47 protein-coding genes and 6 pseudogenes (1 of these 53 running past the window's edge) are annotated in these 57,671 nt (G+C 59.4%); 27 read left to right on the top strand and 26 right to left on the bottom strand.

The window, feature by feature from the left end:
• Together AERO9A_RS04500 and AERO9A_RS04495 are read right to left on the bottom strand one after the other, a co-directional pair.
• Positions 1-251, bottom strand: the 5' portion of a protein-coding gene (locus AERO9A_RS04500) for a hypothetical protein (protein WP_159970738.1). It extends 175 nt beyond the left edge of the window; the window shows 251 of its 426 coding nt (coding positions 1-251); its start codon is at positions 249-251; its stop codon lies off the left edge, out of view.
• Complete coding sequence (locus tag AERO9A_RS04495) at positions 248-595, bottom strand: hypothetical protein (RefSeq protein ID WP_256665859.1); 348 nt, start codon at positions 593-595, stop codon at positions 248-250. The genes AERO9A_RS04500 and AERO9A_RS04495 overlap by 4 nt, the downstream gene beginning before the upstream one ends.
• 310 nt (positions 596-905) lie before the next feature.
• On the opposite strand from AERO9A_RS04495, the gene AERO9A_RS04490 reads away from it, so the two are divergent.
• Entirely contained in the window at positions 906-1,640 is a 735-nt protein-coding gene (locus tag AERO9A_RS04490; protein WP_159970737.1) for a TraX family protein, read from the top strand.
• 123 nt (positions 1,641-1,763) lie between these two features.
• On the opposite strand, the gene AERO9A_RS04485 is transcribed toward AERO9A_RS04490, so the two are convergent.
• Positions 1,764-2,276: a hypothetical protein gene (locus AERO9A_RS04485; RefSeq protein ID WP_159970736.1), complete on the bottom strand. Its 513-nt coding sequence runs from the start codon at positions 2,274-2,276 to the stop codon at positions 1,764-1,766.
• A 290-nt stretch (positions 2,277-2,566) separates the two neighbouring features.
• Positions 2,567-3,157 (bottom strand): DUF6338 family protein, encoded by a 591-nt coding sequence (locus tag AERO9A_RS04480; protein WP_159970735.1) that lies wholly within the window; start codon positions 3,155-3,157, stop codon positions 2,567-2,569.
• A gap of 960 nt (positions 3,158-4,117) precedes the next feature.
• Here AERO9A_RS04480 and AERO9A_RS04475 point away from each other — a divergent pair.
• Both AERO9A_RS04475 and AERO9A_RS04470 read left to right on the top strand, forming a co-directional pair.
• Positions 4,118-4,330 (top strand): AlpA family transcriptional regulator, encoded by a 213-nt coding sequence (locus tag AERO9A_RS04475; protein ID WP_159970734.1) that lies wholly within the window; start codon positions 4,118-4,120, stop codon positions 4,328-4,330.
• Between the two features lie 19 nt (positions 4,331-4,349).
• The gene (locus AERO9A_RS04470; RefSeq protein ID WP_218580127.1) at positions 4,350-5,288 is read left to right on the top strand and encodes a hypothetical protein; all 939 of its coding nucleotides are present in this window, start codon (positions 4,350-4,352) and stop codon (positions 5,286-5,288) included.
• 64 nt (positions 5,289-5,352) lie between these two features.
• Here the strand turns inward: AERO9A_RS04470 and AERO9A_RS04465 are convergent, their stop codons facing one another.
• The 3 genes from AERO9A_RS04465 to AERO9A_RS04455 form a co-directional block, all read right to left on the bottom strand.
• Positions 5,353-5,613 (bottom strand): bacteriocin immunity protein, encoded by a 261-nt coding sequence (locus AERO9A_RS04465; protein WP_159970732.1) that lies wholly within the window; start codon positions 5,611-5,613, stop codon positions 5,353-5,355.
• Between the two features lie 8 nt (positions 5,614-5,621).
• On the bottom strand, positions 5,622-6,875 hold the full coding sequence (locus AERO9A_RS04460) for an S-type pyocin domain-containing protein (RefSeq protein WP_159970731.1): 1,254 nt from the start codon (positions 6,873-6,875) through the stop codon (positions 5,622-5,624).
• A 95-nt stretch (positions 6,876-6,970) separates the two neighbouring features.
• A complete protein-coding gene (locus AERO9A_RS04455) occupies positions 6,971-8,344 on the bottom strand; it encodes a site-specific integrase (protein WP_159970730.1) in 1,374 nt (457 codons plus the stop codon).
• 323 nt (positions 8,345-8,667) lie between these two features.
• Between AERO9A_RS04455 and AERO9A_RS04450 the strand changes: the two genes are divergently transcribed.
• The 11 genes from AERO9A_RS04450 to AERO9A_RS04405 all read left to right on the top strand — a co-directional run bounded on the left by AERO9A_RS04450 (position 8,668) and on the right by AERO9A_RS04405 (position 20,587).
• Complete coding sequence (locus tag AERO9A_RS04450) at positions 8,668-9,732, top strand: site-specific integrase (RefSeq protein WP_159970729.1); 1,065 nt, start codon at positions 8,668-8,670, stop codon at positions 9,730-9,732.
• A 153-nt stretch (positions 9,733-9,885) separates the two neighbouring features.
• Positions 9,886-10,116: a DNA-binding protein gene (locus AERO9A_RS04445; protein ID WP_159970728.1), complete on the top strand. Its 231-nt coding sequence runs from the start codon at positions 9,886-9,888 to the stop codon at positions 10,114-10,116.
• A gap of 10 nt (positions 10,117-10,126) precedes the next feature.
• Complete coding sequence (locus AERO9A_RS04440; protein WP_218580126.1) at positions 10,127-11,410, top strand: RepB family DNA primase; 1,284 nt, start codon at positions 10,127-10,129, stop codon at positions 11,408-11,410.
• Positions 11,411-11,540: 130 nt separating this feature from the next.
• Positions 11,541-13,802 (top strand): P-loop NTPase fold protein, encoded by a 2,262-nt coding sequence (locus tag AERO9A_RS04435; protein WP_159970727.1) that lies wholly within the window; start codon positions 11,541-11,543, stop codon positions 13,800-13,802.
• 947 nt (positions 13,803-14,749) lie between these two features.
• The gene (locus AERO9A_RS04430; RefSeq protein WP_159970726.1) at positions 14,750-15,682 is read left to right on the top strand and encodes a phage integrase N-terminal domain-containing protein; all 933 of its coding nucleotides are present in this window, start codon (positions 14,750-14,752) and stop codon (positions 15,680-15,682) included.
• 20 nt (positions 15,683-15,702) lie between these two features.
• Complete coding sequence (locus AERO9A_RS22415) at positions 15,703-15,837, top strand: hypothetical protein (protein ID WP_256578161.1); 135 nt, start codon at positions 15,703-15,705, stop codon at positions 15,835-15,837.
• Positions 15,834-16,049 carry a hypothetical protein gene (locus AERO9A_RS04425; RefSeq protein WP_159970725.1) on the top strand — a complete coding sequence of 72 codons (216 nt, stop codon included), beginning with the start codon at positions 15,834-15,836 and terminating at the stop codon, positions 16,047-16,049. Before AERO9A_RS22415 ends, AERO9A_RS04425 begins: the two co-directional genes overlap by 4 nt.
• Positions 16,049-18,037: a hypothetical protein gene (locus AERO9A_RS04420; RefSeq protein ID WP_178111101.1), complete on the top strand. Its 1,989-nt coding sequence runs from the start codon at positions 16,049-16,051 to the stop codon at positions 18,035-18,037. Before AERO9A_RS04425 ends, AERO9A_RS04420 begins: the two co-directional genes overlap by 1 nt.
• Positions 18,038-18,766: 729 nt before the next feature.
• Positions 18,767-19,189 carry a hypothetical protein gene (locus AERO9A_RS04415; protein ID WP_159970724.1) on the top strand — a complete coding sequence of 141 codons (423 nt, stop codon included), beginning with the start codon at positions 18,767-18,769 and terminating at the stop codon, positions 19,187-19,189.
• Positions 19,190-19,354: 165 nt separating this feature from the next.
• Positions 19,355-19,579: a hypothetical protein gene (locus AERO9A_RS04410; RefSeq protein ID WP_159970723.1), complete on the top strand. Its 225-nt coding sequence runs from the start codon at positions 19,355-19,357 to the stop codon at positions 19,577-19,579.
• Between the two features lie 213 nt (positions 19,580-19,792).
• Positions 19,793-20,587 (top strand): hypothetical protein, encoded by a 795-nt coding sequence (locus AERO9A_RS04405; protein WP_159970722.1) that lies wholly within the window; start codon positions 19,793-19,795, stop codon positions 20,585-20,587.
• Positions 20,588-20,636: 49 nt separating this feature from the next.
• Here AERO9A_RS04405 and AERO9A_RS04400 read toward each other — a convergent pair whose 3' ends face one another.
• The 17 genes and pseudogenes from AERO9A_RS04400 to AERO9A_RS04325 all read right to left on the bottom strand — a co-directional run bounded on the left by AERO9A_RS04400 (position 20,637) and on the right by AERO9A_RS04325 (position 41,093).
• Positions 20,637-21,167, bottom strand: coding sequence for a hypothetical protein (locus tag AERO9A_RS04400; RefSeq protein ID WP_159970721.1), 531 nt, complete (start codon positions 21,165-21,167; stop codon positions 20,637-20,639).
• Between the two features lie 3 nt (positions 21,168-21,170).
• The gene (locus AERO9A_RS04395) at positions 21,171-22,241 is read right to left on the bottom strand and encodes a hypothetical protein (protein ID WP_159970720.1); all 1,071 of its coding nucleotides are present in this window, start codon (positions 22,239-22,241) and stop codon (positions 21,171-21,173) included.
• A gap of 393 nt (positions 22,242-22,634) precedes the next feature.
• The gene (locus AERO9A_RS04390; protein ID WP_159970719.1) at positions 22,635-24,047 is read right to left on the bottom strand and encodes a lipid II flippase MurJ; all 1,413 of its coding nucleotides are present in this window, start codon (positions 24,045-24,047) and stop codon (positions 22,635-22,637) included.
• 4 nt (positions 24,048-24,051) lie between these two features.
• On the bottom strand, positions 24,052-24,861 hold the full coding sequence (locus AERO9A_RS04385; RefSeq protein ID WP_159970718.1) for an acyltransferase: 810 nt from the start codon (positions 24,859-24,861) through the stop codon (positions 24,052-24,054).
• On the bottom strand, positions 24,858-26,255 hold the full coding sequence (locus AERO9A_RS04380; RefSeq protein WP_159970717.1) for an O-antigen ligase: 1,398 nt from the start codon (positions 26,253-26,255) through the stop codon (positions 24,858-24,860). The genes AERO9A_RS04385 and AERO9A_RS04380 overlap by 4 nt, the downstream gene beginning before the upstream one ends.
• Entirely contained in the window at positions 26,255-27,352 is a 1,098-nt protein-coding gene (locus AERO9A_RS04375) for a glycosyltransferase family 1 protein (RefSeq protein ID WP_159970716.1), read from the bottom strand. The genes AERO9A_RS04380 and AERO9A_RS04375 overlap by 1 nt, the downstream gene beginning before the upstream one ends.
• Positions 27,343-28,551 carry a glycosyltransferase family 4 protein gene (locus AERO9A_RS04370; RefSeq protein WP_159970715.1) on the bottom strand — a complete coding sequence of 403 codons (1,209 nt, stop codon included), beginning with the start codon at positions 28,549-28,551 and terminating at the stop codon, positions 27,343-27,345. The genes AERO9A_RS04375 and AERO9A_RS04370 overlap by 10 nt, the downstream gene beginning before the upstream one ends.
• An 8-nt stretch (positions 28,552-28,559) precedes the next feature.
• Entirely contained in the window at positions 28,560-29,888 is a 1,329-nt protein-coding gene (locus tag AERO9A_RS04365) for a cellulase family glycosylhydrolase (protein ID WP_159970714.1), read from the bottom strand.
• Positions 29,885-31,069 carry a glycosyltransferase gene (locus tag AERO9A_RS04360; protein WP_159970713.1) on the bottom strand — a complete coding sequence of 395 codons (1,185 nt, stop codon included), beginning with the start codon at positions 31,067-31,069 and terminating at the stop codon, positions 29,885-29,887. The genes AERO9A_RS04365 and AERO9A_RS04360 overlap by 4 nt, the downstream gene beginning before the upstream one ends.
• Positions 31,069-33,060, bottom strand: a complete 1,992-nt coding sequence (locus tag AERO9A_RS04355) for a lipopolysaccharide biosynthesis protein (RefSeq protein ID WP_159970712.1) — start codon at positions 33,058-33,060, stop codon at positions 31,069-31,071. Before AERO9A_RS04355 ends, AERO9A_RS04360 begins: the two co-directional genes overlap by 1 nt.
• Before the next feature lie 247 nt (positions 33,061-33,307).
• Positions 33,308-33,667 carry a cupin domain-containing protein gene (locus AERO9A_RS04350; RefSeq protein ID WP_159970711.1) on the bottom strand — a complete coding sequence of 120 codons (360 nt, stop codon included), beginning with the start codon at positions 33,665-33,667 and terminating at the stop codon, positions 33,308-33,310.
• 111 nt (positions 33,668-33,778) lie between these two features.
• Positions 33,779-34,144 carry a cupin domain-containing protein gene (locus tag AERO9A_RS22410; protein ID WP_256665891.1) on the bottom strand — a complete coding sequence of 122 codons (366 nt, stop codon included), beginning with the start codon at positions 34,142-34,144 and terminating at the stop codon, positions 33,779-33,781.
• A gap of 282 nt (positions 34,145-34,426) precedes the next feature.
• A pseudogene (locus tag AERO9A_RS04345) lies at positions 34,427-36,406 on the bottom strand (GumC family protein); the annotation flags it as partial.
• A gap of 56 nt (positions 36,407-36,462) precedes the next feature.
• Positions 36,463-37,284, bottom strand: coding sequence for a polysaccharide biosynthesis/export family protein (locus AERO9A_RS04340; RefSeq protein WP_256665857.1), 822 nt, complete (start codon positions 37,282-37,284; stop codon positions 36,463-36,465).
• A gap of 4 nt (positions 37,285-37,288) precedes the next feature.
• Positions 37,289-38,200 carry a glycosyltransferase family 2 protein gene (locus AERO9A_RS04335; RefSeq protein WP_159970709.1) on the bottom strand — a complete coding sequence of 304 codons (912 nt, stop codon included), beginning with the start codon at positions 38,198-38,200 and terminating at the stop codon, positions 37,289-37,291.
• On the bottom strand, positions 38,200-39,657 hold the full coding sequence (locus AERO9A_RS04330) for a mannose-1-phosphate guanylyltransferase/mannose-6-phosphate isomerase (protein WP_159970708.1): 1,458 nt from the start codon (positions 39,655-39,657) through the stop codon (positions 38,200-38,202). The genes AERO9A_RS04335 and AERO9A_RS04330 overlap by 1 nt, the downstream gene beginning before the upstream one ends.
• A gap of 2 nt (positions 39,658-39,659) precedes the next feature.
• Entirely contained in the window at positions 39,660-41,093 is a 1,434-nt protein-coding gene (locus tag AERO9A_RS04325) for an undecaprenyl-phosphate glucose phosphotransferase (RefSeq protein WP_159970707.1), read from the bottom strand.
• A gap of 336 nt (positions 41,094-41,429) precedes the next feature.
• On the opposite strand from AERO9A_RS04325, the gene rfbB reads away from it, so the two are divergent.
• The 4 genes from rfbB to rfbD all read left to right on the top strand — a co-directional run bounded on the left by rfbB (position 41,430) and on the right by rfbD (position 44,865).
• Positions 41,430-42,491: a dTDP-glucose 4,6-dehydratase gene (gene rfbB / locus AERO9A_RS04320; RefSeq protein ID WP_159970706.1), complete on the top strand. Its 1,062-nt coding sequence runs from the start codon at positions 41,430-41,432 to the stop codon at positions 42,489-42,491.
• A gap of 84 nt (positions 42,492-42,575) precedes the next feature.
• Positions 42,576-43,448, top strand: a complete 873-nt coding sequence (rfbA, locus tag AERO9A_RS04315; protein ID WP_159970705.1) for a glucose-1-phosphate thymidylyltransferase RfbA — start codon at positions 42,576-42,578, stop codon at positions 43,446-43,448.
• Entirely contained in the window at positions 43,445-43,993 is a 549-nt protein-coding gene (gene rfbC / locus AERO9A_RS04310; protein WP_159970704.1) for a dTDP-4-dehydrorhamnose 3,5-epimerase, read from the top strand. Before rfbA ends, rfbC begins: the two co-directional genes overlap by 4 nt.
• Positions 43,990-44,865, top strand: a complete 876-nt coding sequence (gene rfbD, locus AERO9A_RS04305; RefSeq protein WP_159970703.1) for a dTDP-4-dehydrorhamnose reductase — start codon at positions 43,990-43,992, stop codon at positions 44,863-44,865. Before rfbC ends, rfbD begins: the two co-directional genes overlap by 4 nt.
• On the opposite strand, the pseudogene AERO9A_RS22685 reads toward rfbD, so the two are convergent.
• Positions 44,847-45,440, bottom strand: a pseudogene (locus AERO9A_RS22685) (methyl-accepting chemotaxis protein); the annotation flags it as partial. The gene rfbD and the pseudogene AERO9A_RS22685 overlap by 19 nt on opposite strands.
• A 270-nt stretch (positions 45,441-45,710) precedes the next feature.
• Positions 45,711-46,466, bottom strand: a pseudogene (locus tag AERO9A_RS22680) (MCP four helix bundle domain-containing protein); the annotation flags it as partial.
• Between the two features lie 213 nt (positions 46,467-46,679).
• On the opposite strand from AERO9A_RS22680, the gene AERO9A_RS04295 reads away from it, so the two are divergent.
• The 9 genes and pseudogenes from AERO9A_RS04295 to tssI (AERO9A_RS04250) all read left to right on the top strand — a co-directional run.
• Positions 46,680-48,491 (top strand): ATP-binding protein, encoded by a 1,812-nt coding sequence (locus AERO9A_RS04295; protein ID WP_159970701.1) that lies wholly within the window; start codon positions 46,680-46,682, stop codon positions 48,489-48,491.
• Positions 48,488-49,873, top strand: a complete 1,386-nt coding sequence (locus AERO9A_RS04290; RefSeq protein ID WP_159970700.1) for a sigma-54 dependent transcriptional regulator — start codon at positions 48,488-48,490, stop codon at positions 49,871-49,873. Before AERO9A_RS04295 ends, AERO9A_RS04290 begins: the two co-directional genes overlap by 4 nt.
• 314 nt (positions 49,874-50,187) lie before the next feature.
• Positions 50,188-51,180, top strand: coding sequence for a C4-dicarboxylate TRAP substrate-binding protein DctP (dctP, locus tag AERO9A_RS04285; protein WP_159970699.1), 993 nt, complete (start codon positions 50,188-50,190; stop codon positions 51,178-51,180).
• Positions 51,181-51,305: 125 nt separating this feature from the next.
• Positions 51,306-51,935, top strand: a complete 630-nt coding sequence (locus tag AERO9A_RS04280) for a TRAP transporter small permease (RefSeq protein WP_159970698.1) — start codon at positions 51,306-51,308, stop codon at positions 51,933-51,935.
• Positions 51,932-53,215 (top strand): C4-dicarboxylate TRAP transporter large permease protein DctM, encoded by a 1,284-nt coding sequence (gene dctM / locus AERO9A_RS04275; protein ID WP_159970697.1) that lies wholly within the window; start codon positions 51,932-51,934, stop codon positions 53,213-53,215. The genes AERO9A_RS04280 and dctM overlap by 4 nt, the downstream gene beginning before the upstream one ends.
• Before the next feature lie 322 nt (positions 53,216-53,537).
• Positions 53,538-54,011, top strand: a complete 474-nt coding sequence (locus AERO9A_RS04270) for an Hcp family type VI secretion system effector (RefSeq protein ID WP_159970696.1) — start codon at positions 53,538-53,540, stop codon at positions 54,009-54,011.
• Between the two features lie 456 nt (positions 54,012-54,467).
• Positions 54,468-55,779 (top strand): annotated as a pseudogene (gene tssI, locus AERO9A_RS04260) (type VI secretion system tip protein TssI/VgrG); the annotation flags it as partial.
• A gap of 2 nt (positions 55,780-55,781) precedes the next feature.
• Positions 55,782-57,017 (top strand): annotated as a pseudogene (gene tssI, locus AERO9A_RS04255) (type VI secretion system tip protein TssI/VgrG); the annotation flags it as partial.
• Between the two features lie 13 nt (positions 57,018-57,030).
• A pseudogene (tssI, locus tag AERO9A_RS04250) lies at positions 57,031-57,671 on the top strand (type VI secretion system tip protein TssI/VgrG); the annotation flags it as partial.

The raw sequence follows: 57,671 nt of genomic DNA, 5'->3' as shown, positions 1-57,671 counted from the left end.
AAATCTTCAATATAACGCCCATCTATGTATAACGTATTGAAATAGAAGTGCCCTTTACGCTTAACCACCTGATAGTGATAGACCTCACCAGGCAGATTCTTTAATGGAGGAACATTTTCGTTAAAAAATCTTGTAGCTTCTTCGCTCCATACCTCCGGCCAGACTTCGCCAGTTTTCTCACCGCACCCTGCAAGAAGAACAAATACCCCAAGACAAATCAAGGTTTTAACGAGGACTTTGAAACTTATCATCTTTCACCTCCTCTCACATTCAATTCTTTCCGGTAGAATCTGATTTTGTTCCAGGCTGCAATTTCATGTTTTAACTTCAAATACCCGCGATGTAGTTTTTCGCCAGTACCTGGAACCAATAGAATTCGACCAGAGTCAGCCAAGACACAATACTCGCTGGCCCTGACGCGCAACTCCTCCAGCTCGTCTGCAGAGGCCGTTCCGCTCTCGATCAGCAATGCGGCTTGCTCCAGAATCTCGCCTTGCTGCAGCAGCAAAGCCAGATCAAGAGGCGGCGGCGGAGCTAAGCGGAGCTTTATCTTCGGCTCTAACAACGGATTACTTTGGATGCTAGGCTTCGTCATATAGACACTCCGATATCTGTTAATCGAATGAATGGAACTAGAGCGTTCCGGAGGGCCAGAAATCAACTGGAATCATATCGAGTAACAGCGAGCGTCCGACAGGACATTTCTTGATCTTGCCGCCACCTCCCTGTCGCTGCTCCTGGAGGCTTTGGTGCGCAGCGTTTACTGCGGGGTACTACACGACTAAATTATCAGACCCCACACAAATATATACAAGAGCAAAAAGCAAAAAAACGATGATAAATACGTATCAAGTAACTATATCTAATATATAATTCGAAGCAACTAGCTTTCAATCGGTCGCACAATGAAAAACCTTGAACGCAATAAGTCTCTTGATCTCATTAAGTGGATTGCACTGCTATCAATGATAATTGACCATGCCTGGTATGTCCTTCCTGCTGAATTACAAGAACCTTTTCGATGGATGCGTATAGTTGGCCGGCTTGCTTTTCCGCTCTTTTGCCTCGCGATCGCAGCGAACGTTCGTCGCCAACCAGTTGGACATCCAGGTGGCTTGAATTATCTCGGGGGTATTTTCTTCTTTGCGCTTATTAGCCAGCAACCATATTCAAGATTCTTCGAGGGGAATCATTTAAATATTCTTTTCACTCTCGGCCTCGGCCTGGTCATCACCCAAGCGATACATCACCTAAAGCCAACGCTCATCGCAGCCGGCATTACTGCACTGGCTATCGCCGTCGTTTATCGACCAATTCTGAGCTTCGGGCTTTGCGGGGCGCTACTGCCGGCGGCACTGCTGCTCGCGATCCAAGCACGCTCAGAAGCGGCGGTCGCTGCAACTTGGCCACTCGCTGCACTACTGGCCGTTCTGGCAAACACCGGTTCAGGGCTCTTGCTGTGGACCGATCTACCGGTTACCGCACAAACTGGCATCGCTGCTGCCGCCCTGGCTCCGATTCTCGGCCTGGTACTACTTCAGATCCGCTTACGCCTGATCTGGCCTGTCGGCACCTGGATGTACCCGATTTATCCGAGCCATCTGTTGCTACTCGGCCTGCTACCACTCGCCTGTCAGTAGAAGCAGAGATGCAACTGGCACAGAATGGCCACCTAGAGTAGGAAAAACAAACCTGCCTCCTTTTCCCAATTCGACATCTTCAACGAGTTCAAGGGTTCAGTCACTGGATAAGAATCTGAGCCTTCATTTGTCAAATATTTGAGTTGACATAATATCTATATGAGCATCAGCCTCTAGCTTCCGTTTGAGCCTTAGATAGAGAATCCAGAACTCTTTCTCCGATTTAATAAGTCCAGCCTGGGCAGAGGATAGATCCCCTATAGTTTCCGCCCTAGAAAGTTTAAACGCAGAATCAGCCAGACTTTGACACGCTATAAAAAGATCACCATCAAGATAAGGCAACAACTTACTAGCTTCCTCGCCGAGCCTTTCGGCCTCTTTATTCAAATCACTAAGCGATGTTTTTTCTGTGCGAACTTTATCGATAAATACCTGATAGATTCCTGAAAAATTTGAGACCTTCTGCGACAGCTCTGCTCTCAACGCTAGCGCAGTAGAAGCAGAGACTCTTATTCTCTCTTGTTCGACTTGAACAGCAGCTAGCTTCCAAGATGAAACCCCAGAAATAACTGCACCAGCAACAACCCCAACTAGCCCCGCAGTCGCTGAAACCAGTGCAGCTCTAAAATCAGACATAATTCTCTCTAGCTTCTACTCATTCTTCGACCAACCCGACCGCCATCCTTGCCCGATGCGCGGCCGGCGAGTGACTAGCAGCATCATCTCGTTCTGCTTATCGCTCTTTTGGTGGAGACGGTACATTGGTCGGGCTATCTCCGTGGCTAGTAGGCTGGTAGCCTGCCCCAGGCTCAGGACGATTTATAGGAACACTTTCAGTAGGCTGGTATCCCTTCTTTATAAGTTCGGGTTGATAACCATTGTTTATCAGAACAGATTGCTCTTTATCTTTACTCATTCCTAATCCTCTAGCCGTGGTAGTTCAAAAACTCAATGTGAGAAATTTCAGATGCTCCGATGAGCACACCTGCACTTTCCTTAACAGCTCGCTGCAAAACCCCATTCTCAACCAACCATACCTCCTCTAGGTAAATTTGCTCATCTGCGGGCGCACTAGAAGCAAATGACTTTGTACTGAACTTCCCTCCAATCTGCTCGCCACTCTTCAGGTACACAATCACCCAATACTGCTTTCGCTGCTGAAAAACAAAATCCCAGGGCTTTGCTACCGGATGCGGCGCATTTTTCTGGAATAGTTCTCGGGTACGCAGCCAACTCCACAAAAGCACCCAGATTATTGGCGCAACGAAAAGAACAAAAGCATAGAAGAGATAGTAAAAATTTTGATGTACAACCTGCAGGCTACTGCTTTCAACAATCAGAATAAGCCACAGCAGTAGTGCATAGTTGACACAACTATAAGCAACCGCATCAACAAGTTGGTCTGAGGCATTGCGCAGTACGCCTGGATACAAAAGCTGATAGAACTTTAAGCTAATAAAGCCCGGGATTACGAACGCTATAAACAAAAATAGTTTATCGATTTCCCAGATATCCATGACCTCTCCCTAGCGAAATGGCACAGCGGCAGTCTGCCACTACATCGTCGGCAGCACCATAACCCTCCCCGACAAACCGCCGACTTCGGCCAACGTACCGATTCCCTATGCCCAGAAAACCAACTCACTACACTTGCCCCGATTGCTTTCACACTTGGGAGTATGATCTGGACGGTACCCATAGCTGCACCCCGCAACTGCGCGCTTACCGCCTGCCCTGCGACGCGCCTCTGCCAAGCGGCATGACCATCGGCAAGAGTGCGATCCGTAGTCGGAAACAGCCATTCGCGCAAGGCCGCGATGAGCCAACCTCTGCCTGTCTCGACTTTGCCGCCTTCAAGTCACCATCAATGCAATTGGCTGGTCGGTTTGGCTTCAATTACGCCCCTTCCCCTTCTGGGGGCTTTCACGCCGCAGGCGCCTTCAAGCGGAGGCGAGAGCCTCTGCGCTGGTTAAGCCCTTCTTATGTAAATACATGTAATACATGATAAGGGAGCCGAACACCTCTAGAGCCCTAGTGCTGCGTGGCCTCTAGAAAAACTACAGGCGCAGCTGGTACGAACTTTTGCGCAACTAGTACGAACCTCCGCGCAGCTAGTACGAATCAACCCCATCGGGTGGCGCAGTTAGTACGAATGCTGTGGATAGGTTATCCAATCCCTTGAGCCTCAAGGCTCTCAGGCTGTTTAGACGGGGTTAACGCTGTTTATTGCGTGGAAACGCTTTCGCAGCTAGTACGAACCTTGTGGATAAGCCGTCATGCTTATCTTTATTAGAGAAAACTGACGAACGGTAGCAGTTCATACAAATCAGAAGCTTACAAAAACAGGGCTGCCATAAAGTTTTATTCACGCAACTCCAATAATAAAACATTAACTGTTTTTAAAAATTCTCGTTCATTGACTTGATGACTCGGATTAGCAAAATGGACTTAGCCCCATGCAGTTCCGAGGAATATTCATGAACAACTTAAAGCGTCAAAGCAAACGCCAACCGCTCTCAACAATCGGCGAGATCTGCGAATACCTGCATATCGGCAAAACGACTTTTTACCGACTGTCCGCAACCCCTGGATTCCCTGAGGCTATCCGTTTTAACCAACGCATAGTTCGCTACGACCTTGCAAAGGTGATCGACTTCATCAAGTCCAACCCTCTTAAAGAATCGGCTTAAGTTCTCGGCACTATCTGTCATGAATCATCTAAGTTGCGCACATGCTAAAGAGTTGAAGTCGAGTAAGGCCGTTAATTCGGCCTTCAAAATACTTCAAAGCCATACTGATAGACTGGCTTCGAACAGTGAGCTTTGCAGGGACTTGCTCAAAGAGCTTGAGACTGGGCTATTACCGCCGCTTCCAGAGATCATCACAATACCCTCTTTGCCCCAACGAGCTTCAGCGATGCCCACGGCCTGGGTGCGTACGTCGCTCTTTGTTAATCAGCCGCAGACAAAAACCAAGTTTTTGATAAACCAGATTCTAGAAAGCTACGACACTATCAGAATTGAGTACACCGGCGAACAGCTCAACATGTTCGATAATGACGTATATCTGGAAGTTATACGCCTAGCTCAAGATCGTCCGCCTAGCGAAAAAATCATATTTAATAGGCATTCTTTCTTACGCGCATTAGGAATATCCGGAGGAAAGAAAAACTATGATGCCCTGCACCAATCCCTGCAAAAGCTCAAGGGGAATACCATTAAAATCATAAACTTTAAGAGCGGCGATTCGTTTAGTCTCATTGACAGACTTTCTTGGGATGAAGAAAGTGGCTACTGGTGGTTCTCGATTGGAGATATCGTCATTAACATGTTCAGAACAGAACTTTCCTACATCGACCTTGAAATTCGTAAAAGTCTGTCAACCCCTTTGTCGAAGTACCTACAAAACTACATGTCGGCAGGGCTTCCAGGCGAGCGAGAAGTCAAAGTCGATAATTTATTGAGATTAAGTGGCACGACTAGCCAGCTTAAAGATTTTCTTGGAAAAGGGAGGGGGCTCCCGAAAGCGCTGGATGAGCTTAAGGCGGTTGGGTTCATTACCAGCTATGCCATTGAGAAAAACAAGAATGGCGAGCACGTAGTTAAATGGAATCGCAGTGCTCACCACAAATCCAAGCGGGCTCTCTAACTAGTCAAGTAACGGTCAAGTAACGGCGCGGGTGGCGGGCCTGACGTTTGGCTTAGGAGCACTGTTAATCCCCTGCCTTGAAGCCTGGCAAACCATTTGCACTTCTCCACGCTTTTACCTTCTGCGTAATCTTATCAGCGGTAGCTTCGGCGTCTGATTCTGCGTAGTAGATCAGGTCTGTACCGTCGGGGTGCTCCGTGATCTTTTCAAAGTGCTCTAGCAGAGGATCCAGTCGCTCATCTGTTGCAGCCTGATTTTCTTTGAGAATTTCTTCCATCAGCTGGATGAACTCTGCCTCTGTATAGTCCGAAAACTTATTCTTCATAACAGCACCTATAAGCCTCTGTGAAGGTCAATGTGGTGTTTTGGCGTCGTAACACCGAGATTGTCAACATCGTAGACCTCGCCGCCTTCCGAAACTTTCTCAATATGGTGCAGTTCAAATGAGGTTCGCTTACCTGCTACATCAGCCTTCCTGACTTTCGGGGCCTTACCTGCCAGCATACGAAGACGGTTATTCACTATGAACTGACTGCTCAGCTGAGAGTCGTTCCCTACGGCTTGCCAGAAGGCTTCCCTGAAATCATCGAAACGGGAGAACTCACGCCCTCGGAGCTGGTCCGCGATGTGGGATGGTATTGGGGAGCCCAGCGCCTTGCCCGCATCTGCCAGCCATATACCCGTCACATCCTGGCCTTGGCCAGTGACGACCCCAGGTTGATTGCGAACACTGAGCACCACATAGATAGGCGGAATATCAGTGGCCGGAAACCAGATTATGGCGTCCTGATAGTCAGGCGGATGCACCGGGTTAACCAGGGCCTTATTGGACTGCTCAGTGGGCGGATAAACCCACACCGACGGCAATTTCGGTGCCCCCTCAAGCGCCGGGATACCCAACTCGTTAGGGTCAGCGGCCGGCGTCCAAATTACCTCGATCCCCTGCCCCAGGTCGGCCACAAATTGCTCACCGCGCGGGGTGGCAGCAATGACCTGGGCGGTCTCCCATTCCGGTTTGCGACCCGTGTAAAAGCCGTAGGCATTGATTGTGTCCGCCGACAGCTGTTGGACATGCACGCGAACACGAGTACGCCCCAAGGTGAGGCCGTAGTATTGCTCTTTGGTGTAGAGCGCGCTGTCGGCCGAGGTAGTGTTGGGCAGCAGCATGCCGATGGTGCCAAGCACAGCGCCGGCCGCCATCATCGCGCCGCCTTCGATCAAGCCCAGGGACAAGGCACCGCCCAAGCGACTGGCTATTGTGGTTGCAGCAGTCGAGCTACCTATCAGCTGCAGGGGCGTGCCACCTGCCCTGATGACGGTACCAGTACCCAAAACGGCCCAGTCGCCATAGTCCTTCAGCTGTTCGAGTGGGACGAATCCACCGGGGTTGTTGTGATTGATCACGCCATTCGGCAGGTTGCAGGACTTGGCGAACACACAACCGACCGGTTGAGCTTTTTCAGGGGTGGTCTCTGGCTGTTTAGCCAGAACCAGCGGGCGTGGGGGTTGTTTGTCAAAATCGCCGTTGTAGGGCTCGATCACCGGGGCTGGCCGCTTGCCCCGGTCATTGGGTACATATCCACTCATATTCTTCTCGTTCCATCGATCAGGCATCCAGCTCCAAATCCTACCTGCATAGATTCTGTGAAGGCATGGCCTAGAACACAATATTCAGGCCATGCCTACGATTTCCCAGTTTTCTCTACAGCTTCCCCCAGCACCTTGCTGAGCGCTGTTTCAAATCCCATCATCGCCTTCGTTTTTTCAGGAAGATAGGCCTCTGGGTTATTACGATAGTGCTGACCTACCACGCCAGTTTGCCCGTGGGACTGCAGCAAGTCGCTAACCTGATTCTCCACCCCGTATCGCTGCATCAGCTGTGCGCAGGTACGGCGTAGATCGCGAGGAGTGAAGGGAGGAATCTGTTCACCATCGATTTTTCCGTGTTTTGAGTCCAGCCAGTCACGCACAGCATGTGACGGGCTTGTCGTTGCAATAGGCTTCTTGCCAGTGGTCGTCCAGATAAATTCATGACGGCCTGTAAGCGGCTCTACCTCTTCAAGCAGTTCAATAGCGCGGCTTGATAACGGAATAAGGTGGACGCGGCGAACGCCCCCACGCCCCTTGGCGTCGATCAGACGGAGCGTCCTCTTCTCGCTGTCGTAACTCGTCCAGGGCTCGCGGGAAACCTGATCGATCCGCTGTCCACCGGTCGCGATCACAAACTTGAGAAGCCTGGCCATTACAGGGCCCACCTCGTCAGTTTGCGTAATCGTCTGCCAGAAATGCTTGAGCTCAGCGTCGGTAAGCACTCGGGTCTGTGCAGTTGCTTTATGCTCCTTTGGCAGTAGAGCTACTGGGTTGAGCTCAAGCGCAAACGACTTCCTGCTCGTGCGAGACAACGAGTGCTCTGCCGTCAGCCCGTATTGATATGCGGCATGGAGGTATGCACGAACCTTATCCGCCATCCCTTTCGACCCGCGGTCCCAGATCGGTAGCAGGATCTGTCTGATGTGGCCCGGCCGAACGTCGCGAGCCTTCATTTCTGCAACGTCTGGGTTTGCTTCTTCCAGCTCGACTCGCAGAACTCTCTCTAGCTCAGCGACTTGCGACTCGCGCACTGTTCCACGCCGGCTGTCGATGTAATCATTAAAAAGCTCCGCTAAAGATCCGCGCGCGGCCTCGATAGCTCTCAGACGTACCTGCTCAGCCAGAGCCAGTTCGCTGGCATGCCTCTCTGCCTCAGCCTGTTTTTCTAGGAAGGCTAAGTGCGCTTTCACATCGCCATGCTCGTAGGCAACTTTCGCAAGCTCCCAGGCGCGCTCACGGATCTGAGGTAGTGTAAGGCCCGCACCCCGAGCTCCAGTTTTGCAGCTCCCGATTTTCACCAGATAGCTCTTACCATCGCGACGGTAGCGAAAGTATGCTGACGGCGGTGCCTCGCCAGGACGCTTGAAGAGAATTGCCCCCATTCCTCGACCAGGTAAGCTTTCGGTAAGGGGAGCGCCCTCAGGCTGCATCCCCTTAAGCTTCTGGTCGTTGATAACCGATGCCATTTCTACCTACCCCGAGCTCACTGGTCACCGCTTTGGTCACCGTTTCTTGATGTGCTCAACGGTACTCAATGGAACTATCTGACACAACAAAAACCACGAACCGCCCATAAATCAAGGGCTACCGTATGCAGGGGGAACTCTATGAAACCATGCGGAACCTTTAAGCAAGTCCCTTGTAATCAGTAGGTCCCGGGTTCGACTCCTGGTGCCGGCACCATCTAAATCAAGCCTTTACGGGCTTTGGAATTTCCTAACCCCGTAATCAGATGTTCCCGAGGTACAGCTTAGGTACAGTCCCGTACCGAGCACACCTCGGAGAACATATGGCAACCTTCGTACGCAACCGCAAAAATGGCCACTGGAAAGCTGTAATCCGGAAAGCTGGCTGGCCAACCGCATCAAAGACATTTCGCGTCAAACGCGACGCCGAAGATTGGGCACGCCGTACCGAGGACGAAATGGTGCGGGGTGTATTTATCGATCGCAGCAGCTCGGAGCGTATGCCCCTAGAGAAAGCACTTAATCGCTATCTCTCGGAAGTCTCGCCAACCAAAGCCCCCAAGACCGCAAAATCCGAAGCCGGTAGCGCAAAGGTACTGATACCTCGCCTGGGCAAATACTCGCTTGCTGCTCTCTCTGCGGACATCCTGGCCGACTATCGAGACTCCAGGCTAGCTGAGCGCAGCCGACGCAAAACCCTAGTCAGCCCCAATACCGTCCGGCTTGAGCTAGCGCTTCTGAGCCACCTCTTTACAGTGGCAATCCAAGAATGGCGGATTGGGCTTCCAGCGAACCCAGTTCTCAATATCCGTAAACCCAGCCCTGGCCAAGGCCGTGATCGCCGTCTCTCAACTGACGAGGAGCGCCGTCTGGTGGCAGCTGTGAACGCGCACAGCAACCCTATGCTCGGCTGGATTGTCCGTATAGCCATCGAAACGGGTATGCGCTCGTCAGAGATCACCGGCTTGCGTTGCCACCAGGTCGACCTGCAAAAGCGCGTAGTGCGCCTTACAGATACCAAGAACGACAGTTCCCGAACCGTCCCGCTTACAAAGGTGGCAACCGAGACTTTCAAGACAGCCCTGGCCTACCCCGCTCGCCCCAAGGACTGCAACCTGGTGTTCTTTGGCGAGCCTGGGAAGGACAAAAAGCGCCGCCCCTATGCCTTTACCAAAACATGGGGAACATTGAAAAAAGACCTTGGCATGCCAGACCTTCGCTTTCACGACTTACGTCATGAGGCCGTCAGCCGAATGGTGGAGGGCGGTCTGTCCGACCAACAGGTGTCAGCCATCAGCGGTCACAAGTCTATGCAAATGCTCAGGCGCTACACGCATCTTCGCGCCGAAGACCTGGTCAGCAGGCTCGACCGAATGACACGAAACTAGGCTCAACTAGGCTGAAATAGTTTCTGCATGCAGAAACTATTTCAGCCTGATCTAGATTGAGCTTTTTTTGGCTCAGCTAGCCAAAACTAGCCTTTTTTGGGGCAGTCGCTTCCCACTGTTTCAAGCATCCACACAACAACCGGATGCCTTGAAATGTGCCTCGAAGAACAGTTGCTCTCCAAGTTCGGCCCACTCCTCACCCTGAAACAGTTGGCCGATGTGCTTCACCGGTCCCCGCAGGGACTCACCTTCACGCTGTCGCGTGATTCTGATTTTGCCCAGCAAATCAACTCAACCAAGCTGCGCTTAGGCCGCCGGGTGTACTTCCGGTCGAACCTGCTCGCAGCAGTTCTTGAAGGACAAACGCCTGACCTGACCAACTGAGTCAGGCGCTATGACGTCCTCGACTCTGCCGCTATTCAGCGCAGCGGAGGAAGCGGCTCTGTTTCACAGCCAGAGCCCTGGCTACTTCGCACTACTGGTTCGCCAGCCAAACAGGATGGTGCAATCGTCTCACCCGCTATCGGTAATGGACCAGGTGCTACCGTTGGTTGACTGCAGGCTGGACACCTGGATCTCGCAAGCAGAGTTTTTCCGCCCGAATCGTCGGGTTGTGAATCTCGCCCGAATTGGCCTGCTGTTCGCTGATCTGGATACTTACCGCCAACCCTGGGCAAACGGCAGGTCTCCTGACCAGCTGGCGGCTAGCGTCATCTATCACTGCCAAGAGGAAGGCATTCCCTGCCCTTCAATCCTGGTGTTCAGTGGCCGCGGGCTGCAGGCAAAGTGGTTCCTCGATGCGGCACTGCCACGTCAAGCATTGCCGCGCTGGAACGCTTGCCAGCGCCATCTGATCGATCGCCTAGCAGCTCTCGGCGCTGACCCTGCAGCGCGCGATGCTAGTCGTGTTTTGCGTCTTGTAACGACGGTGAACTCACGGTCTGGCGAGATCTGCCGCGTGGTTCATGTTGAGCACGGAGAGGATGGGCAGCCAGTGCGCTATTCATTCGAGGATCTGGCAGAGGCCCTACTACCAGTGTCTCGCTGGGACATCGAGGCTGGCCACAAGGCACGCGCTGATCACCGGCAGCTTAGGCTCCTGCAAGGCAAAGAGACCGGAAAGTTACGCACGCTCAGTGGACGACAACTGGCATGGGATCGCCTGGAGGATCTACGCAAACTGGGTGAGATGCGCGGCGGAGTCAGCGAGGGGGAGCGGATGCAGCATCTCTTCTGGCGACTCAATTTCTTATTGTTGTCTGGCGCTACCAACAGCCAGCAGATGTTTCTGGAGGCCTCTGCGCTGGCCCAGGAGTTAGACCCGGCCTGGCATCACCGGCGGCAAGAGCTCTCGACGCTGTACCAAAAGGCGCGTGCCTACGAAGCCGGCGAGCGTGTTGAGTTTGGTGGCCGCCAGCTTGTTCCGCTTTATACGCCCAAGAACAACACGCTCATAAATCTGCTCAGGATTACCGATGCTGAACAACGCCAACTCAGGACAATCGTCAGCTCAGCTGTCGCAGCAGAGCGACACCGCGTACGTGAGGAGAGTCGACGGCGGGCCGCTGGAGCAATTCCTCGACAGACCTACGAGGCCGGCTCGCTCTCGCAAACCCGTCCCTGGGAAGCCCATGGGATGAGTCGAGCGTCATGGTATCGGGCAGGCAAGCCTGAGTGAGACAAGTCCGTGCGTATTACTAATGGCGAAGCCCTATCGGGCTTCATGCGCAATGGCGTATAGGGCTTAAATGGCCATCTTGCTTACAGCAAAATGCTGAACCGCTTGGCCAACACGTAAGGAATGTCCGATGGATGATTTGGGGTTCGCCGATGACCGGCCGATCGAAGCACACGACCAAGACTTGCTCGGTCGATCAACGTTCGCGAAAAACCTTGCAGCAGCTATTGCAGGCTGGAAAAACAAAGAAAGCCTTGTGATTGCCTTAACGGGAGCTTGGGGTAGCGGCAAGAGCTCAATCAAGAATCTGGCCATACAGGAGTTCGCGGCAAACCCAAGCCACGAGGTTATTGAATACAACCCGTGGGAGTGGACCGGCCAGGAGAAACTTAGCTCTTCATTTTTCAATGAGGTTTCCTTGGCTATCAAGCGCAAGGACAAGAGCGAAGATGGCAAGCAGTTGGCCAAGGTGCTGCGCCAGTATGGGCGAAAGCTCAGCGCTGGCGCCGTGCTGATGGAGGGCTTCGCCAAATATCTACCGCTGTTCCTTGGCTCGGCCTTGGTCACCTCATACCTCAGCGTCTGGGCCGAAAACCCTGTAGCACAAACGGTGATGGCTGTATTGAGTGGCGGTTCAGCACTAGCTGCCAGCGCAGCGGCGTTGAAGCGACTAGCTCGGTTTTTGTCAGATCGCGCTGAGGGCCTGGATCAGTCCGCGAAGGAGAATGAACTCACTTTGAGCGAGATCCGTGGCGAGATCCGTACATTGTTGGCTAAACGCGAACACCCGCTGTTGATCGTCATGGACGACATCGACCGCCTCTCACCAGACCAGATGAAAGCATTGTTCCAGCTGGTCAAAGGCAACATGGACTTCCCAAATGTAGTGTTCTTACTGCTGTTCCAACGGGACATAGTTGAACAGGGCCTTGAGCTTGCCGGCTTCAAGGGGGCGGAATACCTCGAGAAAATAATCCAGGCCCCCTTTAGCGTCCCCGCACTGTCCACTGAGCGATTGGAGGCGGTGCTGTTCGAGAGGCTGGATGCAATCCTCACCAACGAACCTCAGCTGGCGGGAAAATTTGATACTGACTACTGGACCGGTGTGTACCGTAAGGGGCTCAGCCAGTTTTTCCACAATCTCCGTGACGTTTACCGTTATACCTCCACACTTGCCTTCCACTGCAGGTTGCTGCGTGGTGCCGACGTTGCCGAGATCAATGCAGTGGATCTGTTTGCCTTGGAGTGCCTGAGAACCTTCGCTCCGGCCAGCTATGACGCTATGCCGCAACACAAGGTGGCCCTCACCGGCAGTGGTTTGTTGATGCGCCAGGATCAAACCGAGAAAGGCCGAATCACGGACATAGTCCAAAGTATTGTGGCGCTAGCTCCGCAGGACTACCGCAGCGGGGCGGAACAGATCATCAAGCAACTGTTCCCAACTCTCGACTGGGTCTTTAAGAACACTACCTACGATGGATCTACGCACGGCCGATGGCTGCGGGAGTCTCGGGTGTGTCGAGTCGAGACCTTCGACCGCTACTTTGAATTGGCCTTGCCGATCAGCGAAGTATCGAATTCGCTACTGCACTCGCTAACGCTGCTGCTACCTGACAGCGAACGGTTCTGCGACATTTTGCGCAACCAGAACGAGTCTCAGCAAAAAACCGTATTGGAAAGGCTGGAATCTTACGTTGACGATTTCCCCCTTGAGCAGTCCTCAGCGGTAGTGGAAACACTGCTAAACGTCGGGGAGGTTGTCAGCGGTAGAGAGTCATCCATTACATCCCTATCTCCTCCAGTGCAGGCATTCCGCTTGCTGCGATTCTTCCTATTGCGCCACGACGATCCAGCCACACGCAGCGGACTGCTGCTGCGTGCGTTCGAGAATGCCAAGGGGTACCTGGTTCTAGAGCGACTGCTTTCCTTGGAAGCATCCTCCAGACGAGAAGCTAAACCTACCGATCTGGATGATGCAGGTTTCGAGCAACTCAAACTGATGTTTGTGACAGATCTGCTAGCTCAGGCGAATCACAACCCTGAGGCCTTCATCGCACATTGGAACTTCATATCCTTTGTCCATCGGTTGAATTACTTCGCTGATGGCGCAGGAAGCCAGTGGATCAAGCAGCAGGTTACGACGCTCGAGCGATTTGTTCTGTTTGCCGAAGCGGCTGTAAACAAGGGCACGTCATATGGGGGGAATGGACCTTCTGCCTTCTACTTTGTACGAATCGCCACACTGGACGAACTACTCGGAATAGAGACGTGCCAAGGGTGGATCGAGAAGATTCAGCGAGCAGAACTCACCGAGCCCGCACGGCAAGCCATTGATCTGGTCGAGGATGCCCTAGGCAGACATCAGCGCGGCGAGAAGTCTGACTACGACTGATCTGGCATGCCCGCTAAGCCAATAGCTTCCAACTCAGCTACGCAGTGGCGACCGGGTGTTCCTAGCTGTGCGTCACTACCTTTGGGTAGTGACGCACAGCGTAGGGCCGCGTAGAGCGGCCCCCAACGGCTCGCACAGCGAGCCGAAAAAAGCACCTGGGGAGGCAGAAAAGCCAGGAATTACGCGGACTCCGGGCACGGTGAATTTGTTTTACGATTTTGAGTTGCGGTGCTCGCGGATTCAGATATTTTGCAGTGACCAATAGGTGATGAACCCTCATTCGCCAGCCGTACGATCAACAAGTCTGTCAGCTATTTCTGTTCAGACTTTTTGATCGGCTGGCGAAGGGGCGATGCGTAGCAAGCATTCTTGCAGCATCGTCAGCCCGCTCTGCTTACGTGGCTAATGCGCGTATTCAGAGCGGCAACAGCGAGTCGATTTGGCAACCGACCCGTTCGCTACACCGCCCTCCGATAGCCGCTCGCTCAGCGTCTGTCGGGGTTTTCACAATGAGCAAAAGGTCCAGCTCCGGACCTCAAAAACTGAGTCGTGCCCCGCGTTAACGGCTTGTGGTTGAGATGGGACTCACCACGGACCAGGGACCGCTCAGTTTGAGCCCCCACCCCCGGTGCTGCGTGGCGTCCGGGTATCCCTTCCGATCCCCGAGATCGGATTGAGTTTGTCGATCCACGCTCGACGAGATGGCATGCCTCGCATGCTCGCAGACAACGACGGTGCAGCTCATCAATTGATTTGAGCGCCTGTCGTCGCAATCACCGCCCGCTGCCGGGCAGTTCGTTGCGAGCCACGTTTGGCCGTCTGTGTGAAACGCCGTTCCGCTCCTGAGCGAAAGCTCAGCTCCCGCCGCACTGCGACCGGGACAGGAACAAACACTTACCTCGAGATTGGCGTTTCGAACCTCGTTCATCAGCAAGTGGATCGTGAATATGGACAAGCTCGGCTGGGATTTCGTCCAGCAACAGAAACATAACCGGGACGGCTCGTATGCAACGCAGGCAGCTCGCTCAGCAACGCTGAGCCTCAGTGCCCGCCAGTTGCGCGAACTGGGTTACCGCAACCTACGCGCCAACACGCTCGGTCAACGCCACCTCCGTGCACTGGTTCAGCATTGGCAGACCTCAGGCGTATCTCCAGCCACCATCAAGAATCGCATGTCCCATTTGCGGTGGTCGTGCGAAAAGGCCGGTCGCGCGGGTGTCGCCAAGATCAGTAACGACGACCTGGGAATCGCTCGCCGCTCATACGTCGCCAAAGAAAGCCGTGCCCGGGATCTGCCGAAAGCAAACCTCGATGCGGTTACCGACCCGTATGTCCGACTCAGCCTACGCCTGCAAGCCGAGTTCGGGCTGCGGCGGGAAGAGTCAATCAAATTCATCGCCGCGGTCGCCGATAAAGGCGGACACCTTGAGCTTAAAGGCAGTTGGACGAAAGGCGGGAAAGCCCGAGAAATCCCGATCCGCACGCGGAACCAAGAAGAGCTACTCGCCGAGGTGCATGTATTCACCCAGATGAGAAGCCTTATCCCAGCCGAGCTCAGCTACAAACAGCAGCTCAAACGCTATGAGCACCAAATCGCAGCCGCTGGCCTTTCCAGGATGCATGGGCTGCGGCACCTCTACGCCCAACGGCGTTATCTCGAGTTGACCGGCAAACAAGCCCCCGCCGTAAAAGCCTCAATCACCGGCCAGCTCCTCGCAGGAGCTGAGTCCGGCTGGCTTGGAAAGGTCGCCATTCCCAGCGCGGAAACATCAATAACGCCCCCTCTTAGTGATCGCGAAGCTCGGCTGCTCATCTCGCATGAACTCGGCCATGAACGGATCGCAATCACGAACACCTACCTCGGCTCCCCTAACGCCTGATCACGCAAGGACAAAAGCCCATGAGCATCCGCAGCCTTCTGAACATGCTTAATCGTCTCGAAAGCAGCAACACACCGAGAAAGCGCAAAAAGCCAAAGAAACAGCGCCGTACTGAGGAAAGGAAACAGGAATCCAGCCAGGAGCATCAGGCATGAAGATCTACGGCCACGACTACTCGCCGCTTCGCCTGGCTCTGCTCGCTGCAAGCTACATCGTCGGCACCTGGATAGCGGTCCACGGACGGTCGCTTTTCCCCTGGCTGGGCCCATTCGCCCATACGCCAGGCCTGGTGCTGAGCGTCCTTCTCTTCTATCGGCTCACGCCTACAGCTGATGCAACGCAGACAGCCAAAGAGGAGAGCTCGTAATGGACAGCCAATCACTAGCCGGCCTTGGCTGGCTGTTCGAGCTGTTTGACGGGGCGGTGAACTTCCTGATTGTCGCGACAGGCCCATTTCTAGCGATGATTGGCCAAGAGATCAGCGAGTGGTTTGTGGCTGTGGCGTTTCTGGCTCTGATCATCATGATGATCAGACTGCCGATCGACGGCCCGTGGCGCGCCATATTCAGTACCGCAGCGATATTCTTGGCGATCGTCTATGGGCTGCAGCCAACCACACTAACGCTTACAAACGGCACCACAGTACAGGCGACGCATGCGCAGCGCATCACATACAGCTTGATCATGAGTTTCCACGTAACTCTCAACCGCACTATTGCTGAAACGTTGGCCAAGGCGAACGTAGATGGCCAGTTTATTCCGACGGCAGCGCTGATTGACTACAGCATCGAACGCACTGCAGGCCAGTACGCCAACAGTGACTTAGGCAGGCTGATTCGTGACTACAACAAGCAGTGCTCTCCTCCTCCCAGCCTGTTTGCAACTGCAGCTGGCAAAACCAAGATTGGGGCCTACCACGCTATAGGGCTGTTTGGCGGAGCAGGTATCGGGATACCAGACGATCAAGTAAGCAGATGGGCCCAAATTCGTATCGCCGGCAATACTGCCTCAGACATTGTCGCGGCAATGACCCCCTGGTTTGGCAGCCCTAGCGCCCAGGACTCAATGAGTATCCTGGATGCAGAGGCAGTGAGAAGTCGGCGGGCAGAAGGCTTGGCAGCCCTGGCAGAGACGGATCAGGTGTTTGTCGCCTCTGGATCACAGCCCTATACGCTGCCTACGAAGGAACACTGGGCTGCGCTCGCCTCGGGTCAACCCGAAGCGAAACCCAGCTACCTCACAGTGGCAGATGCACCGGATGACATCCGTGAAAGCCTATTGGCCCACGTAATGGCATGGAAGCCAGACGAGGGAGGCAAAGAGGCAACACTCGGCTACACACCATCCTCCTGCGTCGAGGCTTACAAGGTCGCGCAGTTCGCAGCAGAGCAGGCCTATAAGGCCTTTGTTGAAATAGGCGACAAGCAGGCATCCGGTGGACAAAGAACGGATACCGAGGCCGGGGTCATTTCGGCCGGGCAGTCTTGGATGAAGATTCAGCAAGCCACACTTGCCGGCGGCCCAGAGCAGCAAGCCAGTGTTGGGAATACTCTGCTGTCAGGCAGCATTGCCAGTTGGCAGATGGGAAAATCCTTAATGGATTGGCTTGAGCTGCAAACCCTGCTGCCTGGCTATGTTGCCGCGATGGCTGGCTTTCTATGGCTAGTGTTCCTTACAGGCCCTATTGCTATCGCCTTGTCTCCGCTTCGAGGTGTGAACAGCCTGACTCAATGGGTAGGCATGATGTTCTTCCCTGTGCTGTGCATTGGTTTTGCCCACCTGCTCGCTGTCTGTGCCTCGGTGTTGATGAGCTCAGCCGCGCTGGCGAAGGCCGCGCTCTCAGCTGGCTGGCAAGGGGGCGGGAGTGACATCGATCTGATCTATGGGGCCATGCAGATGGTCTTTGGCCTACTACTGGCCGCCAGTACCTGGCTAGCCGCATCGATGACTGGCGTCAGCCTCGGTGGATTAGCTCGGGCAGCACGTAATCAGGCAGTCACTGGGCCGCAGGTTGCTCAGGCAGTCGCAAACCTCACCATGAAGGCCGCAACCAAGGGCACGATCCAGGGTAAGGAGAAGGGAGAGAATCCCAGCAGGGAAAATGGTGGCGGAGGTGGCGGCAACGGTGGTGGTGGAGCGGGAAAAGCCTCTGCTGGCGGCCATTCGGGCAGGGCTGCTGCGATGGCCATTCAGCAGGAGGTCTACGCCTCCACAAGAACCCGTAACTGGAAGCCCAGCACTGAACTCAGTCGCCCGCCCCAACTGAATCAACCAGCGAGTAACAGTGATCGCTTCGCTACAGGACGCACACCCCGTAGCCAGAAGAATCGACCCTCAGAGGAAGATCCAGCATGACCTCGGCCTCGAAACTCAGTACCCCAGGCCGGGACTGGAAAAGAGCTTCTGGCACGCATAGCGGTCAAGTAAACAGGCAGCTCGAACACCTACTGGAGCCCATCATGCTCAGCTTCCCTGCCTGGCTAACCGCCGACTACGCATCACATTGGGATACCCCCATCGACGTCCGCTACATCCTGGATCAAGCGGCCTCGCATAGGGGCCTGTGCTGGCTGCTCAGGGGCGATCCTCATCATCAGCGACCACAGCTGAGTGCGATTGCCTATGACCAGGTCGAGACTGGAAGCACTCCCGTAGAAATCCGGCCAATTAGCTCACCGGACTTAGATGCTACGAACTGGTTCCTTATCGTTAGCGAGCTGAATAGGCGAGCTGGGATCGATGCTCGCCGGGAGGATATTCACGAAGAACACTACGAGCAGGTACTCGGCATGCTGCCGCCCGTCACAGTGTCATATTGGGGGGTGGCCTGATGAACGCCTCAATGGTGCGACGTCGCTGGTTTGCATCGGTGCTGCTCTCAATTCCGGCAGCTAATGCAATCTCGTGGCTAACGGCACTCCCCGCACACAGCATCTACCTGGCCCTCCTGTTGATGACTACAGCTACTGCAATAGCCGCATTCCGCAGGCGCGCTCAGTCCCACCAGGAGCAGCAGTTCAGCAGCATTTTCCTGGGCCTCTCGGTGGCCCTGTTACTTTCCGCATTCGTACCAGGAGGAAATTGATGAATCTCGGAAAAGCACGAGATCCCTTGCGCCTCGTTGCCTTGCTCACCGGCGATGCAGCAGCCAAGGCAGCCGTGTTAACGGCTCTTGGCGAGACAGTAGAAACGGCAACAGAGACACTGGCCGACTCCGTTTGGGGGTCAACTCTGGAAGGGGGCTTGCAGGGGCTGGAGATAAACCTAATGGTCTGCAGCTCTCTACTGCCTGCAAACATTCCCGAGCGGTACCGCCTACGCGCTATCGCCCTTATGACAGATGATCCGTTGACCCGCGTGGTTCTGCTGCAGATCTTGGGCGAAGCCGAGCCGCAAGCCCGGATGGAGCTTGCAGAAAGCTGCTGGTCGCCTGCCATGGCGGATGAGGCGTTGGAACGAGAGCGACTGGCCAGAGAGCTCGGAGTGGAGCTACTGCTTAATCAATAAGCAATCCTTGATAAATCAATATTTAAATATTGACGATTAAAGCGCCCCCAGTATACTGGGCCACAGCAGCGCAACAGAGTATGTAGAGGCTCTGCTGCTAGTGAGGGGGAGGAGGACCTACGGGCCGCCTCCCTCCGCTTTTTCAGACCCAAGAAAAGGTGCCCCATGCCAGTCAAAGAGGCCGATCTGCGCCAATACGTGGCTGCCGGCATAGTGCAGCGCACCTTGATACAGAAGGTTGCTGATGGCTGGCTGCTCCAAGTCCAGCTCGGGAACGAGCTATACCCCCTTCAGAGGCAGCGCGGCGGTAGCCGCGTCTTCAAAAGCCTCGACAAACTCGCCGCCCTTGTCGACGAGCTCGGTCTGAGCAGCTTCGAAGTACGACTTTAAAGCCGAGAGCTTCCTCTCTTTGAGTAGAGGCTGGCCTGCGCCAGTTTCTTGGTGTCAAAATGCCACCAATCGCTTGTCGTAGGCGCTCTCGTCTAGGAGCGCCATGGCAGCTTCTGCCACGCACAAAGTGAATCTACGGTAACCAGGCACCCAGCCGAAGCCTCGCCAGGCTTCACTCAATCAGCTCGATCTCTTACTGAAAGGACTTAGTCTGTGAATAAAATCCTCAAATTTGGTGCCGCGATTCTCGCTGCAGGAACCTTGTCAGGATGTGGTGATGAAGACTTCAGTGGCGCCTACAGAACCGACGGAGCTTACGGCAAGCAGATTGTTCTCAACGTCTCTGGGGATGACGCCAAAATTTTCCTTGTCGGTAGATCTACCGCAGAGATCAGCGGCCTAATTGATTTCGAGGTTGACTATAAGAATGGGAAGTTGTTGTTGGACTCTACCAAAGAGGACATACGCCTAACATTCAAACGAGGCGCAGATGAGCGCGGGCTAGATTGTTTAAACTGCAATGAGGGGAAGCTGCGGCTACCTGCTAAATGGGCTCTACTCCAGCCGGAGCCCTATGACGTGGACTTGATGCTAGAGGAGCAGGAAGAAAAGCGTCAGGCCGCTATCAAAGAAGAAGAGCAGCGTCGAGCTGAGGCCGCAAAATTAGCGAAATTCGATGGTGACTGGGTAGCCAAGCGCCACTTCAAGGATGACTCGCTTCTGATTATGACCATCTCGCCTAAGAAAGGGGTCAGACATTGGGCATTCGACTACAGCAGCGCAACCAAACAAATCGAAATCGACAGAAAGTTTCAGGTTGATAACGACGAGCTCGTGTTCCCCTCTAATGACTCTGAGATGAGGTATTCGCTCAGTGCAGACGGCACGAGACTGACCTGTACGAACTGTAAATCTGAGAACTACTGGCTAAAGGCTGACCCAGTAAAAGTGAACAACCTTGATTACACCCGAAGCCTCGCCGGAAGCCCTCAGAAGGCGCGAGAATAGCCAGGCATCAAAGAGGGCGCCGAATGAGCGCCCTCTGATTTACCAAAGTTTATTCACCCTTTGGATTAAGCGCTTCGAGCTTCTTTGCCAGTTGCTTATTACGAATACTTCGCTCGAAAACCTTGCTCTTAAAGTTAGAAATCTCTCGCCACTCATGAATCATCAGGAAAAAACTGGCGATACTGATGCCAAGGCTTAGTCCTGTGAAAACGGTTACAGCGTGGTAGATCTTCCAACTCGCTGGAGAGAACCAAAGCCCAAAAGCAATAATTATCGCCGACAGCATATAAAATGACAGTGCAATCTGGGCCTGTCTCGTTTTCTCCGAAACAGTCACCCGAATACGCCGACGTTCGCTACCGGAAAGACCTTTAGTTTCACGTATGCTGTTCAGATTGACCCATAACTGAATAGCAAAACCCATTGGCAGTAAGAAAACCGTTAACAACCCCCACTGCACAACGGGAGCAGTGGTACGGTCAAACGAAGAAACAATGTAATGAGCCAGGAGCGCGCCCATAGCAGCGGAAAGCACCACTGCCAGCACGCCAATACCTGTCCATCCACCTTGCTTTTTCATCTATCACTCTTCTGCGTTCTGCTCTGGATCTGCCTCGCCCTGGCGAAGCTTGCCAACCAGCCAACCGTGCATCTTGTGGTATAGGACACCCTCATCGAGCAGTCCATTCTCAAGCTTTGCGACTGATATGGGGCCTGATAGTTTCAGGTCATTGCCCTTGATCTCGCCACCCCCATTCAGTGAAATCCTGACGTCTGCCTCATCGACGTGGCGAAGCGAGGTGGCGATGTTATCAAGCATCCGCTGTCCAACCCGCGTCGTCTGACGAACGTAGGTGATTTCCAGACTGACCTTGAGGTTAGCCTCGTCGAGGTCCTCCTCCAGATCAAGACGATTGAACCAATCAGCCCCCAGAGCGGCCTTGATCACGTCACCTGCGAATCCAGTAGGGAAGAATCGAACTCGGCGTGCATCAATCCCCTGCTCCTCCTCCGGCTGGGCCGGAGCAGCATTTTGCTGCACCTGGCGCTCACCCTCTGGTACAACCTCAGCCGTCGTCATCGGGGAGCCGATCTCGATCTTCTTCACCGGCGCCCTGGCGACCCGCTCAAAGGTCTCCTGGGACGGCTGATCCTGAAGAATGATGGCGGTGCCCACGGCTACCCCGCCGAAGCTGCCAATCAGCCAACCAAGATGGGCCTCCAGCTCGCGCGAGCGCAGCGCGCTGGACTGCAGCACCACCAGATGGTTCTCGAAGACACCAAAGTAGAGGAACGAGTCGACAAACTCTTTGCGATGCTGCTCCCGCTCAGCCGGAGCCTCAATGTTGTTGAGCGCCTCGTTGGTCAGCGCATCAAGGGCATAGGACTCTGCGTCATCATTCAGCGTGATGTAAGCCTGGCTCCGACCAGGCTCGAAGTAGATCATCTGGCAAAAGAGCATGCCGTTGTAATCACGCTTGTGGTTGATCACGCGGAAGCTATTGGTGTCCGCGCTGACGATCTCTTTCCGCTGGCCAACACGGTGCGCTGGGCTACCCTCGGCAAAGACCCGGCCGAGAATCTCCTGCAAGCTCCCACCGCCGGAGATAACAGCCCGCTTGTAGTGGATCGTCTTGGTTACGGTCTCAGCCATGGTTATCCCTTACTCGTTGTTGTTACTGCATGAACTCAACTGCGCGCTCAATCGTCGAGATGAAAGCATCCATGAGGCAGCGCTTCGCCAAGCGCGGCAGCCAGACACCCCGGCTGCTGCATTGTTAACGAGGAGAATCCAGATGCACAATTGCACCATCAGAAAAAGTACACCACAGGTACAGTGCCCAGCTCGCAACGCCTAGGCAAAACTGGCCAAAACTCCATGTAATCAGCTAGTTAAGACTATTGTACCCTAGCCCAACCTAGCCTAGACTTTGCTGGCCTCGGTGCGTTAGGCTACGACTTGTAATCAGTAGGTCCCGGGTTCGACTCCTGGTGCCGGCACCATATTAGAAAGCCCCGCAATGCGGGGCTTTCGTGTTTCCGGGCGTTATTCCTGCCCACGCCAGGGCCGCAGCCAGGCCGCAACCCCGACGAGCACCAGCGCTCCCCCCGCCGTTGCCACCAGCAATTGCGCGATGCCCGCCTGCATGGGATGGATAAGCAGAGCCGCCAGGCTCAGCAGAGCGATGCTGACTGCCCCCTGCTGGCGCCAGCGTACGGCGTCGAGCAGGCCCTGGCGGCGTAGCAGTGACAGGCCAGTGGCGATCACGCCGCCGATTGCAGCCAGGGCGATGCCCGGTGCGTCGAAGACGAACGGCAGGCTGACCAGCAGCAGCGCATTGATAAGGCCACCCAGCAGCTCGCAGCGCAGCGGCAGTGCCGTGTCGCCTGCGGCGTAGGCGTAGCGTGCCAGCAGGGCGTTCCAGGCGCCGAATACCAGGGGCACGGAGAACCAGGCCAGCAGCAACGGCAAGGGGCCTGCGGTAGCGCCCGCTGGCAGGAGGTAAAGGATGAAGGTCGGGCTGGCGGCAATCAGGCCGAAGGAAGCCGGCAGGCTGAACAGGGTGGCGGCGGCCAGGCCCTGGTGCAGCAACGCCAGGCGCGCACCGGCCTGGCGTGCGCTCATCATGCCCAGCAGCACCTGATTGAGGTTCATCAGGGCGATCAGCGGCAGGTTGATCAGCTTGCGCGCGAGGTTGACCCAGGTGACCACGCCTTCGCCCAGCAGGCTGGCAACCATGCGCTCCAGCAGCGCCAGGCCATGGCTGGCCAGGTTGCTGGCCAGCAGCGGGCCCATGCGCCCCAGCAGCTCACGCGCGGCACCGGCCTCGCGCTGCCGAGCCCAGGGCCGCCAACCCAGACGCCAGCCCGCAGGCAACAGCGACAGCGGCATCAGCAGGCTGCCCATTACGCAGGCCAGCGCCAGCTCGGCGGGTTGGCTGGCGGCGCCCTGCCAGCCGAGGTAGGCCACCGCCGGCAGGTTGAACATCAGCGAGCCCAGGCCGACCAGGACGAAACGCTCGCGCGCCTGCAACGGGATGCTCAGGATGGCATGCAGGAACAAGCCGGGAATGCAGGCAGCCAGCAGCGTCAGGCTGTCGCCCGCCACCTGCCGCGCTTGTTCGCCCAGCCCTGGGCCGATCAGGCGCACCCACAACGGCGCCGCCAGCGCCAGCGCTGCCCAGATGGTAATAGCGATCAACAGCAGCCAGGGGCTGACTGCATTCAGCCAGCGGCGCCGGCTCGCCTCGTCACGCTGGCCATACAACGGCAGCGCGGCAGCGGCCAGCAGGCCGCCAGCCAACGCCATGCGCAGCGCCTCCGGCAGAAACAGCGCAACGATAAAGGCGTCGCTGCGCTCCCCGGCGCCCCAGGAGGTCACCAGCAGCCACTCGCGGGCAAAGCCCAGGCCAAGGCCTGCCAAGGTGGCCAGGGTCAGCCACAGCGTGCTGTTGAACATCCGATCAGTGGAACAAGGTGAACAGGCCCTTGCCGCCGACCTTGTAGTTCAGGTCGTGGGGGCGCTCGCCCATGATCTTGGCGCCCGTGCCGCCGATGATCTTGTAGGGCGCGACTTCCTTGGCCACCACGGTATTGGCGGTCACCACGGCGCCACGGCCGATGTGTGAACCCTGGCCGATCAGCGCGCGGCTGGCGATCCAGGCGTAGTCGTCGATATAGATGGGCGCCGACACCGACCAGAACTCCGGCGCTGTCAGGTCATGGGTGCCGGCGATGATCAGCACGTGCGAGGCGACCGCCACATGATCGCCGATCACCAGACCGGCACGGGCATCGACCTGGCAGTGCCAGGCGATCACGCTGTCGTCACCGATCACCAGGTTCTCCACGCCCAGCACCTCGGTGTTGCGCCAGATTGACGAGCCCTTGCCGATCTTCGCGCCACCGGCGCGCAGCCACCAGATACGCACATGATGACTGGGGATCTTGTTGATCAGGATGTTGTAGGCCTGCTCCCAGGCACGCAGCCAGCGGTCTTTCAGGGTCACCCAGTTCTTGCCGTACAGCGGCACGAAAGTCGCCGGGATTTCGGTCTTGAGCAGGGCGTAGAAACGCTTCGCCAGCGGGTTTTCGATACGCGACTCGATATCCACCGAGCTGATGCTGTAGACGCCGTCCTCATCGAACGCCACGTCATGCTCGAACATCCATTGCAGCGCCGCTTCCAGCTCATCGCGCGGCACGCCCAGCCTGGAGGCGTAGTCATCCAGTTGAGCACGCAGATCCGAACGCAGCCTGACACGGTGTTTCATGGCGAGTTTTCCCTGTGAGAGTCGCTGTCATCGCGCACATGCGGGTTTAGGCGCACAACCTGCAGGCTGAGCCCCATAAGCAGCCAGAACAAGGCGATGAGCACGTAGGTGAAGCTGTAATAGTGGTCGAACAGGCCGGTGAGGATGGCCGCCATGACCCCGGCCATGCTGCCGAGCCAGATGGCGTTGTCGGCGTCGATGCGCCGCACCGCCCCACTCGGGCGCACCTCGCGCCACCACAGCAGGGTGACGGCGATGAACAGCAGCATGCCGGGAATGCCGATCTTGTAGATGAAGTTCAGCCACAGGTTGGAGATGCCCAGCAGGCCACTGCCCGGCACCGGCGGGTCGACCTTGAAGCCGATACCCAGCGGGTAACGCGCCATTGCTTCGGGGAACATCTCGTATTCCATGAAGCGAATCTCGGTACTCGCGTTGCTCGCCGAGAACATGCTCAGCAGGCGTTCCTGCAATGGCGGGTAGAACAGCACCAGGGCCGCGCCGAAGGCCACGCCCAAGCCGAGAATACGCCCACTGTAAGGCGTGCGTTTGTAGGTCAGCCATAGCAGCACCAGCGCCAGCGAGACGATGGCGCCGCGCGAGATGCTGAACAGCAGCCCGGCGCACCCCAGCACCGCCACCGACAGCCCCAGCAGGCGCCGCCAGCCGCTGCGCGTCCAGCCGTAGAGCAAAGCCAGCGGCACGAACAGGGCGAGCACGCCACCAGTCAGGTTCGGGTGCACCCAGGGCGAAGCCATGCGCTGGTAGTTGGCCGAGAAGATGTCGAGCACCGCCTCGGGGTGGGCGTATTTGAGGTCGGTGAGAATCGGCACCATGGTGGTGGCGTCGCGATCCTTGAGGAACATGAACACCGACAGACAGAGCATCGCCAGGTTGCCCAAGAGCAGCGCCACGATCAGTTGATCGCGGTCGCTGTCGCTACGCAGCAGCAGCGGCACCATGAACAGCAGCGACAGATTCATCAGCCAGCGCACCCAGTTCACCGGGCCGTTGCCCTCGGCGGAGATGATCACCATGCCGACCACGAATGGCAGGGCGCTGTAGAGCATCAGCCAGAGCAGCGTGCGCTCCACCGGGCGCCACTGCAGCAAGTTGCGCGTTTGCCCGAGAAAGGCTTGCCACAGCAGCGCCACCCAGGTCAGCCCCAGCACCGCCTCGCTAATGGTGGTGCGGATGCCCACCTGCACCGTGGTGTAAGGGATGCTGGTGGCCAGCACGGCGAACAGCAGCAGGCCCCACAGCGGCTTGCGCAGCAGGGTCAGGGTCAGCGCGGCGCCGGCCAGCAGAATCGCCAGCTTGCCAACACTGAGAAACCACAGCAGCACGCCGAACAGCACGCCGAGGATCAGTGCGACAGGTAATCCCATGGCCATCAGCGCGGCAACTCCCCAAGCAATTCATCCAGACGGCGGCTGTACGCCGCAAAGTCATAACGCCGCGCCCAGGCGGCCAGTTCCTCGCCACGCGCCGGCGGCTGTTCGGCGACGCCAACCAGGCAGTCGATCAGCCCCTGTCGATCATGCGGGGCGAAGCGCGGGCTGGCCGGCGGCAGCACTTCGTCGAGCGACGAGCCGGTGGCGGCGGCGACCGGCGTGCCGACGCTCAAGGCCTCAACCACCGGCAGACCGAAGCCCTCGGCATAGGACGGCTGCCACAGGCATTCGGCGCCGGTGTAGAGGCCGCACAACTGCGCCTCGCTCAAACCGCTGCGCCAATGTAGCCCAGCCAGCTTGCGCAGCTCTGGCGCTACATCGTCAGCCTGGCCGACCAGCACCAGATCGGGCACCTCGGCACTGCGCTGGCGTGCCTGCTGCCAGCACTGGAGAAACAGCGGCATATTCTTGCGCGGCTCGCGCGTGCCCACTGCCAGCCAATAACGCGGCGGCAAATCGCTTGGCATTTCAGGTGTAACCGTGGCGAAACCGTTGACCAGATTGGGCAGCACGCGCAGCTTGCCGCGCGCAAAGGGGAACAGCCGCGCGGCTTCGTCAGCCGAGAACTGCGACGGGCACCAGACGCGATCAGCCGTCAGCACCGACCAGGCAATCGACAGCCCGTCGATCAGGCGATAGGCCAGGGCCTTGAGCCGGGAGCGGTGGAAGTTGCGCTCGGTTAGCTGAAACAGGTCATGCAGCACCAGCACCTGGCGCCGCCCGTGCTTGCGCGCCAGCGGCAGGCCCATGTTGGCGGTGGAGATGTACAGCTCGATGCCCGCCTCGCGCAGTGCACCGGGCAGGAACTTGGCCTCGAAACGCCAGCGCACCTGTGGGCGCTGCAGGCCGTCCAGCGGGCTGGCCCACTTAGGGCAGCGCGCGCTTTGCCGCTGCACATGCGCCAGGGGCGCTTCGCTAAAGCGCACCAGCTCGGTATCGGCACGCGCCTGCAGCGCCTGCTCCAGCGCTCGCACCTGACGACCGATGCCCGATGCCGGGGCGACGGTAGCCGGCCGGTAATCCAGACCTACGCGCATACCTGCTCCTGCTGCATATCCTGATAAAGGGCTTCCAGGCGCTCGGCAGCGCCCGACCAATCGTGCTCACGGCGTACATAAGCCCGCCCTGCTTCGGCCAAACCCTGGGCCAATTGAGCATCACCGAGCACCTGTGCCAGAGCATTGGCCAACGCTTCGGCGCTCTCGCCCGGCAGGTAATCATGCGCGCCCTCGACGGCCAGGCCGGAAACGCCCTGCGCCGTGCTGACCAAAGGCAAACCGGCGGCCAGCGCCTCGATCACCTTGAGCTTGGAGCCGCCACCATGGCGTAGCGGCGCGAGAAAGCTCGCGCAACTCGCCTGCAACTGCGGCAGATCTGCGACGAAGCCATGCCACTCGATACGCGGATCACTCCAGCGCTGCGCCCAGGCGGCGGGCAAGGCGTAACCGGCGACGGCAAAACGCGCCTGCGGGCAACGCTGCCACACAAGGGGAAAGATTTCGTCCAGCGCCCACTGCACGGCGTCGCAGTTGGGCGCGTATTCATAGTTGCCGACGAACAACACACGCTGACTGCTCAGCTCGGCCTGTACCGAGGCGAAGGCCTGGCAGTCGACGCCATTGACCACCACCGCCACCGGCGTTTGCGTGATAGCGCGCATGGCCTGGGCATCGGCTTCGGTCACGGCCACCACGCGACTGGCCGCCGCGAACGCCTGGCGCTCCCAGCGGCGCGCGCGCCATTGGTCATAGTGGATGAAAGGCGCCAGCCAACGCGGCAAGCGGTCATAGGTCGCCGCACCCAGCGCCGATTCGAGGTTGTGTTCGGTGAGTACGAAAGGCTGCCGCTTCTGCTGCAGAGGGCCGAGCAGCGGTTGCAGGCCGTAGCTGTGCTCCACCTGCACCACATCCCAGCCGCCCTCCTCCAGCAAGGCACTGAACCGCGCACTGAACGCCGAGGACAGGCCGTTGACCGTAGTGAGCAGCGGCCAGGGCGCGAACAGCGCGGCGAGCAGGGTCAGCGGGCTGCGCAGACTGCGCCGTGGCAGAACGATCAGGCGCTCCAGCAGGGGTTCGAGCATGCGCCGGCATTCATCGTCCGGCGGCGTCTTGGACTGCACCAGCAAGGTAATGCGATGGCCACGCGCGGCCAGGGCGCGCAGCAACTGATACTGGCGCGTCTTGCCGCCACTGGTGGTGGGCCAGGGCAGATAGGGCACGACCCAAAGCACGCGCATCGAGGTGCTCACCACACCAGCATCTGCAGGCTGGGTTTGGCCTTGACGCGCACGCCGCCAGCATCGCTGAGGCTGGCCTGCCCGCCGCTGAGCGGATCATGCAACTCGGCGCCGGTCAGATTCGGCAGGTGCAGTTGCGCCGCACTGGCGCTCCAGAATAACCAGACGTGCTTGCCGTCCTCACGGCGCCAGGCAACGCTGAACAGATCATCGGGCACCGACTCCAGCGCCGGTGCATCAGCCGGTTCCAGGCGCGGCCCGGTCAGTTTCAAAAAGCGCTGCAGTGCCAGGTAGACCGGTTTGGGCTTGCCTTGCAGATCGAGCAGGCCGTAATGCTGGTCGCGCGCCGAGGCGCGGCGGTCGAGATCCGACAGGGCGAAGAGGAACACCTTGTCATAATCCAGCGCGCTCATCAGTGCCAGACGGCGCAGCACGTAGTCGGCCTGGCCCTGGTCGCCGATGATTTCCTGCAACTCCTTCGGCCCGTTGTAGCTCGACCAGCCCCACTCGGTGGCCCAGATCGCCGGCACCTGCACGCTGCGCAGGGTGGCGTTGAGCTGCTGGCTGCGCAGGACGAAATCACGCGCGCCGGGCTCGTCGGTTTCCGGCTCTTGCGAATAGGGGTGATAGGCCACGATCGTGCCCAGTTGCTGCACGCCGAGCTTGCCCAGGCTTTCCAGCATTAGCCCACCTTTGACCGGCATCTGGCTGTAATAGGCCATGCCGCCCATCACCACCGGCTTGTCCGGTGCGACCTGGCGCAGGGCTTGAGTGGTGACCTGCAGCAGGCGCCCATAGCCTTCCGCATCTTCGTGCGGGCGCCAGAACGACGGCAGGTTCGGCTCGTTCCACACCTGCCAGGCATCAACGCTCGGGTAACGCTGAGCCAGCATTGCCATGGTCTTGGCGAATAGCTGAGGATCTTTCGGCGGGTATTGGTCGGGGGTTGGCGAGCCGGGCGGCGCGCTGGTGGCATGCGGAGCCGAACCCACCAGATACAGCACCGACTTGAGCTGCTGCGCCTTGAGGTCGCTCACCATCTGATCCAGCTCGCCCAGGCGGTACTGGCCCTCCTTCTCCTCATGACGATCCCAATGCAGGTCGATGCGCGTCCACTCCAGGCCCAAGTCATGAAAGCGGCGCATCTGCTGGCGATATTGCTCCGGGCTAAACCAGAGAAAGTGCGCGTTGACCCCGAGGAAATCCTTCCAGACCACCGCACGCGGCGCCTTCAATTGCGTCGCCTCGGCCTGCGCTGGCTGGCTCATGCCACAGCCAGCCAGGCCCAGCGTCAGGGTTGCCAACAGGGTCAATCGTGAAAACAGGGGGCTGATCATCGACGGGCTCCTTGGCAGACCTCGGCGAAAAGTTGCTGAAAGCGCTCGGCTGTTTTCGGCCAGGCGCGCGCCGCGCCAATACGTGCGGCCTGCTCGGCCCATTGCACGACGCGCTCGGGCTGATCCGCCGCTTGCTCGATGCAGGTCGACAGCGCGGCAATATCACCTTGAGGGTAGGTCAGGCCATTGCCCTCGCGCACTTCTTCGGCGAAGGCCCGTGCATCGGAGGTGATAGCCCCGCGCCCGCAAGCGTTGGCCCAGGACAGCGCGCCGCTGGTGCCACGCATCTCGCCGAGCAGGCTGAGCTTCTTCGATTCGCGATACGGCAGCACCAGCACATGGTGCGCCTGGATGCAGCGGGCAATGTCCGCCGATGGCAAGTCCAGCGCCCAGTCGAGCACGGCGTCGAGCTGCCGTTCACGGGCACGCTCACGCAACTCGTCGAGGTAGTTGCCACGCGGGCCGAAGGCGATTTCCGGCGCACTGCCGCCGGCCAGGGTCAGGCGAATGCGCCCTTGCAGATCGGGCCGACGCTGCAGCGTCGCGGCCAGCGCGTCGAGCAGATCCTCGATGCCCTTGCCGCGATAGATAAAGCCGAAGTACAGCAAGCGCAGCGGCGCGGCGGGTGGCAGCGGCTGCGCGTCGATGATCAGGTTGCCATGGGCGATGCTGACCTGCCTCCCGGCGGACAGGCGCATACGCTTGGCCAGCAGGCGACCGCCCAGTTCGGTGAGCGTAATCACCCGCGCCAGCCCTTGGGCGACGCGGCGCTCTTCACGCAGGGTCAGCGGATCAGCCAGCAGCGCCGCCAGTTGTGGCAACGGGCTCGGCAAACGGCCTAGCCAACGCAGCGGCCACGGCAGGCTCGCACGGCGCCAGACCAGGCGTTCGGGGTCATGCACGGTGGCGGTCAGCGGCAGTTGCGGGCGGTGCTGCTGCAGCCAGCGCAGTGCTTGGAACTCCCCCAGGCGACCGCCGCCCAGCTCGGCGTGCGCCAGATCCACCGTGCTCCAATCGAACGCGGCGAGCGCCGCCTCGGTACGTTGCAAATCCACGCCACAGCCCCGCAGCGGGCACACCACCTCGACACCAGCGGCCTGCAACACCGCGCTCAGGTGCGCGGCGTAGTCGGCGATGCCGGTCTGCTCGGGTGGCAGCGGCGCCAGCAGGGCAATACGCATCAGGCCCCGCCTCGCAGGCGGCGGATCAGATCCAGCACGTAACCCGGCACCTCGAAGCGGCGCTTGTTGAGGATGATGCCATCGACCTTGCCGAAACCGGTGGTGAGCAGCGACAGGGCGTTCTGCACCACCGGAATGGTGCTGGTCTTGGCCTCGACCACCAGCGCGATCAGGTCGGCGCGGCGCAAGGCGATAAAGGCCTCCTGATTGCTCAACAGCGAGGAGGCGTTGAGGATCAACACTTCACCTGGCCGCGCCGGTTCGTTGCCGAGCAGGCGTACCTGATGGCCGCGCTCGATCAGCAAGCGGGCCAACTGCTCGGTGACGAAGCGTACGCCTTCGCCAGGTCGCGCCGAGGCCAGTGCCAGCGTCAGCCCCTGGCGCTCGATGCGCTCCGTGGGCAGGTGGCTGTAGAGCCGATAGAGGCTGGCGGTAAAGGCGCTGTCGAGTTTCCAGGGTTGCGGGCCGAGATCCTGCAACGTGCTCCACAGCGGCACTTTGAACACTGCTTCGACACGCGCGCCGTCGTGGATGCGCTGATCAATCAGGTAGCACAGGTACAGCGTCAGCAGCCCCACCGCCAATGCGGCAGGCAAGGCCAGCAGGAGCATCATCAGGCTTTTGGGGAAGACGCGGCTGGGGTTGAAGGTGGCCTCTTCGATCTTGGCGATGTTGCTGATCTGGCTGTTGTCCAGCGCCTGGTCGATGCGCGCCTTCTCCAGGGTTTCGGCATACAGCGCGTAACTCTTCTCGGCGTTGGTCAGCTCCAGCAGCAAGCGGCTAATCACCGGCTCATCGGCCATCACGCGCAGGCGCTCTTGCTGCAACTGGTCGAGCTGCGTCTGGTAATCCTTGAGCTGGCCAGCCAACTGCTTGGCGCGCAGCTCGGCATCGACGATCTGCTGCTGCAGGTTGACCACGATGGAATTGGGCGCGAAGTTCTTCGAGCGCTCGATACGCTCGGCCTCGCGGGCGATCATGCCCTTCATCTGCTCGATGCTCTGATCGACCTCGCGTACCGGCGGTGCGTCGGGCAGGAAGGTGCGCAGCAGGCCGGCGCGCTGCTCTTCCAGCGCATTGAGACGACGACGCAGATCAAGCTGGTTGGGGTTGAGGCTGACCTCGCGGGCGGTCACCACTTCCTGCGGCTGGCGCTTGAGCTGCTGGCGGGCGTCGGCCAGGAAGCTGCTGATACCGGCTTGATCATTGAGCTTCTCGGCACGCGCATCGGCCAGACGATTGATCTGGTCGGTAAGGTTCTCCAGACGCTCCTTGACGCTGACCGCGTTGACGCTCTGCAGGCGCGTGCGCAAGTCATTCTTCAGGCCGTCGATCTGCGTCGCGACCTGCTGCATCTCGTTCTCGTAGAACACCTGCAGGCTCTTGCGGCCAAGAGTGCGGGCGCGCTCTTCGAGGTAGGCATCAACCCAGGTCTGCACCACCTTCTGGGCGATGGCCGGGTCATCCCACTTGAAGCTGATTTCCATGACTGCCGAGCCGGGCTCATGACCGACGGTGAAATTCTTCTCCAGCTTCTTGGCCAGACGATCGACCGGCGACTGCTCCTCGACCAGGCCAAGCATTTGCAACACGCTGCGCAGCGCTTCGATCACCGCATTGGCAACCTTGCCGACCTCGAACTTGATGGTTTTCCACACGCCTTGCGGCTGATAACCCGCCATCTGCTCAAGGTAACGCTCAGCCACGATACGCACGATCGGGCGCCCGGTGAGCATCTTTTCCTCATCGACGATGGGGTCGCGCTGTGTGCTGGGCGCGATCAAGGCCTGGCGGTTGGCCACTTCGATGGGCAGCGTTGTGCTCTCACGCCCCGGTTTGACCAGCAGGCGCGCATTGGACTCGTACTTGGCCGGCAGCAGAAAAGCGCCCAGCAGCACCAGAACCAGAGTGGCCACCACCGCCGCCTCGAACTCGCGCCGGAAGATGAAGAACAGCCGCAGTAAATCGCGGAAAGAGCGGATATCGATCATCTAGACATACTCATGACGGACGAGGGCAGCACGGACGCCTGGTAACGCGAGGCGGCAGGAAGAATTCGGGCATCGTGTGCGGAGACGGCCAACTGCTCAGCCCTACGCGGCGGGTGCTCGCTGGCGCTGGCCTTGCAGACGGTAACGCAGTGGGCTCGAAATCCGATCACGGCGACTCCTTGCACGATGGCATGTAATCATGCCGCCAGCGCCCGGCCAGGCCGGAGCGCACAGGCGGCGTTCAATTTCAGACGAAGGTGACGTCCTCGGCACCGAAGTAATCGCCCGACTGAATTTCATAGAACTGCACCGGAGCCACGCTGGGGTTGTTCATTGCGTGCACCTGTTCCAGCGCCACGCCCAGCCCCTCACCTGCACGCAGGCGGTGCACCTGGCCGTCGATATCGACATGCAGAATGCCGGACAGCACCAGCAGGCGCTTGCTGCGGTGCTGGTGGTAGTGAGCAGGCAGCCCTTGACCCGGCGCGATGGTGACCTTGACCAGGCAATGACGCGGCGACTCTTCCAGAGCCAGGCTGGTGCCCCAGGTATGTTGGCAAAGCCCCTGAGGCGCGGTGCTGGCGGCGTGGAAAAATTCGTTGGCCATGAATAACTATTCCTTAATGCTTGAAGTTGTCGTGTCCGGCTCCGGCGAGCTACGCCAGGAACCGCGGCTATATCACGCCAAGCGGCGCTTGGCTGGCAAGGCCATGATGAATCACTCGGCCATGGATTGGTTGTGCTGCGCGAACACCACATCGTCTTCTTCGAGGTATTCGCCAAGGCGTACTTCGAAGAAACGTGCGGGAGAAACCCCCGGATTGCTCAACACATGCACCTGTTCGATGGCGACTTCGACGCTGTCGCCCTCGCGCAGACGGTAGAGCTGCCCGGCGATTTCCACCTGCAGAATGCCCGAGAGCATCATCAGATGCTTGCTACGGTGAGCATGGAAATGTGGCGCAATAACCACGCCAGGCTTGAGCTCGACCTGCAGCACACTGTGCAGCGGTGTTTGCTCAATCAGGCGACTGTCGCCCCATTCGTATGAATGCCTGACACCTGTGCCCACAGCGGCTGGCATGTAGCTAGGCGCGGCAGGCGTTGCCTGCACGGTCAACAACGGCGGCACCGCCACAACGTCCGCCTGGGTTTGCGCAGCCGGCATGATCACTGGGCTGCGCAAGGCCGTGCTGGCAGCAGGTGCGGCTGCCGCCTGCGCAGGAGCAGGAGCAGGAGCAGGAGCAGGAGCAGGAGCAGGAGCAGGAGCTTCGCTCAGTGTTGCGACGGCTGGCACGGCGGCAATGCCGGGCTCATCGGGCGAATGCTGCACAGCCGCCACAGCAGGCTGCGGAGCCTCGCCGCTGCGCCCGTCGGCCAGCCAATTGAGCACACGCGTCGGCACTTCGAAGCGGCGCTTGTTGAGGATGATGCCGTCGATCTTGCCGAACGCGGTGTTGAGCACCGACAAGGCGTTCTGCACCACCGGAATAGTGCTGGTGTTGGCCTCGATCACCAGGGCAATCAGATCCGCCCGACGCAGCGCCAGAAAGGCCTCCTGATTACTCAGCAGCGAGGAGGCATTGAGCAGCAGGATTTCCCCAGGACGCGCCGGTTCATCGCCGCTAAAGCGCACGCGATGACCACGCTCGCTCAGCAATTGGCCGAGATGCTCGCTGACGAAACGCACGCCCTCCCCCGGTCGCGCCGAAGTCAGCGCGAGGGTCAGCCCGTCGCGCTCGATGCGCTCCAGCGGCAACTGGCTATAGAGTCGGTAGATGCTTGCGGTAAAGGCGCTGACCACCTTCCAGGGGCGCGGCCCCAGATCCTGCAGGGTTGTCCACAGCGGCACCTTGAACACCTCTTCGAGGCGCGCACCATCATGGATGCGCTGATCGAGCAGGAAGCACAGGTACAGCGTCAACAGGCCGACCGCCAGACCAAGGGGCAGCGCCAGCGCCAGAATAATCAGGCTCTTGGGGAAGACTCGCGATGGATTGAGCGTGGCCTCTTCGAGCAAGGCGATATTGCTGATCTGACTTTGATCGAGAGCCTGATCGATACGCGCCTTTTCCAGATTCTCGCCATACAGAACGAAGCTCTTCTCGGCGTTATCGAGCTCCAGCAACAGCCGGTTGATCTCGGGCTCGTCGCCCATCACCTTGAGACGCTCATCGCGCAGCGCCTTGAGTTGCCGGTCGTAATCACGCACCTGCCCGGCCAATTGACGCTCACGCAACTCGGCGTCGACGATCTGCTGACGCAGGCTGGTCGCTACGCTGTTGGGCGAGAGGTTCTGCGAGCGTTCGATACGCTCGGCCTCCTTGGCGATCAGTTCCTGAATCTGCTTGATGCTCTGCTCCACCTCGCGCACCGGCGGGGCGTCTGGCATGAAGGTGCGCAGCAGGTTCGAACGCTGCTCTTCCAGGGCATTGAGGCGACGGCGCATGTCGAGCTGAGTGGGGTTGAGGCTGATCTCGCGGGCGGTCACCAGCTCGCCTGGCTGGCGCTTGAGCTGCTGGCGAGCATCGACCAGGAAGGTGGCGATACCCGCTTGTTCGTTGACCTTTTCGGCACGGGCATCAGCAAGCCGATTGATCTGGTTGGTGAGGTTTTCCAGGCGTTCCTGAACGCTGATGGCGTTGACCTTCTGCAGGCGTTCGCGCAAGGCATGTTTGAGACCGTCGATCTGATCGCCAACCTTGTCGCGCTCAGCCTCGTAGAACGAATACAAGCTGTCGCGCCCCAACGCACGGGTACGCTCATCCAGATAGGCGTCGATCCAGGTCTTGACAACCTGCTGGGCGATATAAGGGTCGTTCCAGGTGAAGCTGACCTCCATCACTGCTGAGCCAGGCTCATGGCCGACGACGAAGTTCTTCTCCAGTTTCTTGGCCAGGCGCTCGACCGGCGATTGCTCCTCGACCAACCCCAGCAGTTGCAGCCCGCTACGCAGCACCTCGATGGCGGAATTGATGACCGAGCCGACATGGAACTTGACGGTTTTCCAGAAGCCCTGCGGCTGATAGTTGGCCATCTGCTGCAAATAGCGCTCGGCAACCAGGTGCACGATCGGCCGTCCAGTGAGCAGCTTTTCCTCATCGACGATCGGGTCACGCTGAGTGCTGGGCGCGATCAAGGCCGCCCGATTGGTCGCCTCAATCGGCATGGTGGTGCTATAGCGCCCGGGCTTGACCAACATACGCGCCGTAGATTCGTACTTCGTCGGCAGCAGGAAAGCGCCCAGCACGGCCACCACGACAGTGGCGATGACCGCTAGCTGGAACTCCCGGCGAAAGATGAAGAACAGACGCAGCAGATCGCGGAAGGAACGGATGTCGAGCACTTAATCACTCCAATGTGAGTGCCAGTGAGTGGCCTGTACAGCCACTCGCAACATGATTAGTTATTGACGGTTCCAATATTATTGGTGGTGTTACCGCTGTTGCTGATATCCCTTGAGTTCAGGTCATAGTTGAACCCAACCCCAATGCCCTTGTTGATCGGAATAAGTCGGGTGAAGTACATATCCACAGCCTCCACCGCGCTGCCGATGCCAGACTGCGGCACATAGATGATGTCGCCACGCTGCATGGCCACCATCGGGCGTTCCTTGTCTTGCAGCAACGACGCCAGGCTGAAGAAATACAGTTTGTACTTGCCGTCATCACCGGCGCGCAGCAGGGCGATATTGTCGCTGTCAGCCGAGGGCAGCACGCCGCCAGAGGCCAGCAGCACCTGCTCCAGAGTGGCGTGACCGACCAGGTCGAAGAACGCCGCATTGGGCACGGCACCGCCGACGTAAACCTTGTTGCTCGGCGCGATGGCGATGTTCACCGTGGCGTTGGGGCGGCGGTAGATCTTGCTCAGCTTGCCCGTGACCTCTTTGGCTACATCCTCGGGCGTACGCCCCGCCGCCTGAATCAGCCCCACGTAAGGCATCGAAAACAGGCCATCGGGGCGCACCACAAACAGGGTCATGTCGTCCTTCTCAGAAGGTTCCTGTGCGTCACGCACGATGCGCAGGGTATCGCCGCTCTGAATACGCACCTGCGGAGGTGGCAGGTCGGCCAGCTTGTAGATCTCCGAGTGGCGTAGCTTGAGCGCATCGTCGTCGGGTAAGTGCACGCGGGCAGGCGTACTGCAGCCTGCCAGCAACACCGCCAGCAAGGCCGTAACCCAGAGCCGGGACTGAACGGATGACATTCGAGTATGAGCAAACATAGGTCTAGGTCCAGTAGGTGGAAAACATGCTAATACGGCGCTTCATGGCACGAGGCAGGTACGCCTCAACATGGCCCAAGCGATACCCCAACAACTTGCAAAAGGTGCGCAGCAGCACTTCTGGAGCTCGCCACAGTGCCCCGGCTCCCTGCAGCGCCTCAAGCTCTGCACGCACATAGCGCAAGCCCTCACCACCGGCAGTACCAAAGGCCTGGCCGATCCAGCGCTCACGCCCATAGAACACGCCGATATCGAAATAGCGGCGAAACTCTTCGAGCAAGCGGTAATCATGGGAATGCTGTACTTCGGCATCGGCGGCATAACGCACGGCATAGCCAGCCAGGAGCATGCGCGCGGCGACATAGGCGTCTTCGCTGCCAATCACGTCCTGCGGGAAGCCGCCAACCGCCTCTAGCGCGGTGCGATTGTAGACCGCGAAGGAGTCAGAACTGAAACACGTCTTGATGCCCAACTGCGCAGCATCGGCCAAACGCTTGGTTCGCCCCTGCGCCGGGTAGTTGAAGCGCCGTGATTGCGCCCCCAGCAGGCCCGCGTCCGGGTGTGGCAATTGGCGTCCGTAAGCGACGCCGATATCCGCCTCAGCCTGCAAGTTGGCCACCACCCGAGCAAAACTCTCCGGCCCCGCCGGAATGGCGTCCTGAGTCAGATAGATAAGCACATCGGCCGCGACCTGCTGACTGGCCCAGCGCCGCGTGCCGCCATGGTTGAACTGGCTCGGCTCGATCACCTCGACCCGAGCACCGGCATGGCGAAAACGCGCCACGGTATCGTCGCGCGAGGCGCTGTCGACCACGAGAAACTCATCCGGCTGCAGCGTTTGCGCGGCGAGAGCTGGCAGCAGTCGATCAAGATGAGCACCCGCATTGCGGGTCGGAATAATCAGCGCGACACGCATCAGCCCGGCACCTTGCCATCGCCTGTGCGCCCGTAGATATCGTTGAAACGCACGATATCGTCCTCGCCCAGGTACTCACCGCTCTGCACCTCGATCATCACCAGATCGATCACGCCTGGATTCACCAGACGGTGACGATGACCTGCCGGTATGAAGGTCGACTCGTTGGTGTTGAGCAAGAAATCACGCTCGCCATTGACTACCCGTGCCATGCCACTGACGACAATCCAGTGTTCGCTACGGTGGTGGTGCATCTGCAATGAGAGCGACTCGCCGGGGCGCACCATGATGCGTTTGATCTTGAAACGCGAGCCTTCCTCAAGCACGGTGTAGGTGCCCCATGGCCGCGTGACGGTGCGGTGCAGACGATAGGCCTCATGGCCACGCGCCTTCAATTGCTGGGCAACGTACTTAACGTCCTGGGTGTTGTTGGCGTCGGCAATCAGCAAGGCATCGGGCGTATCGACCACCACCAGATCGTGCACGCCGACAGCACCGATCAAGCGCTTGGGCGAATCGATGTAGCAGCCGGTGACATTGTGCAGCACCGCCTCGCCACGAATCTGGTTGCCATTGGCATCGGCGGGCGTCAGTTCACGCAGCGCCTGCCACGAGCCGATATCGCTCCAGCCCAGATCGCAAGGCACTACGGCCACCTTGGCAGAGCGCTCCATCAGCGCGTAGTCGATGGAAATGTCTGTCACCTGGGCGAAGCTCTGCGCATCCAGCTCACACTGCACACCCTGCTTGCCCGCAGCAGGCGCGCTTTGCGCCAGACAGCGCTCCACCCCCTCGACCACCTCCGGTGCATGCTCGCGCAGCTCACGCAGCAGCACATCGGCGCGAAAGCAGAACATGCCGGCATTCCACAGGTGCTGGCCACCGGCCAAATAGCCCTGCGCAGTGGCCAGGTCGGGTTTTTCCACGAAGCTGGCGACAGCGTGACCGCCCTGCTCTAGCGCCTCACCTTGTTGAATGTAGCCATAGCCGGTTTCGGCGTGAGTCGGACGAACCCCGAAGGTCACCAGCCAACCGGCATCAGCCAGCTCGCGGGCCTGAGCGATGGCCGCAACAAACGCAGCCTGCTCACGAATCAAATGATCGGCGGGCAATATCAGCAGGTGGGCATCGTCACCGTAGTGACGCGCGACATGCAGCGCTGCTGCCGCGATGGCCGGCGCGGTATTGCGCCCAAGCGGCTCAAGCAGAAAGTCCAGGCCCAAACGCCCACGATTCATTGCCCGGTAATCATCAAGCGTGCGAAACAGCAACTCGCGATTGATCACGGTGAGCAACTGGGCAACGTCAGCCAGCCCGGCGACACGCTCGAAAGTTTTCTGCAGCAGACTCTGGCCGTCGGCCAGACGCATAAAGGGTTTGGGCATGGCCTCCCGCGACACAGGCCACAGGCGGGTACCGGCGCCACCAGCGATGATGCAGGGAACAAGGGCGCTCATGACTAGTAGGCCTCTCGGGTGAAAAGAACCGCCGGCAAGGTGCGGAACAGGATGTAAAGGTCGAACCAGACAGACCAGCTCTCGATGTACTGCAGGTCGAACTCGACGCGTTTTTCGATCTTCTCCAGCGTATCGGTCTCACCTCGATAGCCGTTGATCTGCGCCCAACCGGTGATGCCCGGTTTGACCCGATGACGCGCGGTGTACTCCTTGACCGCCTCCTCGAAGAGGATACCCGCCGCTTTGGTCGCCGTAGCATGCGGTCGCGGCCCAACCATCGACATACTGCCCAGCAGGACATTGAATAGCTGTGGCAGCTCATCCAGGCTGGTCTTGCGAATCAAACGACCAACTCGCGTGATGCGATCATCGTCGCGCGTCGTTTGCCGTTCAGCGTTGGCGTCGGCCTTATCGCAGTACATCGAGCGGAACTTGAACACCTCGATCAGCTTGTTGTTGTAGCCATAGCGCTTTTGCCGAAACAGCACAGGCCCTGGCGAATCGAGCTTGATCGCCAACGCCACCAGAATCATGACGGGCAAAGCCAGAGTCAGCGCCAACGACGCCAGAAGCAGATCTTCCAAACGCTTGATCAATGGCGACCAGCCATCGAGTGGCCGTTCCGACACGTTGAACATCGGCAAACCGGCAACCTGCGTGATCCGATTACGCGCATGCCGAAAGGCCAGCATATCCGGCACCAGCAAGACGTTAACCGGCAAGCGCCGCAACTCACGGACAATCTGCCCAATGCGGTTTTCCGCCGCCCAGGGCAAAGCGACCAGGACCTGAGTAATACGCTCCTCGCGCACCAGGCGTTCCAGTTCTCGACTATTGCCCAGCAGCGGCAGGCCTGCCACTTTCTCAGGCAAGCGCCCGATACGGTCATCGATGAAGCCGATAAGCCCCGAGCGAACATCGGCATGACGCATCATGAACTCAGCTAGCCGTATGCCGTTTTCGGTCGCGCCAAGTATCACTGCGGCCTGCAGGTGCTGCCCGGAGCGAATCCAGTAACGAAACAGCGACAACACCAACAACCGCTCGGCGCCGAACGCCATCAGGCTGGCGAGGAACCAGAAGCTCAGGTAATACCACTGCATGAAATTGAACATGGCCAGCGCCTGATGCATGAACAGCAACAGGCAAAAGGCCGCCGACCAGGCGAAAAACATCACCCGGAAGCGCAGCAAACTGCTGAAAATCTCATCGGAGTAAATGCCGAGCGCCTGGAACATCATCACCGTCAGCACGCTGAAAAACAGCAGCACCGTCGCATAGCTCTGCGTAAGGGCCGGTTCCTCCGACAACCACAGCAAAAGCAGCAATCCCGGCAACGCAGCGGTAAGTCCATGAACCAGCCGACAACCTGCAAGGAAGTACTCGATGAAGCCAGGGCGCGCCAGCAATGAGCCACCAACTGACGACTGACGCATGAAACCGTTACCCCCGCCATAGCTTCTGTTTGCACGCTCTAAACGCCAGAAAAAAGGCAGAAAAAATCCGTATAAACGCCAAGATGACAATATTTCGTCAACAATTATGGCGCGACTAAACCACTTTTATGCTGGCGTTTCAACATCCAACTTAACCAATAGCACAACTGATAAATGACGCCATGAAATCAGCGCAAAAGCGCCGAGTGTGAAGGCTCTCATCCAAAGGTTTCGGCCACGGGCTGCCATGCTTTAATCACGCACTCCAACTCGGATGAACCTCTACGCTGGTTTATGATCGCCACGACCAAGTAGCCTCACACTGATAGGTTTTCCATGCGTATTCTGATCACCGGCGGCGCTGGTTTCATTGGTTCGGCCCTGATTCGTCACCTGATTCTGGCAACCGAGCACCAGGTCCTGAACCTCGACAAACTGACCTATGCCGGTAATCTGGAGTCGCTACAGCCCATCAGCGACAGCCCGCGCTATCGCTTCGTGCAGGGAGACATCGCCGACCATGCGCTGGTCAGCCAGCTCTTGGCCGAGTTCCAGCCCGATGCAGTCATGCATCTGGCCGCCGAATCGCACGTCGACCGCTCCATCGATGGCCCGGCGGCTTTTATCCAGACCAACATCGTTGGCACCTACAGCCTGCTGGAGAGCGTGCGCGCCTACTGGCTGGGACTGGATAACGAACGCAAGGCAGCTTTTCGCTTGCACCACATTTCCACCGACGAGGTCTACGGCGACCTGCACGGCGTTGACGACCTCTTCACCGAAACCACACCCTATGCACCTAGTTCGCCCTACTCGGCGAGCAAGGCGGCGTCCGACCACCTGGTTCGCGCCTGGCAACGCACCTATGGCCTGCCGGTGCTGATCACCAACTGTTCGAACAACTACGGCCCCTATCACTTCCCGGAGAAGTTGATCCCGCTGATGATCCTCAACGCCCTGGCAGGCAAGCCGCTGCCGGTGTACGGCAACGGCCAACAAGTGCGCGACTGGTTATACGTGGAGGATCACGCGCGCGCCCTGCTGCAGGTGGTCACCCACGGCACGGTGGGCGAGACCTACAATATCGGCGGGCACAACGAGCAGAAGAACCTTGATGTGGTGAAAGCCATCTGCGCACTGCTGGAAGAGCTGGCACCCGAGAAGCCTGCCAGCATCGCTCGTTACGAAGACCTCATCACCTACGTCAAGGATCGCCCAGGCCATGACCTGCGCTATGCCATCGACGCCGGCAAGATCGAACGCGAACTGGGCTGGGTACCGCAGGAGACCTTCGAAAGCGGCCTGCGCAAGACCGTGCAGTGGTATCTGGACAACCTAGACTGGTGCCGCCGCGTGCAGGATGGCAGCTACCAGGGACAACGACTCGGCACCCTCTAAAGTTCAAGACGTAGGGCGGGTGCCCCCCAGCCAGACAGCGGCGCGTTGCACCCGCCCGGCGCATCGACAAGGAGCACAGCACACATGAAAGGCATCATCCTCGCCGGCGGCTCCGGCACCCGCTTGCACCCCATCACCCTCGGCGTGTCCAAGCAACTGCTGCCGATCTACGACAAACCGATGATCTATTACCCGTTGTCGGTGCTGATGCTCGCGGGCATTCGCGACATTCTGGTCATCTCCACCCCGCAGGATCTGCCCAACTTCATCAAGATGCTCGGCGACGGCAGCCAGTTCGGTATCCATCTGCAATATGCCGAGCAGCCCTCGCCGGACGGCCTGGCCCAGGCCTTCCTGATCGGCGAGTCGTTCATCGGTGATGACGCGGTGTGCCTGATCCTTGGCGACAACATCTTCCACGGCCAGCACTTCACCGAAAAACTGCTGCGCGCCGCCAGTCAACCGAGCGGTGCCACGGTATTCGGCTACTGGGTCAGTGACCCCGAGCGTTTCGGCGTGGTGGAGTTCGATGCCGCCGGCAACGCCTTGTCCATCGAGGAAAAGCCGACGCAGCCGAAATCCAGCTACGCCGTTACCGGCCTGTATTTCTACGACAACGACGTGGTGCAGATCGCCAAGGCGGTCAAGCCTTCGCCACGCGGCGAACTGGAGGTCACCGACGTCAACAACGCCTACCTGGCCCGTGGCGATCTGCGCGTCGAGCGCTTCGGCCGCGGCTTCGCCTGGCTCGACACCGGCACCCACGACAGTCTGCTGGATGCCTCGCATTACGTGCAGACCGTGGAAAAGCGCCAGGGTCTGAAGATCGCCTGCCTCGAAGAAATTGCCTACGGCCAGGGCTGGATCGACCGCCAGCGCCTGCTGGAACAGGCCAAGGCCTTCGGCAAGACGGGCTACGGCCAATACCTGTACAAACTCGCCGAGGACGACGCATGAACATCATCGCCACAGATCTGCCAGAAGTGCTGATCATCGAGCCGCAGGTATTCGGCGACGAACGCGGTTTTTTCTACGAGAGCTTCAATGCCCGACGCTTCTCCGAGCTGACCGGCGTGCAGCGCGACTTCGTTCAGGACAACCATTCGCGCTCGGCACGCGGCGTATTGCGCGGCCTGCACTATCAGTTGCAGCAGGCGCAGGGCAAGCTGGTGCGCGTCACCGCAGGTGAGGTCTACGACGTAGCGGTGGATGTTCGCCGTAGCTCGCCGACGTTCGGCCAATGGGTCGGTGTGCACCTGTCTGCCGAGAACAAGCGCCAACTCTGGGTGCCTGAGGGTTTCGCCCATGGTTTTCTGGTGCTCAGCGAGTACGCCGAGTTCCTCTACAAAACCACCGACTACTACGCCCCGGCGCACGAACGGTGCATCCGCTGGGATGACGTGCAACTGGCCATCGACTGGCCGCTGGATGGTCTGACGCCGGTGCTGTCGGCCAAGGATCAGCAAGGAGCGGCCTTCGCCGACGCCGAGGTTTTCCCATGAAAATTCTGATCACTGGCCATACCGGTCAGGTCGCCCGAGAACTGCAACGCGCACTCGCCCAACATGAACTGGTCAGCCTGGGCCGCGCCGATTTCGACCTGGCGCAACCGCAGAAGCTGGGCGAGGTTATCCTCCGTGAACGTCCGACGCTGGTCATCAACGCCGCCGCCTATACAGCGGTCGACCAGGCCGAGCAGGAGCGCGAACTGGCCTTCACCATCAATGCCGAGGCGCCGGGCGCCATGGCCGATGCCTGCTTCGAGCTGGACATCCCACTGATCCACTACTCCACCGATTACGTCTTCGACGGCAGTAAGGCCACGGCCTACCGCGAGGCCGACACACCGCGCCCGCTGGGCGTCTATGGCGCCAGCAAGGCCGCCGGTGAGCAGGCGCTACGCATCAGCGGCTGCGAGCATCTGATCCTGCGCACCAGTTGGGTCTACTCGCAGCACGGGCGCAACTTCCTGCTGACCATGCAGCGCCTGCTGCAAGAACGTGAACAGCTCAAGGTGGTGGATGATCAGATCGGCGCGCCGACCTGGGCCGGCAGCATTGCCAGTGCCACCGCAGAGCTGATTGAGAAGTGGCAGCAAGGCCGCTACCACTGGGGCACCTACCACCTCACCTGCCAAGGCCAGACCAGTTGGTTCGGTTTTGCCAGCGCCATCGCCGAGCGTCTGCGCGCACAGGGCAAGCACTGCGCCGAGCTGCTGCCGATTCCCTCCAGCGACTACCCCACACCCGCACGCCGACCGCTCAACTCGCGCCTGGATGGCGAACGACTGGCGCAGGATTGGCAAGTGAGCCTGCCACACTGGGAGCAGGCACTCGATGCCTGCCTGAGCGAGCCTCAGGCGATAAAACGCTGAACTTGCTGCCGTAGGCCGCTGGCCAGGTGTGCGAGTTCACGACTGGCCTGCGAGCTTTGCCCAGCACCACTGACGACCTCGCCGATGCTGTCATTGAGACCCGTGATGTTCTGGCTGATCTCGCTGACCACAGCCGTCTGCTCTTCGGTCGCCGCTGAAATCTGCACGTTGCCGTCAGCAATGCCTTCAATGGCCAGCGCGATTTGGTTGAGTACCTCGTCAGCCTGACGAGCATGGCCGACACTGTTCTGCGCCTGCTCACGCGAACGCACCATGGCATTAACCGCACTGCGGGCACCATGTTGTAAACGCTCGATCATGCTGCGAATCGACTCGGTGGCCTGTTGAGTGTTACCGGCGAGGCCGCGCACCTCATCAGCGACCACGGCAAAGCCGCGCCCGGCCTCGCCAGCACGCGCAGCTTCGATAGCCGCGTTAAGCGCCAGCAAATTGGTCTGCTCGGCAATACTCTGGATCACCCCGAGCACCTTGCCGATATCGTCACTATGGCTATGCAAGCCATCGATCACGACGCCTGCCTCCTCCACACTGGAGAACAGATCATGGATGGCATTGAGGTTGGCCTGCACCAAAGCCCGCCCCTGACGAGCCTCACGGTTAGCCTCAGCAGCGGCGCCCGCCATGTTCTGGGCATTCTGCGCCACCTCCTGCACAGCAACGCTCATCTCATGCACCGCCGTGGCCACCATATTGGTTTGGTCACCCTGAGTGGCAGCACAATGGCTGGCCTGCGCACTGATCGCATTCATTTCTTCAGCCGCTGCGGCCAACTGGGTGGCCGTGTCGGTCAGGTGACAGATCAGCGCCTGCTGGTGTTCGAGCAGAGTGTTGAATGCTCGCGCCGTGTCAGCCACCTCGTCACGACCATCGGAGTTGGCACGCAACGTCAGGTTCGAGTGTTCCTGCACAGCGGCAATCACACCGCGCAAGGCCGCCAGCGGGCGAATGATCGAATGGCCGATCAGCATGGTCATCGACAACACCACCAACAGGGCGATCAGACCAATGCCGATAAAGGTGTTACGCATCGATTCGTAGAGCTCGCCGGTGCTGACACCCAGCTTCTGGCCTTCCCGTAGCTGCAGGTCGATCAACTCCGCCAGTTCTCCGCCGAAGGGATCGAAGGTGCCATACAGCTCTCGGTTAAAGGCAATCGGCTCTAGCGCTCGCAACCGCCCCTCATCGAGTGCGCTGCGATAACGGTTAACCAGTTGCCGTACGTTCTGCAGGTCGACGCGAACCTGTGCAATCAGCACCTGCTCATCCGGGGTCATACTGCTCGCCAAATAGGCGTTCCACGCCTGATCACCGCGCTGCTGGGCGGCATCGAGTTCCTGACGCAACGTGTCGGCGTCAAATACTTCGGCTCGGTATTTGTGCAAGGCGTCGACGATGGCCACGGCATAGGCATCAGCCAACACTTTGAGCTGACTGACTGGCTGCAACCGATCCTTGAACAGCGCTTCGAAGTTATGATTCAAACGGCTGCCATTGTTGACTGCCATGGCAATGACTAACGCCAGCACGATCATCGGTAGCAAAGCCAACAGCAACAAACGCTTACGCACAGACAACTGCATCGCTACCGAACCCCGTCAATCCCTTGCAAAGAGGCAAAAATGTAACACGAGATGTCTCGGCGCTGACACTAAAAAGCCATACCTATCCCAGCATTCCACCTCTGATCTGCTACCACGCTTAAACACGCCACGAATCATGAGCGCTACGCTACAGTAGCGCCCCATATTGCTCATTGCGTATCAGCCGTTTCATTCCTTCTTACTCAGCTTTCCATGTCCAGAACACGACCTCTTCGCCGCCCTCGCTGGCGCAGCCTACTGCTGCTGGCACTGCTGCTCGCGCCACTGCTATGGCCCGTGCATTACCTGGCTGAGCGTTATTACCGCGATGTGCTGATCGAACAGAACCGCCAGACCCTCGACCTGTACGTCGCCAACTTGCTGGGCACTCTGCGCCGCTACGAGGTGCTGCCGCAAATTCTCGGCGACCTGCCCGGCGTACGCGCCGCTCTAGAAGCGCCGCAAGATCCGGCAGTACTCGATGGCGCCAACCGCCTGCTAGCCCGCACCCGCGCACAGACGGGGGCTGACGTCATCTACCTGATGAATCCGCGCGGCGTCACCCTGGCCGCCTCCAACTGGGACAAACCCGACAGCTTCATTTCCGGCAACTTCGCCTTTCGCCCGTACTTCCGCGAGGCCCTGGCCGGCCGACTCGGGCGCTTCTTCGGGCTCGGCACCACCTCGGGCAAGCGCGGCTATTACTTCGCGTACCCGGTGCGCAAAGGCGAGCGCAATATCGGCGCGCTGGTGGTCAAGGTCGACCTCGACCACACCGAAACACTGTGGGGCAACACCCCCGAACAACTGCTGGTGACCGACACCAATGGTGTGGTGATTCTCACCTCGCGCCCCGATTGGCGCTTTCATGCCAGCCGCCCGCTGGATCGTGTCGAGCAAGCCGCCATCGCGGCCAACCAGCCCTACCCGACCTTGGCGCCGCCGACACTCAATCTCGACACGGACGCCTGGTTGACGCAAAGCCGCGTACTGGAAGAAACCGGCTGGACGGTAAACATCCTCGCCCCGCGCACGCTCCTCGACCGCCCGGTACGCAGTGCTGTGGCAGTCAGCGCCACAGCACTGCTGGTACTGCTGCTATTGCTCAGCCTGTTGATGCAGCGCCGTCGCCACTACCTCGAACGCATCGCCCTCGACAGCCGCGCCAAAGCCGAGCTGGAGCAGCGCGTGACCGAGCGAACGCATGATCTGGAATTGCTCAACAGCCGCCTCAAGCAGGAAGTTCTGGAGCGCGAACAGGCCCAGCAAGAACTGGTGCGAGCGCAGGATGAACTGGTACAGGCCGGCAAGCTATCCGCGCTGGGCACCATGAGCGCCAGCATCAGCCACGAACTCAACCAGCCTCTGGCAGCCATTCGCAGCTACGCGGAAAACGCCAGCACCCTGCTCGACCACCAGCGCAACGACGACGTACGCGCCAATCTCGGCCTGATCCGCGAACTGACCGAACGCATGGCCTCGATCATCGCCCACCTGCGTGCCTTCGCCCGGCGCGATCGCCATGCCCCGGAGCGCGTCGCCCTGCAACCGGCGCTGGACGATGCCCTATCCTTACTGGCCAAGCGGCGACGAGCCATGGACGTGGAACTGATCCGTGATGTACCGGACGCCACACTCTGGGTGCAGGCTGGCGAAACCCGCCTGCGCCAGGTGCTCGGCAACCTGCTGGCCAACGCCCTCGACGCGCTTGCCGACAAGGCGCCGCCACGGCGTATATGGCTCAGCGTTCAGAGCCAGGGCGACCTGCTCGAACTGCTACTGCGCGATAATGGCCCCGGTTTCAGTGCAGAGTCGCTGGCCCGCGCCCGCGAGCCGTTCTTCACCACCAAAACCAGCGCCCAAGGCCTGGGCCTGGGCCTGGCCATCTGCGAAACCCTGATGCGCGCCCTCGGCGGCGAGCTCGTGCTCGACAACCACCCGCAAGGCGGCGCATTGATCACCCTACGCCTGCGCCTGGCCAGCCCCGGCGTCAACCTGCAACCCCCAGAGGATCCCTCGCCATGACCAGCGACAGCGCTATCGACAGCCGTACCCAGGTTCTGCTGATCGACGATGACGCCCACCTGCGCCAGGCGCTCAGCCAGACGCTCGACCTCGCCGGCCTCAAAGTACAGAGCCTAGGCAATGCCAAGGGGGTGGCTGAACGGATTCCAGCCGACTGGCCTGGCGTAGTGGTCAGCGATATCCGCATGCCCGGCACCGATGGCCTCGAACTGCTGCAACTGTTGCGCGAGCGCGATGCCCAACTGCCCGTGCTGCTGATCACCGGCCACGGCGATGTACCTCTGGCCGTGCAGGCGATGCGTGCCGGTGCTTACGATTTTCTGGAAAAACCCTTCGCCAACGATGCACTGCTCGACAGCGTGCGCCGCGCGCTCGACCTGCGCCGCTTGGTACTGGAAAACCGCAGCCTGCGCATGGCTCTGACCGACCGCCAGCAACTGGCCGGACGCCTGGTTGGCCAGTCACCGGCCATGCTGCGCCTGCGCGAGCAGATTGGCGCCCTGGCCAGCATCAGCACAGATGTACTGATCCTCGGCGAGACCGGGGCAGGCAAGGAAGTCGTCGCCCGCGCCCTGCACGATCTATCCAATCGCCGCGACGGCCCATTCGTCGCCATCAACGCCGGCGCGCTCGCCGAATCTGTGGTGGAAAGCGAACTATTCGGCCACGAAGCCGGCGCCTTCACCGGCGCGCAGAAGCGCCGCATCGGCAAGTTCGAATTCGCCAACGGCGGCACCCTGTTCCTCGATGAAATCGAAAGTATGAGCCTGGACGTACAGGTCAAGCTGCTGCGTTTGCTGCAAGAGCGCGTGGTCGAGCGCCTGGGCGGCAACCAATTGATCCCTCTCGATATCCGCGTCATTGCCGCGACCAAAGAGGATCTGCGCCAGGCCGCTGACCGCGGGCGTTTTCGTGCTGACCTTTACTACCGACTGAACGTCGCCCCGCTATCGATTCCACCCCTGCGCGAGCGCGGTGAAGATGCCCTGCTGCTGTTCCAGCACTTCAGCGAGAGTGCCGCTGGCCGTCATGGCCTATCGGTGCGCGAGCTGCAGCCAGGCCAACGCGCGCTACTGCTGCGTCACCCGTGGCCAGGCAACGTACGTGAGTTGCAGAACGCAGCCGAACGCTTCGCCCTGGGGCTGGAGTTATCACTGGACAGCAACGCACCAAGCCTGCCAGCGATCAGTGGCGGCCTGAGCGAACAGGTGGAAGCCTTCGAGCGCGCCCTTATCGCTGGCGAGTTGAGCCGTCCACACGGCTCACTGCGCAGCCTGGCCGAAGCTTTGGGTATCCCACGCAAGACCCTGCACGACAAATTGCGCAAGCACGGCCTGAATTTCTCAGGATCTGGCGGAAGCTCGCCAGATGACTTCGAGTAAGTGGCGGCTAACCGCCACTTTTACCTCATCTCTTGACCTTCGCGGCTCAAACGAGCTGCGCAGGGCAATGCCCGGCCAACTCGTGCCCTCTCTAGATCAGGCTTTTACAGGCGTTTCATACGCTTGTAGCAACAGCAATGGCACTCTGGCACAAGGGTTGCTCTGAGCATGCCTCAGGCGAACCCAACAAGTACAAGTCCAGGCCTCGCTGCCCATCGACGGCATTTTTCCCCAAGCCGCCTAGACTTGCTCTTGTTCGTCCGTCAAGACGCTCCGGTGTCAACGCTATAAACACAACAAGAGGAAGCACTCGCATGTTCAAACTGTCCGCCAAGGCGCTGGCTTGCGCCCTGTCCCTGTCCATCGCTGGCCTGGCCCAGGCAGCCGATCCAATCGTCATCAAGTTCTCCCACGTCGTGGCCGAGCACACGCCGAAAGGTCAAGGCGCCGAGCTGTTCAAGAAACTGGCCGAAGAGCGTCTGCCGGGCAAAGTGAAGGTCGAGGTCTACCCGAACTCCTCGCTGTTCGGTGACGGCAAGGAAATGGAAGCGCTGCTGCTCGGCGACGTACAGATCATCGCCCCGTCGCTGGCCAAGTTCGAGCAGTACACCAAGCAACTGCAGGTGTTCGACCTGCCGTTCCTGTTCGACAACATGGCGGCTGTCGATCGCTTCCAGAAAAGCCCTGAAGGCCAGAAACTGCTGACCTCCATGACCGACAAAGGCATCACCGGTCTGGCTTACTGGCACAACGGCCTGAAGCAACTGTCGGCCAACAAGGCGCTGCTCGAGCCCAAGGACGCCCGTGGTCTGAAGTTCCGCGTACAGGCTTCCGCCGTACTGGAAGAGCAGTTCAAGGCCGTGCGCGCCAACCCGCGTAAGATGAGCTTCGCCGAGGTTTACCAAGGTCTGCAGACTGGCGTGGTCAACGGTGCCGAGAACCCGTACTCGAACATCTACAGCCAGAAGATGCACGAAGTGCAGAAGTACATCACCGAGTCCAACCACGGTCTGCTGGACTACATGCTGATTACCAACACCAAGTTCTGGGACGGTCTGCCGGCTGACGTACGCGACGAGCTGACCAAGATCATCGCCGAGGTCACCGTCGAGGTGAACAAGCAAGCTGATGCCCTCAACGAAGGTGACAAGCAGCGCATCCAGGCCGCTGGTACCACCGAGATCCTGACCCTGACTCCCGAGCAGCGCAACGAATGGCGTACCGCCATGCAGCCGGTGTGGAAGAAGTTTGAGGGTGAGATCGGTGCTGACCTGATCAAGGCTGCGCAAGCTGCCAACCAGCAATAAGGCCGCAGAGCCGTAACGTGGGCAGTGCCATCGGGCGCTGACCCACGCCGGCGCCGCCAGGCGCCGACATGCTGTTACGGGCGGGCAACCGCCTGCCCCTGCCCTTTCCATTCGGGAGATTGTCCATGAACGCCTTGCGGCGCGCCTGGGAGCATTTCGAAGAAGGCTTTATCGCCTTCCTGCTCGCGGCCATGACTCTGGTTACGTTCGTCTACGTGATCCTCAACAACCTCTATACCGTTTTCTACTGGCTGGGCGATTACTTCGGCGGTAACGAGGCCCTGCTCGGTATCGGCGACCACATCCTCGACCTGGCCCAAGCCATGACCTGGAGCAGCGCGCTGACCAAAGCCCTGTTCGGCTGGCTGATTTTCTTCGGCCTGGCCTACGGCGTGCGTACTGCAGGCCATATCGGCGTCGACGCGCTGGTAAAACTCGCCCCACGCGGCGTGCAACGCTTTATCGGTGTGATCGCCTGCCTGTGCTGCCTGGGCTATGCCGGCCTGATCGCGGTCGGTAGCTTCGACTGGGTTCGCACCCTGTTCACCGCCGGTATCGGTGCCGAAGACCTCGGCCACTATGGCATCGCCCAGTGGCATATCGGCATGATCGTGCCGTTCGGCTACGCCATGGTATTCATTCGTTTTCTGGAGATCCTCGTGCGAATCCTGCGCGACGAGCAAACCGGCCTGGGCCTGGCCGACGAGGCCGCAGACGCCCTGAAGGTCAATGAACACGAGGAGCACAAGCAATGACCGTTTTGTTCCTCTTCCTGCTGCTGTTTTTGCTGATGTTCATTGGCGTGCCGATTGCCGCGTCCCTCGGCCTGGCTGGCTCCATCACCATCATGCTGTTCAGCCCTGACTCGGTGCGTTCGCTGGCGATCAAGCTGTTCGAGACCAGTGAGCACTACACCCTGCTGGCGATCCCGTTCTTCCTGCTGTCCGGCGCATTCATGACCACTGGCGGCGTGGCCAAGCGCCTGATCGACTTCGCCAACGCCTGCGTCGGCCACATCCGTGGCGGTCTGGCTATCGGCGCGGTGCTGGCGTGCATGCTGTTCGCCGCACTGTCGGGCTCCTCGCCCGCCACCGTGGCTGCTGTTGGCTCCATCGCCATTGCCGGCATGGTGCGTTCCGGTTACCCACAGGCATTCGGTGCCGGTATCGTCTGTAACGCCGGTACGTTGGGCATTCTGATTCCGCCGTCGATCGTGATGGTGGTATACGCCGCTGCGACCGAGCAATCGGTGGGCAAGCTGTTCATGGCCGGGGTGATTCCGGGCGTGCTGCTGGGCGTGGTGCTGATGGTGGCGATCTACGTCGTGGCCCGCATCAAGAAGCTGCCAGCCCTGCCGCGCGCCAGCTTCCGCGAATGGCTGCGTGCCGCTCGCGAGGCGTTCTGGGGCCTGCTGCTGATGGTGATTATCCTCGGCGGCATCTACACCGGCATGTTCACCCCGACCGAAGCCGCTGCAGTGGCCGCCGTGTACGCAGGCTTCGTCGCCCTGTTCGTGTACAAGGATCTGACCATCCGCGAATGCCCGAAAGTGCTGCTGGAGTCCGGCAAGCTGACCATCATGCTGATGTTCATTATTGCCAACGCCATGCTCTTCGCTCACGTGCTGACCACCGAGCAGATCCCGCAGCAGATTACTGCATGGGTAGTGGAGTTGGGTCTACAGCCATGGCAGTTCCTGCTGGTGGTGAACGTCGTGTTGCTGGTAGCCGGTGCCTTCATGGAACCGTCGGCGATCATCCTGATTCTGGCGCCGATCCTGTTCCCGATTGCCATGCAACTGGGCATCGACCCGATTCACCTGGGCATCATCATGGTGGTGAACATGGAAATCGGCCTGATCACGCCGCCGGTGGGGCTGAACCTGTTCGTCACCTCAGCGGTGACCGGCATGCCGCTGACCGCCGTAATCCGCGCAGCCATGCCGTGGCTGATGCTGCTGCTCAGCTTCCTGATGATCATTACCTACATCCCGGCCGTGTCCATGGCACTGCCGAACTGGCTGGGCGTGAGCTAAGCGAACCAACCGATACACCTTCGCCCGGCCTAGTGCCGGGCTTTTTTATGGTTTATCGCATTTTCAGGGGGAATGACTGGTTGAATACCGGACTGGCAAGTTTGTGTGAGTGCTTGTTGCTTGTTGCTTGTTGCTTGTTGCTTGTTGCTTGTTGCTTGTTCCGAATTGTCGCGCTTTGTTGATGTCTTTGGTTTCGCGAGACTGTCAGATTTTTTGTGTGCGGGCGTTAACGCCCGTCACCCGACGGACAGTGAATTCACCAGGCGGGCCTGGTGAAGCGATCTCCGTAAAGGATCGCGAATTGATTCATGGCTCCCTTCCAATGATCACCGCTGGCACCTTCACCGAGGACTCGGTCGGCAACATTTTCCAGGAAGGTCATGAAGACCAGATTCTGGTTCAAGCCTACAACCACCAGGTCATCATCCCGCGTGACCCGCAGTCCGGCCAACCGACCGGCCAGCGCGTGCACAAGCCGCTGATGATCACCAAGGTCTTCGACAAGTCCTCGCCGCTGATCTTCAACGCCCTGACCTCCGGTGAGCGTCTGAACAAGTGCCGTCTGGAGTGGTACCGCACCTCCTCCACCGGTACTCAAGAGCACTACTTCACCATCGAACTGGAAGACGCCGTGATCGTCGACGTTCAGTCGCGCATGCCGAACTGCCAGGACCCGAACATGGCGCACTTCACTCACCTGGAAGACGTCTACTTCACCTACCGCAAAATCGTCTGGACCCACGAAGTCTCCGGCACTTCCGGCTCCGACGACTGGCGTACCCCGATCTCCGCCTAATCGCTGGCTGAGTTCATGCGTCACCGCAGCGGCCAGGCATCGACCTGGCCGTTGTGTTTACGCCGAATTGTGTGGATGGGTGTGAAGCTGTGGGAGGGGCTTTAGCCGCGACGCGCTTTACACCTTTGTCCACAAGCGCCAAACCGAACACAGCCTTGGCCGCGCCGCCTGCCTAGAATGGCCCGCGCCTTCATGGATCGAAACGAGAGGAACAACGATGTTCGCCCCGGCCAACCAGACCCATTTCAGCTTGAGCATCGAAGGGGTCGAACACGACCTGCAGGTGCTTGAATTCAACGGGCGCGAGGCGATCAGCCAGCCTTACGCGTTCAACGTCGAGCTGATCAGCGAACGCCCTGACCTCGACCTGGAAAGCCTGCTGCATCAGCGCGCCTTCCTCGCCTTCGACCAGAACGGCGCCGGCATCCACGGCATCATCCACCGCATTGCCCAGGNGGCCAACCAGACCCATTTCAGCTTGAGCATCGAAGGGGTCGAACACGACCTGCAGGTGCTTGAATTCAACGGGCGCGAGGCGATCAGCCAGCCTTACGCGTTCAACGTCGAGCTGATCAGCGAACGCCCTGACCTCGACCTGGAAAGCCTGCTGCATCAGCGCGCCTTCCTCGCCTTCGACCAGAACGGCACCGGCATCCACGGCATCATCCACCGCATTGCCCAGGGCGAATCCGGCCATCGCATCACCCGCTACCGCCTGACGATCGTGCCGCAGCTTCGTTACCTGGCGCACCGCACCAACCAGCGCATCTTCCAGCACCTGACGGTGGAGAAGATCATCGGCCAGGTGCTCGAAGAGCACGGCATCCAGGCCGACGCTTACCAATTCCAACTCGGCTCGCTCTACCCCGAGCGCGAGTATTGCGTGCAGTACGACGAGACTGACCTGCACTTCGTCCAGCGCCTGTGCGAAGAAGAAGGCATCCACTACCACTTCCAGCACAGCATCGAGGGCCACATCCTCACCTTCGGCGATGACCAGACCCCGTTCCCGCGCCTGGCGCCGCTGGCCTATCAGCAAGACACCGGCCTGGTTGCCGACGACCCGGTGATCAAACACTTCGGCGCCCGCCTGGAAACCCGCACCAGCCAGGTCACCCGCCGCGACTACGACTTCGAAAAACCGCGCCTGCAACTGGAAGCCAAAGCCGAAGGCGATGCCCAGCCCAAGCTGGAAGACTACGACTACCCCGGTCGCTACACCGACCGCGAGCGCGGCAAGCACCTGGCCAAGCGCGCCCTGGAACGCCACCGCCATGACTTCGAACTGGCCGAAGGTGACGGCGACTCGCCCACCCTGGTCAGCGGCCACTTCCTCGACCTGACCGATCACCCACGCAGCGAATGGAACCAGCTCTGGCTGCTCACCGACGTGCAGCACGAAGGCAAACAGCCGCAGGTGCTGGAAGAGTCGGTCACCAGCGACACCCAGCCTGCCGACGGTTTCACCCAGGGCTATCGCAACCGCTTCACCGCCACACCGTGGGGCGTGCCTTATCGCCCGCCGCTAAAGCACCCCAAGCCGCGCATCCTCGGCAGCCAGAGTGCCGTGGTCACCGGCCCGGCTGGCGAAGAAATCCACTGCGATCAATATGGCCGAGTGAAGGTGCAATTCTTCTGGGACCGCGAAGGCCAAGCCGACGACAAGACCAGTTGCTGGCTACGCGTCAGCTCAAGCTGGGCCGGTGACCGCTACGGCGCCATCACCATCCCGCGTATCGGCATGGAAGTGCTGATCACCTTCCTCGAAGATTCAACGGGCGCGAGGCGATCAGCCAGCCTTACGCGTTCAACGTCGAGCTGATCAGCGAACGCCCTGACCTCGACCTGGAAAGCCTGCTGCATCAGCGCGCCTTCCTCGCCTTCGACCAGAACGGCGCCGGCATCCACGGCATCATCCACCGCATTGCCCAGGGCGAATCCGGCCATCGCATCACCCGCTATCGCCTGACGATCGTGCCGCAGCTCCGTTACCTGGCGCACCGCACCAACCAGCGCATCTTCCAGCACCTGACGGTGGAGAAGATCATCGGCCAGGTGCTCGAAGAGCACGGCATCCAGGCCGACGCTTACCAATTCCAACTCGGCTCGATCTACCCCGAGCGCGAGTATTGCGTGCAGTACGACGAGACTGACCTGCACTTCGTCCAGCGCCTGTGCGAAGAGGAAGGGATTCACTACCACTTCCAGCACAGCGCTGATGGCCACATCCTCACCTTCGGCGACGACCAGACCGTGTTCCCGCGCCTGGCGCCGCTGGCCTACCAGCAGGACACCGGCCTGGTGGCCGACGACCCGGTGATCAAACACTTCGGCGCCCGCCTGGAAACCCGCACCAGTCAGGTCACCCGCCGCGACTACGACTTCGAGAAGCCGCGCCTGCAACTGGAGGCCAAGGCCGAAGGCGATGCCCAGCCCAAGCTGGAAGACTACGACTACCCCGGTCGCTACACCGACCGCGAGCGCGGCAAGCACCTGGCCAAACGCGCGCTGGAACGCCACCGCCACGACTTCGAACAAGCCGAAGGTGACGGCGACTCGCCCACCCTGGTCAGCGGCCACTTCCTCGACCTGACCGATCACCCACGCAGCGAGTGGAACCAGCTTTGGCTTCTCACCGACGTGCAGCACGAAGGCAAGCAGCCGCAGGTGCTGGAAGAGTCGGTGACCAGCGACACCCAACCTGCCGACGGTTTCACCCAGGGCTATCGCAACCGCTTCACCGCCACACCGTGGGGCGTGCCTTATCGCCCGCCGCTCAAGCACCCCAAGCCGCGCATCCTCGGCAGCCAGAGTGCCGTGGTCACCGGCCCGGCTGGCGAAGAAATCCACTGCGATCAATATGGCCGAGTGAAGGTGCAATTCTTCTGGGATCGCGAAGGCCAAGCCGACGACAAGACCAGTTGCTGGCTACGCGTCAGCTCAAGCTGGGCCGGTGACCGCTACGGCGCCATCACCATCCCGCGTATCGGCATGGAAGTGCTGATCACCTTCCTCGAAGCGCGAAGGCCAAGCCGACGACAAGACCAGTTGCTGGCTACGCGTCAGCTCAAGCTGGGCCGGTGACCGCTACGGCGCCATCACCATCCCGCGTATCGGCATGGAAGTGCTGATCACCTTCCTCGAAGGCGACCCCGACCAACCGCTGGTCACCGGCTGCCTGTACCACGCCGAACACGTGGTGCCCTACGACCTGCCGGCGAACAAGACAAGAAGCGTGTTCAAGACCCTCAGCAGCCCCGGCGGTGGCGGCTACAACGAACTGCGCATCGAAGACCGCAAGGGCGCCGAACAAATCTACGTCCACGCCCAGCGCGACTGGGACGAAAACATCGAGCACGACCAGAAGATCCGCGTCGGCAATGAACGCCACGACACCGTAGAAGCCAACACCTACAGCCACTTCAAGGCCGAAGAACACCGCACCACCCACGCCGACCGCAGAACCGAGATCAAGGCCAACGACCACCTCACCGTCGGCGACAGCCAGCACATCAAGCTCGGCAACGGCCAGCTCATCAAGGCTGGCCAGGAAATCCACCTCTCCAGCGGCCTGAAAGTGGTGCTCGAAGCCGGCAGCGAACTGACCCTCAAAGGCGGCGGCAGCTTCATCAAACTCGACGGCGGCGGCGCAACGCTGGT

It is taken from the genome of Pseudomonas sp. 8Z (assembly GCF_902506535.1).
Taxonomy (GTDB): domain Bacteria; phylum Pseudomonadota; class Gammaproteobacteria; order Pseudomonadales; family Pseudomonadaceae; genus Aquipseudomonas.
The sequence above is the reverse complement of the archived record's forward strand: the minus strand, read 5'-3'. Positions and strand labels throughout refer to the sequence as shown.

Bases quoted from the DNA above. Each gene is read 5' to 3' on its own strand.
- AERO9A_RS04495 (WP_256665859.1), bottom strand. From the start codon at position 595: ATGACGAAGCCTAGCATCCAAAGTAATCCGTTGTTAGAGCCGAAGATA.
- AERO9A_RS04490 (WP_159970737.1), top strand. From the start codon at position 906: ATGAAAAACCTTGAACGCAATAAGTCTCTTGATCTCATTAAGTGGATT.
- AERO9A_RS04485 (WP_159970736.1), bottom strand. From the start codon at position 2,276: ATGTCTGATTTTAGAGCTGCACTGGTTTCAGCGACTGCGGGGCTAGTT.
- AERO9A_RS04480 (WP_159970735.1), bottom strand. From the start codon at position 3,157: ATGGATATCTGGGAAATCGATAAACTATTTTTGTTTATAGCGTTCGTA.
- AERO9A_RS04475 (WP_159970734.1), top strand. From the start codon at position 4,118: ATGAACAACTTAAAGCGTCAAAGCAAACGCCAACCGCTCTCAACAATC.
- AERO9A_RS04470 (WP_218580127.1), top strand. From the start codon at position 4,350: ATGAATCATCTAAGTTGCGCACATGCTAAAGAGTTGAAGTCGAGTAAG.
- AERO9A_RS04465 (WP_159970732.1), bottom strand. From the start codon at position 5,613: ATGAAGAATAAGTTTTCGGACTATACAGAGGCAGAGTTCATCCAGCTG.
- AERO9A_RS04460 (WP_159970731.1), bottom strand. From the start codon at position 6,875: ATGAGTGGATATGTACCCAATGACCGGGGCAAGCGGCCAGCCCCGGTG.
- AERO9A_RS04455 (WP_159970730.1), bottom strand. From the start codon at position 8,344: ATGGCATCGGTTATCAACGACCAGAAGCTTAAGGGGATGCAGCCTGAG.
- AERO9A_RS04450 (WP_159970729.1), top strand. From the start codon at position 8,668: ATGGCAACCTTCGTACGCAACCGCAAAAATGGCCACTGGAAAGCTGTA.
- AERO9A_RS04445 (WP_159970728.1), top strand. From the start codon at position 9,886: ATGTGCCTCGAAGAACAGTTGCTCTCCAAGTTCGGCCCACTCCTCACC.
- AERO9A_RS04440 (WP_218580126.1), top strand. From the start codon at position 10,127: ATGACGTCCTCGACTCTGCCGCTATTCAGCGCAGCGGAGGAAGCGGCT.
- AERO9A_RS04435 (WP_159970727.1), top strand. From the start codon at position 11,541: ATGGATGATTTGGGGTTCGCCGATGACCGGCCGATCGAAGCACACGAC.
- AERO9A_RS04430 (WP_159970726.1), top strand. From the start codon at position 14,750: ATGGACAAGCTCGGCTGGGATTTCGTCCAGCAACAGAAACATAACCGG.
- AERO9A_RS22415 (WP_256578161.1), top strand. From the start codon at position 15,703: ATGAGCATCCGCAGCCTTCTGAACATGCTTAATCGTCTCGAAAGCAGC.
- AERO9A_RS04425 (WP_159970725.1), top strand. From the start codon at position 15,834: ATGAAGATCTACGGCCACGACTACTCGCCGCTTCGCCTGGCTCTGCTC.
- AERO9A_RS04420 (WP_178111101.1), top strand. From the start codon at position 16,049: ATGGACAGCCAATCACTAGCCGGCCTTGGCTGGCTGTTCGAGCTGTTT.
- AERO9A_RS04415 (WP_159970724.1), top strand. From the start codon at position 18,767: ATGAATCTCGGAAAAGCACGAGATCCCTTGCGCCTCGTTGCCTTGCTC.
- AERO9A_RS04410 (WP_159970723.1), top strand. From the start codon at position 19,355: ATGCCAGTCAAAGAGGCCGATCTGCGCCAATACGTGGCTGCCGGCATA.
- AERO9A_RS04400 (WP_159970721.1), bottom strand. From the start codon at position 21,167: ATGAAAAAGCAAGGTGGATGGACAGGTATTGGCGTGCTGGCAGTGGTG.
- AERO9A_RS04395 (WP_159970720.1), bottom strand. From the start codon at position 22,241: ATGGCTGAGACCGTAACCAAGACGATCCACTACAAGCGGGCTGTTATC.
- AERO9A_RS04390 (WP_159970719.1), bottom strand. From the start codon at position 24,047: ATGTTCAACAGCACGCTGTGGCTGACCCTGGCCACCTTGGCAGGCCTT.
- AERO9A_RS04385 (WP_159970718.1), bottom strand. From the start codon at position 24,861: ATGAAACACCGTGTCAGGCTGCGTTCGGATCTGCGTGCTCAACTGGAT.
- AERO9A_RS04380 (WP_159970717.1), bottom strand. From the start codon at position 26,255: ATGGCCATGGGATTACCTGTCGCACTGATCCTCGGCGTGCTGTTCGGC.
- AERO9A_RS04375 (WP_159970716.1), bottom strand. From the start codon at position 27,352: ATGCGCGTAGGTCTGGATTACCGGCCGGCTACCGTCGCCCCGGCATCG.
- AERO9A_RS04370 (WP_159970715.1), bottom strand. From the start codon at position 28,551: ATGCGCGTGCTTTGGGTCGTGCCCTATCTGCCCTGGCCCACCACCAGT.
- AERO9A_RS04365 (WP_159970714.1), bottom strand. From the start codon at position 29,888: ATGATCAGCCCCCTGTTTTCACGATTGACCCTGTTGGCAACCCTGACG.
- AERO9A_RS04360 (WP_159970713.1), bottom strand. From the start codon at position 31,069: ATGCGTATTGCCCTGCTGGCGCCGCTGCCACCCGAGCAGACCGGCATC.
- AERO9A_RS04355 (WP_159970712.1), bottom strand. From the start codon at position 33,060: ATGATCGATATCCGCTCTTTCCGCGATTTACTGCGGCTGTTCTTCATC.
- AERO9A_RS04350 (WP_159970711.1), bottom strand. From the start codon at position 33,667: ATGGCCAACGAATTTTTCCACGCCGCCAGCACCGCGCCTCAGGGGCTT.
- AERO9A_RS22410 (WP_256665891.1), bottom strand. From the start codon at position 34,144: ATGCCAGCCGCTGTGGGCACAGGTGTCAGGCATTCATACGAATGGGGC.
- AERO9A_RS04340 (WP_256665857.1), bottom strand. From the start codon at position 37,284: ATGTTTGCTCATACTCGAATGTCATCCGTTCAGTCCCGGCTCTGGGTT.
- AERO9A_RS04335 (WP_159970709.1), bottom strand. From the start codon at position 38,200: ATGCGTGTCGCGCTGATTATTCCGACCCGCAATGCGGGTGCTCATCTT.
- AERO9A_RS04330 (WP_159970708.1), bottom strand. From the start codon at position 39,657: ATGAGCGCCCTTGTTCCCTGCATCATCGCTGGTGGCGCCGGTACCCGC.
- AERO9A_RS04325 (WP_159970707.1), bottom strand. From the start codon at position 41,093: ATGCGTCAGTCGTCAGTTGGTGGCTCATTGCTGGCGCGCCCTGGCTTC.
- rfbB (WP_159970706.1), top strand. From the start codon at position 41,430: ATGCGTATTCTGATCACCGGCGGCGCTGGTTTCATTGGTTCGGCCCTG.
- rfbA (WP_159970705.1), top strand. From the start codon at position 42,576: ATGAAAGGCATCATCCTCGCCGGCGGCTCCGGCACCCGCTTGCACCCC.
- rfbC (WP_159970704.1), top strand. From the start codon at position 43,445: ATGAACATCATCGCCACAGATCTGCCAGAAGTGCTGATCATCGAGCCG.
- rfbD (WP_159970703.1), top strand. From the start codon at position 43,990: ATGAAAATTCTGATCACTGGCCATACCGGTCAGGTCGCCCGAGAACTG.
- AERO9A_RS04295 (WP_159970701.1), top strand. From the start codon at position 46,680: ATGTCCAGAACACGACCTCTTCGCCGCCCTCGCTGGCGCAGCCTACTG.
- AERO9A_RS04290 (WP_159970700.1), top strand. From the start codon at position 48,488: ATGACCAGCGACAGCGCTATCGACAGCCGTACCCAGGTTCTGCTGATC.
- dctP (WP_159970699.1), top strand. From the start codon at position 50,188: ATGTTCAAACTGTCCGCCAAGGCGCTGGCTTGCGCCCTGTCCCTGTCC.
- AERO9A_RS04280 (WP_159970698.1), top strand. From the start codon at position 51,306: ATGAACGCCTTGCGGCGCGCCTGGGAGCATTTCGAAGAAGGCTTTATC.
- dctM (WP_159970697.1), top strand. From the start codon at position 51,932: ATGACCGTTTTGTTCCTCTTCCTGCTGCTGTTTTTGCTGATGTTCATT.
- AERO9A_RS04270 (WP_159970696.1), top strand. From the start codon at position 53,538: ATGATCACCGCTGGCACCTTCACCGAGGACTCGGTCGGCAACATTTTC.